Below are 53,187 nucleotides of genomic sequence, written 5' to 3' on the forward strand. Positions count from 1 at the left end.
AAGCGCAAGCGCAACCGCGCCGGCGCCCAGGGTACAGGTCATCTTCATCAAGGTCTCCTCCCTTATGATGTGCGACGAAGGTCAGGGCGCGGCGGCCTGCGGGTGCGGCTGCGCCAGCGAATAGGCGCCGCGGTGGTACAGCAGCGGGTCGGCGTCGGTCTGCGCAAAGCCAGTGACCCGCCCGATCAGCAGCCAGTGGTCACCGCCGTCGAGAACCGCCTCGCGCGCGCATTCGATGCTGGCGCAGGTGCCCGGCAGCAGCAGGCAGCCGCCCTGCCCCTCGCGCAGGGCAAGGCCGGCGAACTTGTCCCCGCCCCGCGCGGCAAAGGCGCGGCACAGCGCGATCTGGTCATGGGCAAGAATGTTCACCGCGAAATGGCTGGCGGCCTCGAACACCGGATAGCTGGCCGAGGTCTTCACCAGGCTCCACAGGATCAGCGGCGGATCGAGGGAAAGCGAATTGAAGCTGTTCGCGGTGACGCCGACACGGCGACCGCCGGCCTGGGCGGTGATCACCGTGATGCCGGTGGCAAAGCAGCCAAGCGCGGCGCGGAAGGCGCGCGGATCGAACCCGATCGCGGCGGGGGAAGAAAGATCGGTCATGGGAACTCCTGTCAGGACGACGCGCGCAGGGCGCGCCGGCGCGGGGGCCCGGCCCGGGGGGAGGCCGGGCCGGACGGGCTCAGAACAGGGACGGGTCCGGCTCGAGCCCCATCAGCGCACGGCCGAGGATCTGCGCGCAGATGTCATAGTCGGTATAGGCATGGGCGGCGGTCATGTGGCTGTTGCGGAACAGCCGCTGCGCCTCGGCGTCGTCGAACCAGGCCGAACCGCCCGAGGCCTCGAACAGCCGGTCCACCGCGGCGACGAACATCTTCACCGCATAGGCCTGGTTGGTGCGCCAATAGGCCATCTTCTGCGCATCGGGGAAGACCCGGCGCTCGGCGTGGTCGCGCATGTCCTCCCAGGTCTTTTCCAGGAAGGCGCGGCCCGCCGCCACCTGATGCGCGCTTTCGGCCAGACGCATGCAGGCTGGGATCGACTGGCCGACCTTCGCGCCGGTATAGGCGCGCACGCGGCCCTGGGTGCGCTCGGTGTAAAGCGCGATCATCCGTTCCGCGATGCCGAGGCTGACCGAGGAGAAGCAGCTTGCGAAGACATAGATGAAGGGGACGTGGAAGATCTTGCTGTCGGGATACAGATGCCCCCCCGCCGAGGTCAGGCTCATCAGCGCCGGCACGCTCTCGATGCGGTGGTTCGGCACGAAGGCGTCCTTGACCACCAGCGTCTTCGAGCCGGTGCCGCGCATCCCTTGGGTGAACCAGGTGTCGCGGATCTCGTAATCGGCGCGCGGCAGGATCGCGAAGCTGTAGACCTTGCCGCCCTCGGGCGCGTCGCGCAGGAAGCCGAGGATCGCCCATTGCGCATGGTCGCAGCCCGAGGACCAGCCGAATTCGCCCGAAAAGCGCACCCCGCCCTCGACCTCGACCGACTTGCCATAGGGCGCGATCGAGGAGGAGGCGACGGTGTCCGGGTCCTCGCCCCAGATCTCGTCCTGCAGTTCGCGCGAATAGAGCGCGATCTGGTGGTTGTGCTCGGCCAGCAGCGAGAAGGCCCAGGCGGTCGAGCCGCAGGCGGTGGCGATCAGCGCGATGCAGTTCTCGAACTCGGGCACCGGCATCTCGAGCCCGCCATAGGCCCTGGGCTGGAAGGCGCGGTGCAGACCGGTGGCCTTCAGCAGGTCGATGTTCTCCTTCGGGACCATGCGGTCCCCTTCGGCCTGCACGGCATTGGCCGCGATCTGCGGCAGGATCGCGCGGATGCGCTCGATCATGGTGGTGGACGCGTCGAACATGGGTCTCCTCCCTTTGGTCGGTGTCGTGGTCTGCCGGCGGCGTCAGCCCCGGCTCAGAAAGGCAAGCGCGGCGTCGCGGAAGCGGATGTCGGAGGTCAGGCCGACATGGCCGGTGCCGTCGATCAGCCGATGCGTGGCGCCGGGCAGCGCGGCACACAGGCGGGTGTCGGGCTGCGCCACCGCGTCGGCGCGGCTGTTGAAGATCAGGATCGGCGCGCGCACCTGCGCGAGCCGGGCCTCGGTCAGCACCGGGTTCGCCGGCCGCTCCAGCACGGCCGCAAGGCAGGCCGGGTCGGAGCCGCTGCGCCGCGCATAATCGAGCAGCGCCGCGACCTGCGGCGTAGGCGGTTCCTGCGCCGTGCCGCGCAGCGCGGCGACAAGCGCGGGGCCGGCCTGTTCCGGCGCGAAGAGATTGTCGCCGATGCCTCCCAGCACCAGCCGCCCGTTCGCGCCGGGGCGCCGCGCCTCGAGTTCAAGCAGCAGCTTCGTGCCCAGCGAGAAGCCGATGGCGCCGAACAGATCGTCCGGCAGGCGGGCCGCCAGATCGCCGGCGAGATCGGCGTAATCGGCCGGATCGTGCGAGCCGCCCTGCGGCCCATGCCCGGCGATGTCGAACCCCACCGGCTCGAACCCCGCCGCGCGCAGCGCGTCGTCCCAGCTGTCGGCCTGCCAGGTCGCGGCGTAGGAGCCGCCCCAGCCATGGATCAGCGCAACCTTTCTCATGTCGTCTCTCCCCTTGCCGCGGCGGCGGCCTGCTTCAGGTCGGGCGTGTCGGCACCGGCGAAGATCAGCGCGCCGGTGACGCGGGCAAGGCGCCAGCCCGCGGCCGTCTCGACACAGTCGAAGGTGAAATCGGCCAGCGACGAGGGCGGCCCAAGCGCGACCGGGCGTGCCCCGCTGCCGGAAAACACCGTGATCGTCGCCGCCAGTTGCACACCCGCGCCGGGCAGCAGCCGCAGGTTGGTGCACAGATGGCGGGTCAGGCGCCCGCGCTCGGCCGAGAGCGCGCGGCGCGCGATGAAATAGCGCGCCAGCGCCGCCTGCCCCTCGGCGCGGAAGCTCTCGATGACCAGCGCACCGTCCGCGGTGAACAGCTCCGGCCCCTCGATCGGCGCCGTTTCGTCGACGCAGGCCCAGAAGCGCAGGACCAGATCCTCGAGCGCGTGGAACTGCTGCCAGGTGATCGTCATGGAATGCCCTCCGTCGGGCGTCTCCCCGCACGGGGAGACCGCCCTGCGCCCGTGGTCAGGACCCGACCGTCATGAAGGTCTCGGCCATCTCGTAGCCCCAGCCGTTCATCACCTCGGGCATCTGCGCCGGCACGATGTCGACGCTGAGCGGCGTCGCGTCGTCGGCGAACTGCTCCATCCCCGAGGAGAACTCGTTGCGGTTGCCGAAGGGGTCGAAGATGTAGGCGTAATTGTTGGTGCCGAAGCCGGTCGAGGAGCCAAGCCCCGCGTTGTGACGCCCGGGGCCGAATTCCCAGCGGTGGCCGGTGTCCATCAGCCGGTCCGAGAGGCGGAAATAGTGGTTGCCGTCCTCGACCGCGAAGGCGACGTGGTGCAGCCGGTGCGCCGGGTTCACCGCCTTCATGTAGGCGATGTCGTGGTCATAGGCCGAGCCGCGCAGCCAGATCCCGGCGAGCTTGCCCTCGACCGAGATGTTCAGCGACGACTTGAACCCGATCATCATCAGGAAGTCGCGCATCACCTCGGGCTCCACCTCGCCGAGCAGGTTGATGTGATCCATGTCGCACGGCACATGCGAGCCGCGGGCGTCGAAATCCGAGATCCCGGCGCGCCGCTCGGCCCCGCCGGTGGCCAGGCGCAGCTGGTGCCCCGAGGGCAGGTGGAATTTCAGCGCCGCGCCCTCGCCCGGGCGGCTGTCGCCGGCGAAACGTTCATGCGCCACGCCCTCGCGCGTCAGGATCGCGCCGACCCGGTCGAGATCCTCCTCGTCGTCGACGCCGAAGGTGAAATTGTCGAGCGAGCAGGTGCCCTTCACCAGCGTCAGATCGGCGGCCGCGCCGCGGCAGGCCAGATGCGCGCTGTCGTCGCTGCGGCTCAGCACCGTCAAGCCCAGCACGTCCTCGTACCAGCTCAGCGCCTTGCCGATGTCGCCCACGTAGATCGCGGCGTGGTCGATGCGGTTGATCCCCATGTCTTGGTCCTTCCCGTGTTCAGTCAATGTTGCTCGCTGCGGCGGCCACGGGATGTGGCGCCGGATGTCGCAAGTGGCGGTGGCAGAGGGCCCGCGCGGGGCACACCCCGGCCGTCGCGCGTCATGTGCGCGCAGCCCGCTGCGAAATGTCATGGAATGTTCGGCCCGCAGCCCCGCACCGACCGGCGCAGGCCCCACGCGGCACGGACCGGCTCAGCCCGGTCGCGGTGCGTCAGCCATCGTGATCTCCTCCGTTCGGCTCTCCCGGGCCGATCCTCTCCCTCGCAGCCCTCCAAGCTGCCCGGAAAGACTACGACAGAATGTCAAAATGACAAATCGTCATTTTACAAATTCCACCAGACGGAATAACCTCTGGGAACATTCCATCTTCCACCGCCCTCAGAGGGGCCTTGGGGCGCTTTTGCAGGACGTGATTTCAAATGGTTGATAGAACACGGCCGCGCCGGGGCGAGCCGCCAGCCACCCCCACCCGGGACGGCCCTCCCCCTGCGCGCGGCGGGGCCTCCGGGCCTGTCCCGCCTGCGCAAAGCTGGACCTCGGAGACAATCCAGACCATACCGGAGGGGGCGGCCGGCACCGCGCCGCAATGCGGCAAGCCGGGCGATTCTCCTGCGCAGATGCAAGGGCAGCAAGACCGGTTCATGGCGGAAAACGACGACAGCCAGCTTTCGACCCTCGGTTACCGGACCGCCGGCAGCGGGCGCCGCGCCGAGATCGGCGCCGCCCGCCGGGCGCGCTCGCGCAACACCCTCCTGACCGCCGCCTTCACCTGCTTTGGCCAGGAGACCGGTCAGGCCTCGCGCATCGAGGACATCTGCAAATGCGCCGGCGTCGCGCGCGGCACCTTCTACAATCACTTCGACGATCTCGAGCAGCTGAAATACCAGCTTCAGGAGGAACTGACCGGCGAGTTCGACCGCGCCGTTCACCTGATGCTCGCCGCACTCGACAGCCCGGCCGAACAGACCGCCGTGGCGATTCGCTACTATCTGCACGCGGCCGAGAAGAACCCGGCCTGGGGCTGGGCGATGATCCATTCGAGCGCGCCGGGCCACACCTTCGGCGAAACGGTCTGGCACAATTCGCTGGTGACGATCCGGCGCGGCCTCGATCAGGGGGTGTTCTCGATCAGCACCGCCGAGATCGGCCGCGACATCCTGATGGGGGCGGTGGCGGCGGCCATGGTCTCGATCACCCAGGGCCGCACGCCCGCGGATTACCCCGAGCAGATCGCGCGCCACATCCTGCTTGCCTTCGGCATGAGTGCGGCCGAAGCGCAGCAGATCTGCACCCGGCCGCTGCCGGCACTGCCGGCGATCGCGCATGAAAAGATCGTCATCGCCAGCATGCCCGCGCTTGGCGAGATCGGCGGCCCGGAGCCTCCCGGCGGTGGGCGCTGAGCGCCGCGCGCTATTCGATCTCGGTGCGCGCCGTCGGATAGTCCTCCGCATTCAGAACCCAGCCCGCGCGCTGCGAGAAGTCCATCCGCGGCGGCGCGAAGATGTCGACGATCTGCGACTCGGGCGACAGCCAAAGCGTGGTGTGCAGCGCCGGCGGCGGCAGCACCGTGGCCGAGGGGCTGGAACAGGCGATGCGCAGATCGGGCAGCCAATGCGCCTGATCCGGCGTCCAGGGCCAGCGCAGAAAATGCTCGAACTCCCCCGCCAGCGTCAGCGAGACCTGCTCGAAGCTCGCGTGGAAATGCGGCGAGACCTTCGCGGCGTCGCGCGGCGCGGTGAAGCGCGGCAAGATGTTCACCATCAGCGTCGTGCAGCGGAAGATGCGGCCAAAGCGCCCCTCCTGCAGCGGCACATCCAGGTCATAGGCCCGCAGCCGGAAGCCGCCGGGCGGGTCGGGCCAGGGCTGGAACGGCGGGATGCAGGGATTGGGCGCGGCGGGCCGCGCCGCGGGCGGACATTGCGCCACGAGGTCGGCGGAACGGGCGGTGAAGACGAAGGTCACCGTGCCACGGCCCTGCAGCGTCACCCGGCTGTCGCCCGGCGGCACGATGAACAGATGGTTGCCCGGGTGATCCTCGACCGCGCCCGCGCCGGTGGTGATGGTGAAGCGCACCGAGGGTTCGAGCGCGAACACCATGTATTCGTCAAGCTGCCCCGAGCGCGCGAACTCGGCCGTGCCATCCAGCTCGACCACCCGCAGCACCATCCGCGTCGCGCCGAGCATCCAGGCCCGCCAGCCGGCGCCCGTCGCAAGCGGCGGGTCCTCGTGGAACTGCCCGACCTGCGGCAGGCAGAACGGACCGGTCGCCGTCGCCTCGGCCGGGGCGGTCCTGAGAAGCGCCTTGCGCGGATCGCTGTCGTCGAACATGGCCATCTCCCTGCGTCGTCCTGTCCGCTCCACAGCTCTCACGGGAGCGCACGCGGCGCACGCGAAACCTGCGCCAGTTCCACGAGGCGGAATTGGCGTCCGGCCCGCTTGAGCCACCGTCCGCGCGGTGAGACGGTGCCCCGAACGAGGGGAGAAGAGAGATGGCAGGCACGCTGGTGATCGTTGCGCATCCGGACCTGGCGCACAGCCGGGTCAACGCCGCCTGGGCCGCGGCGGCCCGCGACTGCGCGACCTGCACGGTCCACGACCTTTACGCAACCTATCCGGACGGCCCGATCGACGGCGCGCACGAGCGCGCGCTGCTCAAGGCCCACGACCGGATCGTGCTGCAATTCCCGCTGACCTGGTATTCCTGTCCGCCGCGGCTGTCGGAATGGATGGTCGCGATCCTGAAACGGGGCTGGGCCTATGGTCCGGGGGGGCGGGCACTGCGGCTTAAGACGCTCGGCATCGCGGTCTCGACCGGCTCGAACGGCGCGGATTACAGCCCCGACGGCCGCTACGGGCACACGCTCGACGCGGTCACCCTGCCCTTCGAGCTGCTCGCGATCCATACCGGGATGCACTACCTGCCCGCCTTCACCCTGACGGGGGTGCGCGACTGCGACGACGTGGCGCTGGCGCAATCGGCTGCGCACTATGTCCGGCACCTGCGTCACGCCGCGCCCCGCCGCTGCGCCTCGGGGCAGGACGACGACCGCGCGAAGACCCGTTACCCGACCGGCTGAGCGGCGGTTTCGCAGGCCGCGACGGCGGCCCGCAACTCGGACTTCAGCGCCGGCACATCGACCTGCGCACGGGCGAAATAGGTGACGCCCAGCGTGCCGACGAGCTTTGCCCCAAGCCGCAGCGGCAGCGCGAGGGAATGGGTCTCGGGCTGGACATTGCCGCTGCGCTCGCCAAAGCCGCTGGCGCGGGTCATCGCCACCACCGCCGCCGCGCGTTCCTCGATCGCCTGCGACTCGGCCGGGGTCGCGGCCGATTGCTGCAGCAGCGCGACCAGATGGCGCCGCTCGGCCGCCGGACAGAAGGCGAGATAGGCGCGGCCATGGGCGTAGTCGAGCAGCGTCATCCGCCGGTTGATCGTCGACTGATAATGCGACAGCGGGCTCATCGGGATGGTGCTGAAGCGGATCACCAGCGCGTCGACGTCCAGCGTGGCAAGCGCCGCCGGCCACAAAGTGCGCCGGGTCAGCGCCTCGGCGGCCTGTCGCGCGGCATCGAAAACCTGCGGCAACCCGTGGTGCCCCGCCCCGAGCGCCGCAACCCTCTCGGTCACGCAATAGCCAGCCGTCCGGCCCAGCTTGCGCACATAGCCCGCGGCGATCAGCGTCTCGAGCAGACGCACCACCGTCGGCGCCGGCAGGCCGGTCTGCGCCGCCAGATCCTGCACCCGGGCCACGGCGACCCGGTTCATGAATTCGAGCAGCTGCAGGGTGCGTTCGACCGAGCGCACGGTTTTCGAGGGCGTTGGCGTCATCGGATCGGTCCGGGCAGGGCAGGGCATCGGAACCCTGATTCGATACTCCGGACGCAAAAATTGCAAGCTGCCCGGCTCTTCGGGAAAGAGATGCCGATCGCGCGGCCGCGCCGCGCGTCGGCCCGGGCCGTTCAGGCGCCCACGAATCCCCAGCCGTCAGGGATGAAGCCATAGACCGCGGCGAGCAGGGTGAGCTTCTCTTCCTCGGCCCACAGCCCCTCGGCCGTCAGCGCCATCTCGGGCGTGATGATCTCGAGGCAGTCTTCCTCGTCTTCGTCCACCGCCTCGAAGCCCTCGGCGTCATAGCCCAGGTCCTCGACCGCCTCGCCGAATCCGTCCCAGTCGGCGCCCGGATCCTCGGCCACGAACTGGAAGGCCACGCGGCCACGCTCGGGCAGCGGCTCCATTGCAGCGATCTCGCGGAAGGTCCGCAGCGTCTCCGCCTTCTGTTGTGCCATGTCCATCGCCGTCTCCTTCGTCGTGCGGGCAGGTTCCAATGAAAAACGCCCCGGCCAGGCCGGGGCGTTTTCTGTCAGACGCGAAGGGCGCTCAGCCGCGCTCTTCGATGATCTTCACGAGGTGCGAGATCTTGGTGACCATGCCGCGGATCGCCGGGGTATCTTCCAGCTCACGGGTGCGGCGGATCTTGTTCAGGCCGAGACCCTTCAGGGTCGCGGTCTGGATCGCGGGACGGCGGGCGGCCGAGGCCACCTGCTGCACGACGATGGTTTTCTTCGTCATCGGTCAGTCTCCTCAGGCTTCGGCCGAAGCGTCGGCTTCGGGCTTGGCGAGGATGTCCGCCACCTTCTTGCCGCGGCGAGCCGCAACGTGACGGGGCGAGGCTTCCTTCTTCAGGCCGTCGAGCGTGGCCCGGATCATGTTGTACGGGTTCTGCGAGCCGATCGACTTCGCAACCACGTCCTGCACGCCCAGCATCTCGAAGACGGCACGCATCGGGCCGCCGGCGATGATCCCGGTACCGGCAACGGCGGTGCGCATGACCACCTTGCCGGCGCCGTGACGGCCCTCGACGTCGTGGTGCAGCGTGCGGCCGTCGCGCAGCGGGACGCGGACGAGCGAACGCTTCGCCTGTTCGGTCGCCTTGCGGATCGCTTCCGGAACTTCCTTGGCCTTGCCCTTGCCGAAGCCGACGCGGCCGCGCTGGTCACCGACCACCACGAGCGCAGCGAAACCGAAGCGCTTGCCGCCCTTCACGGTTTTCGACACACGGTTGATCGCAACCAGACGATCGGCGAATTCCGGGGTTTCCTCGCGCTCGGCGCGGCGGTCCCGGCGATGTTCACGTTCTGCCATGAGGCATTCCTTTTCGTGATGGCGTGCGCACACGCCGTTTTGTCCAATCCTGGTGAACGACCCGAAGCGGCGAACCGCCGGGCCATTCCCGGATCATCGGGGGGACGCGAACGTCCCCCACCGGATCAGAACTTCAGGCCGCCTTCGCGGGCCGCATCGGCAAGCGCCTTGATCTTCCCGTGGAAGAGGAAGCCGCCACGGTCGAAGTAGCATTCTTCGACACCCGCCGCCTTCGCGCGCTCGGCAATCGTCGCACCGATCTTCGCCGCCGCTTCGACGTTGTTCTTGCCGACGACACCGAGCTCTTTTTCGAGAGTCGAGGCCGAGGCAAGGGTCACGCCCTTGACGTCGTCGATCAGCTGGACGCTGATGTTCTTCGAGGACCGATGGACCGAGAGGCGCAGGCGCCCGTTGGCCATCGAACGAAGCTTGTTCCGCACGCGCAGGCGGCGCTTGAGGAACAGTTCGCGTTTGTTGTTCGCCATTTTCGCCACCCTTACTTCTTCTTGCCTTCCTTGCGGAAGATGTACTCGCCCTTGTAGCGAATGCCCTTGCCCTTATAGGGCTCCGGCTGACGCCACTCGCGGATGTTGGCCGCGACCTGACCGACCAGCTGCTGGTCGATGCCTTCGACGGTGATTTCCGTGGGCTTCGCCGACGTGACGGTCACGCCTTCGGGCACCTCGAAGTTCACTTCGTGCGAATAGCCGAGCGAGAGCTTCAGAACCTTGCCCTGCATCGCGGCGCGGTAACCCACGCCCTGGATCTCGAGCTCTTTCTTGAAGCCGGTGGTGACGCCGATGCCGAGGTTCTCGATCATCGAGCGGGCCATGCCCCACTGCTGACGCGCCCGCTTGGACGTGCCACGCGGAGTGACCTTGACGGTGTTGCCCTCGAGCGTGAGGGTCACGTCGTCGGTGGCGGTGAAGCTGCGGGTCCCTTTCGGGCCCTTCACTTCGATGGTCTGACCGTCCAGCGTGGCAGTGGTGCCAGCGGGCAGCTCGACCGGTTTTTTACCAATACGAGACATGCTTCCCTCCTTAGAACACGGTGCAGAGCACTTCACCGCCAACGTTGGCAGTGCGCGCAGCCGCGTCCGTCATGACGCCCTTGGGCGTGGAGACGATCGAGATGCCCAGGCCCTGACGGACCGTCGGGATCTCCTTGACCGAAGCGTAGACGCGACGGCCGGGGGTCGAGACACGCTTGAGTTCGCGGATCACCGGGGTGCCCTCGAAGTACTTGAGCGAGATCTCGAGTTCCGGCAGGCCCAGCTTGCCGTCCTTCTTCTCGTAGCCGCGGATGTAGCCTTCCGCCGCCAGCACGTCGAGCACCCAGGCACGAAGCTTGGACGCGGGGGTGCGCACGGTGGATTTGCCGCGCAGCTGCGCGTTGCGGATGCGGGTCAGCATATCGCCGAGAGGATCGTTCACAGACATTCCCGTCTCTCCCTTACCAGCTCGACTTCACCATGCCCGGGATCCGGCCGAACGAGGCCAGGTCACGGAGCATGATCCGCGAGAGTTTGAGCTTACGATAGTAAGCATGCGGACGACCGGTCAGCTGGCACCGGTTGTGCAGCCGGGTCGCCGACGAGTTGCGGGGCAGTTCCGCGAGTTTCAGAGTCGCCTTGAAGCGCTCTTCCATCGGCTTGGACTGATCTTCGATGATCGCTTTCAGCGAGGCGCGCTTGGTGGCGTACTGTTTCACCAGCTTCGCGCGCTTCACTTCGCGTTCAACCATGGATTTCTTGGCCATAAATTCTCTCCGGCGATCAGCTGTTGAACGGCATGTTGAAATGCTTCAACAGCGCCTTCGCTTCCGCGTCCACGCTCGAGGTGGTGCAGATGATGATGTCCATGCCGAGCACCTCGTCGACCTTGTCGAAATCGATTTCGGGGAACACGATCTGCTCTTTGAGCCCCATCGCGTAGTTGCCACGGCCATCGAACGAAGAGCCCTTCACGCCGCGGAAGTCGCGGACGCGCGGCAGGGCCACGTTGATCAGGCGGTCGAGGAATTCATACATGCGGTCACCGCGCAGGGTCACCTTGCAGCCGAGCGGCATCTCTTCACGAACGCGGAAGCCGGCGACCGACTTCTTGGCGTGGGTGATGACAGCCTTCTGACCGGCGATGAGCGTCAGCTCCTCGGCGGCCTGCTTGACCTTCTTGGTGTCCTTGACGGCTTCGCCGACGCCCATGTTCAGGACGATCTTGTCCAGACGCGGGATCTGCATGTCGTTCTTGAAGCCAAACTCTTCCTTCATCGCCGCACGGATCGTGTCCTTGTACAGCGTTTTCAGGCGGGGCGTGTAGGTTGCCTGGTCGAGCATCAGATCGCCTCCCCGGTGGTCTTGGCGTAACGGACCTTGGCCTCGCCTTCGATACGGAAGCCGACGCGGGTCGCCTTGCCGTTGGCATCGATGAGCGCGAGGTTCGACAGGTCGATCGGCATCGCCTTGGCGATGCGGCCACCCTGCGAGGTCTGGGTCTGGCGGGTATGGCGGATCGCCATGTTCACGCCTTCGACGACGGCCTTGTTGTCCTTCGGCATGACAGCGGTGATTTCACCCTGCTTGCCCTTGTCCTTGCCGGCGAGAACGACGACCTTGTCGCCTTTGCGGAGCTTCGCAGCCATTACAGCACCTCCGGAGCGAGCGAGATGATCTTCATGAAGTTCTTCGCGCGCAGTTCACGAACGACCGGCCCGAAGATACGGGTGCCGACCGGTTCGCCCTGGTTGTTCAGGATGACGGCGGCGTTGCGGTCGAAGCGGATGGCGGTGCCATCTTCGCGACGGACTTCCTTGGCGGTGCGAACGACGACGGCCTTGCGGACGTCCCCCTTCTTCACGCGGCCCTTCGGAATCGCCTCCTTGACCGACACCACGATGATGTCGCCCACGGATGCGTAGCGGCGATGCGAGCCGCCCAGGACCTTGATGCACTGAACTCGGCGTGCGCCGGAGTTGTCAGCGACATCCAGATTGGTCTGCATCTGGATCATTTGGTTACTCCCGACCTTTGGGGACGAGCCCCAGGGTTTCGATAAACTGAACGTTTATCGCCGGGACCTGACGGAAGTCAGGCCTCGACGACAACCTTCCAGCGTTTCGTTTTCGAGATCGGCGCGCACTCTTCGATGCGAACGGTGTCACCGGTCTTGAAAGTGTTCTCCGCGTCATGGGCGCGGTATTTCTTCGACTTCCGCACCGTCTTCTGGAGAAGCGGATGCTTGAAGCGGCGTTCCACGAGGACGGTGACCGTCTGGTCATTCTTGTCCGAGGTGACGACGCCTTGCAGGATACGTTTGGGCATCGGAAGACTCCTTACTTCGCGGCTTCAGCGGCTTTGGCGGTCAGCACCGTCTGGATGCGGGCGACGTCGCGACGGACGTTGCGCATGCGGGCGGTGTTCTCGAGCTGGCCGGTGGCCTGCTGGAAGCGGAGGTTGAAGGCTTCCTTCTTCAGCGCGATCAGCGCGTCGCGGAGCTCATCAGGCGTCTTCGCCTTGAGTTCTTGGGCTTTCATGCCACGGTCCTTTTTTGGCACCAGAGGGCCCCTTGGGGTGACCCTGATCCTGGTGGGTTATGTATGTCCGGAGGTCCGGACCCGCGGCCTATAGCACCACACCCCCAATCTGGCAATGCCAAATGCCCCGAATTCACGGAAGCGCGACAAAATGCAATTTCCCGGTTGACGCCGGTCGCACAACCCCTTACTTGGGCCCGCAAGAAGACCGAAGCCGCTCGCGGCGAAGCACTTCTCCCTGTTGCCCTCTCGTCTAGCGGCAGGACGCCTGATTCTGACTCAGGTAAGCGTGGTTCGAATCCACGGAGGGCAGCCAACCTTCCCCAGCATCTATGTTGAACTGCTTGGCTCCGGCTCACCCGCGATTCGTCGCGGGTTTTCGCGTTTTCGCGCCTGCACCGCCGCCAGGCCCCCGCCCCCGCAGCCCCCAGAACATCGAACCGCCAAAAGAAAAGGCCCCCCGATTCGCTCGGGGGGCCTGATCTCTTGACGGGAAGACCGGATTACCAGTCTTCGCGCGCCACGATGCGGGTCAGCACCGGCAGCTTGTTGGCGCCAAGGCGCAGGGCCTCGCGCGCAACGACTTCCGACACACCGTCGATCTCGAACATGATCCGGCCCGGCTTCACCTTGGCCGCCCAGTAATCGACCGAGCCCTTACCTTTACCCATACGGACTTCGGTGGGCTTCGACGACACCGGCACATCCGGGAACACGCGGATCCAGACCCGGCCCTGACGCTTCATGTGACGGGTGATCGCACGACGCGCAGCTTCGATCTGGCGCGCGGTCACACGCTCCGGCTCGGTGGCTTTCAGCGCGAAGGACCCGAAGTTCAGGTTGAAGCCGCCCTTGGCTTCACCGTGAATACGGCCCTTGTGCTGTTTGCGGAACTTCGTCCGTTTCGGTTGCAGCATCTCTCATACCCCTCAACGAGCGTCGCGACGCGGGCCACGCGGCGCCGGGCCTTCCTGGGCCTCGGCGGCCTTGCGGTCGCGTGCTTGCGGATCATGTTCCATGATCTCGCCTTTGAAGATCCAGACCTTCACGCCGATGATCCCGTAGGGGGTCGACGCTTCGGACAGCGCATAGTCGATGTCGGCACGCAGGGTGTGCAGCGGCACGCGACCTTCACGGTACCATTCGGTACGGGCGATTTCCGCGCCGCCGAGACGGCCGGCAACGTTCACCCGGATGCCGAGGGCGCCCATGCGCATCGCGTTCTGCACGGCGCGCTTCATCGCACGACGGAAGGACACACGGCGCTCGAGCTGCTGCGCGATCGATTCGGCGACCAGCTGGGCGTCGAGTTCGGGCTTGCGGACCTCGACGATGTTGAGGTGCAGTTCCGACTTCGTGAAGTTCGCCAGCTTCTTGCGCAGGACTTCGATGTCCGCGCCCTTCTTGCCGATGATGACGCCCGGACGCGCGGCGTGAATGGTCACGCGGCACTTCTTGTGCGGACGCTCGATGATCACGCGGCTGATGCCGGCCTGCTTGGCTTCTTCGTGGATGAAGTCGCGCATCTTCAGGTCTTCGAGCAGCATGTCACCATAGTCTTTCGACTCGGCGAACCAGCGGCTGTCCCAGGTGCGGTTGACCTGGAGGCGCATCCCGATCGGGTTGACCTTCTGTCCCATTACGCACGCTCCTCGATCTGACGCACCTTGATGGTGATTTCCGAAAACGGCTTCATGATCTTGCCGAAACGACCACGGGCGCGCGGACGGCCGCGTTTCATGACCAGGTTCTTGCCGACCCAGGCTTCGGCGACGACCAGGTTGTCGACGTCGAGGCCATGGTTGTTCTCGGCATTGGCGATGGCCGACTGCAGGCACTTCTTCACGTCACCGGCGATGCGGCGCTTCGAGAAGGTGAGATCGGCGAGAGCCTTGTCGACCTTCTTGCCGCGGATCATCGCAGCGACGAGGTTCAGCTTCTGCGGCGAGGTGCGAAGCATCTTCGTCTTGGCGAAAGCTTCGTTGTCCGCCACGCGGCGCGGATTGTTTTCCTTACCCATGGCTCTTACTTCCTCTTGGCTTTCTTGTCGGCAGCGTGACCGTAATAGGTCCGGGTCGGCGAATATTCACCGAACTTCTGGCCGATCATTTCCTCGGTCACGTTGACCGGGATGTGCTTCTGGCCGTTGTAGACGCCGAAGGTCAGACCGACGAACTGCGGCAGGATGGTGGAGCGGCGCGACCAGATCTTGATCACGTCCGATTTGCCCGAAGCTTTCGCCTTCTCCGCCTTCTTCAGCAGATAGGCGTCGACGAAGGGGCCTTTCCAGATAGAACGTGCCATGTGTTAGCGACCCTTCTTGGCGTTGCGCGAACGGAGAATGTACTTGTCCGTCTTCTTGTTCGAGCGAGTCTTCTTGCCCTTGGTGTCCTTGCCCCACGGGGTCACCGGGGTACGGCCACCCGAGGTCCGGCCTTCACCACCGCCATGCGGGTGGTCGATCGGGTTCATCGCGACGCCGCGGACGGTCGGACGCACGCCCTTGTGGCGCATACGACCGGCTTTACCGAAGTTCTGGTTCGAGTGGTCGGCGTTCGACACGGCACCGATGGTGGCCATGCATTCCTGACGCACGATGCGCAGCTCGCCCGACGAGAGGCGGATCTGGGCATAGCCGCCGTCACGGCCGACGAACTGGGCGTAGGTGCCGGCGGCACGGGCCAGCTGACCGCCCTTGCCCGGCTTCAGCTCGACGTTGTGCACGATCGTGCCGATCGGCATGCCCGAGAACGGCATCGCGTTGCCCGGCTTGATGTCGTGCTTCGGGCCCGAGTAGACGGTGTCGCCGACGGCGAGGCGCTGCGGCGCCAGGATGTAGGCGAGCTCGCCGTCCTGGTACTTGATCAGCGCGATGAAGGCGGTACGGTTCGGATCGTATTCGATCCGCTCGACGACCGCCGGAACGTCGAACTTGCGACGCTTGAAATCGACGACGCGGTAGAGACGCTTGGCGCCGCCACCCTTGTGCCACATCGTGACGCGCCCGGTATTGTTCCGGCCACCGGTCTTGATCAGGCCCTCAGTGAGGGCTTTGACCGGACGGCCTTTCCAAAGCTCCGAACGGTCGATCAGAACCAGCCCACGCTGGCCCGGCGTCGTCGGCTTATACGACTTGAGTGCCATGCTTTCTGTCTTCCGTTAGCTTGCGGCGGGTTGCCCCGCCTGTCTGTGTGTAAAGGGCCCCGAAGGTCCCCGAGTTCAATAGTCAAGCGCCCCGGAACGAATCCGGGGCTGCGGGACTGGCGCGATGTAGCAGGGTTGGGGGGGCGAGTCTATAGAGAAGGCGTGAGGTGACTTGAAAGATACGGCCGACGGTTAGACGATGCCTCCTAAGGAGTACGAAATTGTGAAATCCGCTTTAGCGAGAGAAAGCTGGAGGAATAGCAGATGTCCGCTTCCCAAGATTTCATCGATACTAGGCTCGGTCAGTTGCAGGCGAAAATCGATGGGCTCGAAATCGGGACACAATTTGAGTTGCGAGAGCTCTTCTCTCTGGAAGATTGGAACGCTGACGTTGTTGCGCTGAACCTCGCTCGTAGCGTCACCCGATGCTTCAAAATGAGGATTCACGGCTGGCCAACCGCAACAGAACCTAGGATTCACAGGGTTCAAGTCGGAGGCATTCGCCAGAATGGAAGAGAGCGAATGTTCCAGCGGATCAATGGAGACCACACTCCCTAGGCGCAACAGCAATGTAGGCGCATCCGCCTCCCCAAACGAAAAGGCCCCCGCTTGCGCGAGGGCCTCTCCAGGTTCTGACAGATCGGCTCAGAGGCCGGTCGAGACGTCGATCGTCTGACCGTCTTCCAGCGTCACATAGGCCTTCTTCACGTCCGAGCGCACGCCGGCCATGCCGCGGAAACGCTTGGTCTTGCCCTTGGTGATGGTGGTGTTGACCGCCTTCACCTTGACGCCGAAGAGGGTCTCGACGGCTTCCTTGATCGCCGGCTTCGTAGCCGTTTTCGCGACCTGGAAGACCACCGCGCCGTTCTCCGAGGCCATGGTGGCCTTTTCGGTGATGATCGGCTTCACGATCACGTCGTAGTGTTCGGGTTTCGCGCTCATTTCAGGCGAGCCTCCAGAGCTTCGACACCCGCCTTCGTGAGGACCAGGGTCTCACGCTTCAGGATGTCATAGACGTTGGCGCCCATCGACGGCAGCACGTCGATGCCTTCGATGTTGCGCGCGGCTTTGGCGAAGTTCTCGTTCACGGCGGACCCGTCGATCACCAGAACCTTCTTCCAGCCCAGCTCCTTCGCGGCCTTGGCAAGCAGCTTGGTCTTGGCTTCGGCCATGTCGGCCGCGTCCAGAACCACGAGGTTGCCGGCTTTCGCCTTGGCCGAGAGCGCGTGGCGCAGGCCGAGCGCGCGGAACTTCTTCGTCAGGTCATGGGCGTGCGACCGCGGGGTCGGGCCCTTGTAGACGCCACCGTGACGGAAGATCGGGGCCTTCTTGGACCCGTGGCGAGCGCCGCCGGTGCCCTTCTGGCGATAGATCTTCTTGGTCGAGTAGCTGACGTCCGACTTGCCGAGCACCGAGTGGGTGCCGGCCTGGGCCTTCGCGCGCTGCCAGCGCACGACGCGATGCAGGATGTCGGCGCGCGGCTCGAGGCCGAACAGCGCGTCGTCCAGATCGATCGAGCCGGCCTTGCCGCCGTCAAGCGTGATCACATCGAGTTTCATGCTTCACCCCCTTCGACCGAGACTTCTTCGGCCGGAGCAGCGGCAGCCGTCTTCAGACCGGCCGGCATCGGAACGTCCGACGGCAGCGGCTTCTTGACGGCGTCCTTGATGGTGACCCAGCCACCCTTGGCGCCGGGCACGGAGCCCTTCACCAGGATCAGGCCGCGGTCGGCATCGGTCTTGACGACCTGGATGTTCTGCGTGGTGACACGCACGGCACCCAGATGGCCAGCCATCTTCTTGCCCTTGAACACCTTGCCCGGGTCCTGGCACTGGCCGGTCGAACCGTGCGAACGGTGCGAGATCGACACGCCGTGCGAGGCGCGCAGACCGCCGAAGTTGTGGCGCTTCATGACGCCCGCAAAGCCCTTACCGATCGAGGTGCCGGCGATGTCGACGAACTGGCCGGCATTGTAGTGCTCGGCCGAGATCTCGGCACCGACGTCGATCAGGTTTTCCGGGTCCACGCGGAACTCGGCCAGCTTGCGCTTCGGAGCGACGTTCGCCTTCGCGAAGTGACCACGCATCGCAGCCGACACGCGCTTCGCCTTGGCTTCGCCGGCGCCGAGCTGAACGGCGGTGTAGCCGTCGGTTTCGACGGTGCGCTGCGCGACGACCTGGAGGTTGTCGAGCTGCAGCACGGTCACCGGGACCTGCTTGCCGTCTTCGAGGAACAGCCGGGTCATGCCCAGCTTCTTGGCGATAACACCAGAACGTTGAGTCATGGCGTGCCTCCTCAGACCTTGATCTCGACGTCGACGCCAGCGGCGAGGTCGAGCTTCATCAGCGCGTCCACGGTCTGGGGGGTCGGGTCGACGATGTCGAGCAGACGCTTGTGCGTGCGGATTTCCCACTGGTCGCGCGACTTCTTGTCGATGTGCGGACCACGGAGAACCGTGAATTTCTCGATCTTGTTGGGCAGCGGGATCGGCCCGCGGACCTGTGCACCGGTACGCTTGGCGGTGTTCACGATTTCCTGGGTGCTGGCGTCCAGCACGCGGTAATCGAACGCCTTGAGCCGGATGCGGATGTTCTGACCACTCATTTAGTCTTGCCTCTCGCAGGGGCTATCAGGTTGAGAGGCAGACACCGCCGAATGCGACGCCTGCATCGAACCACAATCTCTTGGAGATCCGGGGCGCTCTACGGGAGGCACCCGAGTCTGTCAAGAGCAAATGGTGCGCCCGCAGGCGCACCATTCATTCGCATCTCGATGTCGGTGGCGGGTTACCCCGCCGCCCGATCACTTGAGGATCTTGGAGACGACGCCGGCGCCGACGGTGCGGCCGCCTTCACGGATGGCGAAGCGGAGCTTCTCTTCCATCGCGATCGGGGCGATCAGCTCGACGGTGAACTTCAGGTTGTCGCCCGGCATCACCATCTCGGTGCCTTCCGGCAGCTTCACGGTGCCGGTGACGTCGGTGGTGCGGAAGTAGAACTGCGGACGGTAGTTCGCGAAGAACGGCGTGTGACGGCCGCCTTCTTCCTTCGTCAGGATGTAGGCCTCGGCCTCGAATTCCGTGTGCGGCTTCACCGAACCCGGCTTGCACAGAACCTGACCACGCTCCACGCCGTCACGGTCGATGCCGCGCAGCAGCGCGCCGATGTTGTCGCCAGCCTCGCCGCGATCCAGCAGCTTGCGGAACATCTCGACGCCCGTGCAGGTCGTCTTCTTGGTGTCGCGGATGCCGACGATCTCGAGTTCGTCGCCGACGTTCACCGCGCCACGCTCAACACGGCCGGTCACCACGGTGCCGCGGCCCGAGATCGAGAACACGTCTTCGATCGGCATCAGGAACGGCTGGTCGACAGCGCGCACCGGGGTCGGGATGTAGTCGTCGACAGCGGCCAGAAGCGCGCGGATCGAGTTCTCGCCGATTTCCGGATCACGGCCTTCGAGAGCAGCCAGAGCCGAGCCCTTGATGATCGGGGTGTCGTCGCCCGGGTAGCCGTAGGCCGACAGAAGTTCGCGGATTTCCATTTCCACGAGCTCCAGCAGCTCTTCGTCGTCAACCTGGTCGACCTTGTTCATGTACACCACGATGTACGGGATACCGACCTGACGGCCGAGCAGGATGTGCTCGCGCGTCTGCGGCATCGGGCCGTCGGCCGCCGAAACCACCAGGATCGCGCCGTCCATCTGCGCCGCGCCGGTGATCATGTTCTTCACGTAGTCCGCGTGGCCGGGGCAGTCGACGTGCGCATAGTGACGCGCAGCCGTCTCGTATTCCACGTGCGCCGTCGAGATCGTGATCCCGCGGGCTTTCTCTTCCGGCGCGCCGTCGATCTGGTCGTAGGCCTTGAATTCACCGAAGTACTTGGTGATCGCAGCCGTCAGCGTCGTCTTGCCGTGGTCAACGTGGCCGATCGTGCCGATGTTGACGTGCGGTTTCGTCCGTTCAAACTTTGCCTTTGCCATACTGGCCTCCTGTAGTCCGTGAACCTGGGAAGAGGCGCCCGGGGTCACCCCCGGACGCCGTCAGCCTCAGGCGTATTTCTTCTGGATCTCGTCCGAGATGTTCTGCGGCACGGCTTCGTAGTGATCGAAGATCATGGTGAAGACCGCGCGGCCCGAGGACATCGACCGCAGGTTGTTGATGTAGCCGAACATGTTCGCGAGCGGCACGAAGGCGTTGATCACGTTCGCGTTGCCGCGGGTGTCCTGGCCCTGCACCATGCCGCGACGGCTGGTGAGGTCACCGATGATGCCGCCGGTGTATTCTTCCGGGGTCACCACTTCGACCTTCATGATCGGCTCGAGCAGCTTGGCGCCGGCCTTCTTCAGGCCTTCGCGCATCGCCGCGCGGGTCGCGATTTCGAAGGCGAGCACCGAGGAGTCGACGTCGTGGAACGCACCGTCGATCAGCGCGACCTTGAAGTCGATCACCGGGAAGCCCGCGAGCGGACCCGAGTCCATCACCGACTTGATGCCCTTTTCGACGCCGGGGATGTATTCCTTCGGCACCGCACCGCCCACGATCTTCGACTCGAACGAATAGCCTTCGCCCGGTTCGGTCGGGGTGATGACGAGCTTGACGCGCGCGAACTGGCCGGTACCACCGGTCTGCTTCTTGTGCGTGTAGTCGATTTCGGCTTCGCGCGAGATCGTCTCGCGATAGGCCACCTGCGGCGCACCGATGTTCGCCTCGACCTTGAACTCGCGCCGCATGCGGTCGACGAGGATGTCGAGGTGGAGTTCGCCCATCCCCTTCATGATCGTCTGGCCCGATTCGAAGTTGGTCTCGACGCGGAAGGACGGGTCCTCGGCCGCGAGACGCGCCAGAGCGATGCCCATCTTTTCCTGGTCAGCCTTCGACTTCGGCTCGACGGCGATCTCGATCACCGGCTCGGGGAAGGTCATGGTTTCCAGCACGACCGGTTTCGCCGGATCGCACAGGGTGTCACCCGTGGTGGTTTCCTTCAGGCCGGCCAGCGCGATGATGTCGCCCGCGAAGGCTTCTTCGATTTCCTCGCGGTTGATGGCGTGCATCATCATCATACGGCCGACGCGTTCGCGCTTGCCCTTCGTCGCGTTCATCATCTGGTCGCCCTTCTTGAGGACGCCCGAGTAGATGCGGGTGAAGGTCAGCGAGCCGACGAAGGGGTCGTTCATGATCTTGAACGCCAGAGCCGAGAAGGGCTCTTCGTCCGCGGCATGACGCTCGATGTTGCGGGTTTCGGTCTCGTCGCCCGGCATGAAGCCGACATAGGCCGGCACGTCGAGCGGGCTCGGCAGATAGTCGACCACGGCGTTCAGCATCGGCTGCACGCCCTTGTTCTTGAACGACGAACCGGCGAGGACCGGAACGAAGGCCATGGCGAGGGTGCCCTTGCGGATCAGCTTGCGCAGTTCCGCCTCTTCGGGCTCGGTGCCCTCGAGGTAGGCTTCCATCGCGGCGTCGTCCTGCTCGACGGCGAGTTCGACGAGCTTGCCGCGCCATTCGTCGGCGAGGTCCTTCAGCTCGTCACGGATCGGCTGACGAACCCAGCTTGCGCCGAGGTCTTCACCCTTCCAGACCCATTCGTCCATGGTGATCAGGTCGACGATGCCTTCGAGCTGGTCTTCGGCGCCGATCGGCAGCGCAACCGGAGCCGGGGTGGCGCCGGTGCGGTCCTTGATCATCTTCACGCAGTTGAAGAAGTCGGCACCGATCTTGTCCATCTTGTTGACATAGACGATGCGCGGAACCTTGTAGCGGTCAGCCTGACGCCACACGGTTTCGGTCTGCGGCTCGACGCCAGCGTTGGCGTCGAGCAGACACACAGCACCGTCGAGCACCGCCAGCGAGCGTTCGACTTCGATGGTGAAGTCGACGTGGCCGGGGGTGTCGATGATGTTGAAGCGGTATTTCGGCCCCTCATGGGTGCCGGTCTCGGTGCGCTGCCAGAAGGTGGTCGTCGCAGCCGAGGTGATGGTGATACCGCGTTCCTGCTCCTGCTCCATCCAGTCCATCGTCGCGGCGCCGTCGTGGACTTCGCCGATCTTGTGGGACTTGCCGGTGTAGTAGAGGATGCGCTCCGTCGTCGTGGTCTTGCCCGCATCGATGTGGGCCATGATCCCGAAGTTGCGATAGAGCTCCAGCGGATATTCGCGTGCCATGAGGGGTTCCTCTCTTACCAGCGGTAGTGGCTGAACGCCTTGTTGGCGTCGGCCATCTTGTGGGTGTCTTCCCGCTTCTTCACGGCAGAGCCGCGCGAGTTCACCGCATCGAGAAGTTCGCCCGCAAGGCGTTCTTCCATGGTGTGCTCGTTGCGGTTCTTCGCCGCGGTGATCAGCCAGCGAATCGCCAGCGCCTCACGACGGGTCGGACGCACTTCGACCGGAACCTGGTAGGTGGCACCGCCGACGCGACGCGAACGCACTTCGACCGAAGGCTTCACGTTGTCGAGAGCCTCGTGGAAGACTTCCACGGGCTCGCGCTTGAGCTTGCCTTCGATCCGTTCGAGGGCATTGTAGACGATCCGCTCGGCAGTGGACTTCTTGCCGTCGATCATCAGGTTGTTCATGAATTTGGTCAGCACGCGATCGCCATATTTGGCGTCGGGCAGAACTTCGCGCTTCTCAGCGGCGTGACGACGAGACATGCTTCACACTCCTCACTTCGGCCGCTTCGCGCCGTATTTCGAACGACGCTGACGACGATCCTTGACGCCCTGGGTATCCAGAACACCGCGCAGGATGTGATAGCGCACACCCGGAAGGTCCTTCACACGACCGCCGCGGATGAGCACAACGGAGTGCTCCTGCAGGTTGTGCTTTTCGCCCGGGATGTAGGAGATGACCTCGAAGCCGTTCGTCAGGCGCACCTTGGCGACCTTACGCATAGCCGAGTTCGGTTTCTTCGGCGTCGTGGTGTAGACGCGCGTGCAGACGCCGCGCTTCTGCGGGCACTGCTGAAGGTGCTGCGATTTCGATCGCTGCACCTTGGGCTGCCGCGGCTTGCGGATCAGCTGCTGGATGGTAGGCATTCCGGTTCCCCGTGTTTGCTCTGTCAATACTCTCAACCCGGCCCGGTGGGATCCCCGCGCGAGGCTGAGCCGCTTCTCGACGGCGCTTCACGCAGATCGTGAAACGCCAAACCGCACCCTTCCCGTCTTGCGGCGGGGCGAATGCGTCGTCGTCTTCAGGGAAAGAGGCCGGTTGGCCGGTCCTGACCGCTGAAATCCACCTTCAGGACACACTGCGCCCATCAGGTAGCGGCGGCTATAGGAGGAGTCGGACCCCTTGTCAACAGCGCCCTCAGGGCGCCCCGGCGGCATTGCGCCGCGTCCCGAGCTGGCCGGCGAAGAGGGCGTAGAGCCCCCAGGCAAGCGTCAGGGTGATCAGCGCGGCAAAGACCGCGTCCGAGGCGAAGTGCCGCCCCGTCGCCACCCGCTGCACGATGACGAAGGCGGGGATGAACAGTGCGACAGCGCGCAGATACAGCCGCTGCCAGCCCTCGATCCGGGTCCAGAGCACCGAGGCAAGCCACAGCGCCACGGCGAGCGCCACCGCCGCCGAGACCTCGCCCGAGACGAAGGAGCAGTTGCGCGCGCACTGGTCGGTGAAGGTGCCTGCCGGGGTGAACAGCTTGGTGCCGCCGAATTCGGTCACATAGGCCGGGCGGGCGCGACCGGAATAGGCCTTGAGAAAGCCGTTCACGATCAGCCCGGGCCCGAGAACGTAAAGCGCCACGACGAATCCCCAGGCCCGCGCCGGCAGGCCCCAGACGCTGCGCCCCTTGGCAAAGGCACGCAGCCCGGCGACGATCGCCACCGCCAGCACGATCAGCGCCAGATCCCACAACCGCTGGCGCAGCCATTCCCACAGCGGGTTGGCGATCACGTCGAAGCCCGATCCCGCATGCCAGAACAACCCCGAGATCGCCAGATCGACCGAGGGCGCGCCGCGAAACAGCATCACCGCGGCGAACCAGCCGGCCAGCAGCCAGCGTCCGGTCAGGCTCAGGTCAAGGCGCGGCATTCAGGCACTCTCCCGGCACGACGTAGGGGGTGACCCCCTTCCCTTCCCAGGTGCCCGAGCCATTCAGCATCCCCGCCGGCGGCACGGGCCCGGCGCCACAGTCGATCGGGCTGCGGCGGATCACCAGAATGCGGCCGGTGAACCCGTCAGGCAACGGGAAATTCTGCTCGTAATAGTTCATCGGCCGATCGACCGGACGGGGCGCATAGATCGTCACCCCGGCATCGCGGCCGGTGTAGAACAGATCGGCGAGGATATCGCGGTCGCTGGTGTAGACAGGCACGCCCTCGGCCGTGGCAAGGGCCAGGATCCGCCGGCTCAGCTCGGTGCGGCCGAGATAGCGGTTCAGCAGCGGCTTGCCGCCCGGCGCGGGCCAGGGGGCGAGCACCGTCAGCGCCGCGACCGCCGTCACCGCGGCAAGGTTTGTCAGCAACGCCATCCACCGGCCCCACCGCGGCAGCACCAGCACGGCGAGGATCACCCCCGCGAGATAGGCCGAGACCGCCCAGTTCGCATAGGCCTTCTCGAGCAGCGCCTGCCCCGTCACCACGACCAGCGGCGGCAGGGTCAGCGCGGCCAGCACCCGCCGCTCTGCGGTGCGTGCGCGCAGCACGCCGAGGATCAGCGCGCCCATCGTCACCGGGCCGAAGACCGCGATCTGTGCCGCAAGCCAGCCGCCCATCGAGCCCCAGTTCAGCCCCGCGCTCTCGCCCTCGCGCACCCAGCCGACGTTGTCCATCGTGTGCTCGAGCGTGGCGAACTGATGCGTCACGTTCCACGCGACATTCGGCGCGATCACCAGCGCGAAGGCCAGCACCGCAAGCAGCGCATTGCCCCAGCCGATCCGCCGCGCGGGCGCCACCAGCACCGCCAGCACGATCCCCGCGGGCAGGAACAGCGCCACGTATTTCGCCATGAAGGCAAAGCCCGCGCACAGGCCAAGCGCCAGCGCATCGCCCGCCCGCCGGCTCTCGCCAAGCCGCCAGAAGAACAGCATGCCGCCCGCGAAGAAGGGCGCCATCACGGTATCGGTCGAGATCATCGCCGAGCCGACGGCGGTGAAGGGCAGCGTGACATAGAGCGCCGCTGTCCAGATCGCCGCGCCACGCCCGGCGATGCGGGCGGCAAGCGCCGCAAGGATGCCCCCGGTCAACCCGTGCAGGACGGGCGCCGGCAGACGCACCCAGAACGGCGCACTCGATCCTGCGAGATCGGTCACCGCCCGGATCAGCCAGCCGATCAGCGGCGGCTTCGAATAATAGCCGAAGTCGAAGCGCTGGCCCCAGAGCCAGTATTGCGCCTCGTCGACGAAGAGGTCGGTGCGGTCGAAGGCCAGCGCCAGCACCCGCGCCGCGGTCACTGCGGTGACGATCGCCAGCACCGGGCCAAGCCAGCCCCCGGCCTCGGGCCGCGACGGTTCAGGCTTCACGGCGACGCTTGGCATAGATCAGCCACAGGTTGCGCGCATAGATCACCACGCCCAGAGCCTGCCCCAGGATGAACACCGGGTCGGCGCGGTAAAGCGCATAGGCCAGCAGCATCACCCCGCCCGCGAGCGAGAAATACCAGAACGCCACCGGCATCACCGAGTCCTTGGCGCGCTCCGACGCGATCCACTGCAGCAGGAAGCGCGCGGTGAACATCAGCTGCGCGGCAAGGCCGAAGATCACCCACAAAAGCTCGGTCATCGAGCCGACATGGAGCAGCTTTTCCAGCCATTCGGTCATTTCGTCACCTCGGTCGGGCGCGCCGTCTTGCGGCGCCGGATCAGCCAGGCAACGCCCGCCAGATCGACGATGCCGACAAGTCCGCGCTGCAGGTTCGAGTAATGCGAGCGCCCGCCGCCGCGCGGCCGATGGCTCACGTCGACATGCGCCACGCCCCAGCCGTCACGCGCGAAGAGCGCCGGCAGATAGCGGTGCATGTGATTGAAATAGGGCAGCTCCAGATAGGCCGCACGACGGAAGGCCTTGAGCCCGCAGCCGGTGTCGCGGGTGTGGTCATTGAGCACCCGCGCCCGCAGCCCGTTCGCGAATTTCGACGCCAGCCGCTTCGACAGCGTGTCCTGCCGCGCCACGCGCTGCCCGGCGACCAGCCCGATCGCCGTGGCCCCCGGCGCCTCAAGCGGCGCGATCAGCTTCGGCAGCTCCTCGGGCGGGTTCTGCCCGTCGCCATCGAGCGTCGCGCAGATCGCGCCACGCGCCACCCGCACGCCCGAGCTCACCGCCGCCGACTGTCCGCCCGATACGTCATGGCGCAGCACCCGCAGCCGCGGCGCCCGCACGAGCCTTGCGCGCAGAATCTCGGCCATGCCGTCGTCCGAGGCATCGTCGACCACGATCACCTCATAGTCACGACCGGCAAGCGCCGCGTCGATCCCGTCGAGCAGCGTCTCGATGTTTTCCGCCTCGTTCTTGGCGGGGATCACGATGGAAACTTCGGTCATCTGTCGCGGCCCTTTCCGCCCGGCACGGGCCGCCACCTCTTACCCGCAGGCCCCGAAGTTGTAAACGGAGCACGCGCCGGAGGCCTGCCCCGGCGCGGCGCTCGGCACGGTTCAGCCGAACTGGGCAAAGAGCTTGGAATAGGGCACCTTCAGTGCGCCACGGGCGGCCAGGGCGGCCGCCATATCCCCGCTGTCGGCCGCGGCCCGGAACGCCCTGGCCGAGGCGGCAAAGGCCTCGATCAGCGGCGCATAGGCGGGGTTTGCCGCCTCGGGTGCCGGGTTCGCGACGATCTGCGCGGCAAGATAGTCAAGCACCGCCGCATCCCCCGCCAGCGCCGCCGCGGCCCCCGGCCCCATCGCCGCATAGTCGCGCCCCAGAACCTCTTCCATCGCGGCGTGATAGGCGTTCATCCGGTCGGAAAAGCCGATCAGCCCGGCGCGCTCATGCAGCCCGGCAATCTCGGTCCGCACGCCCTCGAGCGTCTCATGCGCGGCCGGCAGCTTGCCCGCCGCGACCTCGTCGCGGGCCTTGCCGATCAGCGCCGCAACCGCGTCGAAGGTCTGTGGCAGCGCGGTATCGGCGGCGTATTGCGGCGGCGGGGTGGTGCCCCATTGCGCCGACATCTCGCTCCAGGCGGTGTCGAACCCCGCCAACGCCTTCGCCGTCTCGGGCGCCTTTCCGGCATTCGACAGGAACAGCGCCGCGCGATAGTCGCCATAGACCGCACGCAGCTGCGCCTCGGCATCGGTGAAGGGGCTCGCCAGCGCCGGCAGCGCCAGCGTGCCAAGGACGGCCGCCAGGGCGGCCTGGGTGATCCGGTTCATTCTGTCCTCCGTGTTCCGCACGGCACCCGCGCGCCGTTCTCCCATGGAACGGCTCAGTCCTGCGCCTCTGTCGGGGCTGCGTCAACCCGCCGCGGAAAACGGAAAACCCCCGCGCGATCGCTCGCGCGGGGGCTGATCTTTCAGGCCCTGGCCACGATCACTCGCGGCTTTCGGGGGTGTCCACCGGACCGAAGTCCTCTTCGCCATAGGAGGTGTCGATCGGCGCCGCGAGGGCCGCCGCCGCTTCCGCCTCGGCGCGACGCGCCTCGATGACCTTGCTGTCGCGCTCGGTCGCGATCTTGCGCACGCGGGTGGTGGCGCCACCCGTGCCCGCCGGGATCAGACGGCCGACGATCACGTTCTCCTTCAGGCCGACAAGCTTGTCGCGCTTGCCCTGGACCGAAGCCTCGGTGAGCACGCGGGTGGTCTCCTGGAAGGAGGCCGCCGAGATGAACGAGCGCGTCTGCAGCGAAGCCTTGGTGATGCCCAGAAGCACCGGCTCGCCCGAGGCCGGACGGCCACCGCGGGCCTCGACCTTGGCGTTCTCTTCCTCGAACTCCTGCCGGTCGATGTTCTCGCCCTTCAGCAGCGTGGTGTCACCCGAATCGCGGATCTCGATCTTCTGCAGCATCTGGCGAACGATCACCTCGATGTGCTTGTCGTTGATCTTCACGCCCTGCAGACGATAGACGTCCTGCACCTCGTCGATGAGGTAGTCGGCCAGAGCCTCGACCCCCATGATGCGCAGGATGTCGTGCGGCGCCGGGTTGCCGTCCATGATGTAGTCACCCTTCTGCACGAAGTCGCCTTCCTGCACCGGGATGTGCTTGCCTTTCGGCACCATGTATTCGACCGGCTCCAGACCTTCCTGCGACGGCTCGATCGAGATCCGGCGCTTGTTCTTGTAGTCCTTGCCGAAGCGCACATAGCCATCGATCTCGGCGATGATCGCGTGGTCCTTCGGACGACGCGCCTCGAAGAGTTCGGCCACACGCGGCAGACCGCCGGTGATGTCCTTCGTCTTCGCACCTTCGCGCGGGATACGCGCGACGGTGTCACCGGCCTTCACCTCATGCCCGTCATCGACCGACAGAATCGCGTCGACCGACATCGGGTAGGTGACCGGGTGACCGGCGTCGTTGCGCACCGGCTCGCCATCGGCGTCGACGATCAGGATCTCCGGCTTCAGGTCGTTGCCCTTCGGCGCCGAGCGCCAGTCGGTCACGATCTTCTGCGTCATGCCGGTCGCCTCGTCGGTATCCTCGCGCACCGAGATGCCGGAGACGAGGTCGACGAACCGCACCATACCGGCCTTTTCGGCGATGATCGGCAGGGTGTAGGGGTCCCATTCGAACAGCTTGGCGCCGCGCTTGACCGCATCGCCTTCCTTGACGTGCAGCTTCGAGCCGTAGCTGAGCTTGTAGGACACGCGCTCGGTGCCGTGATCGTCAACGATGGCGATCTGCATGTTCCGGCCCATGACGATCTGGTCGCCGTTCTCGGCCACCAAAAGGTTCGGGTTGCGGAACTCGATCTTGCCTTCCTGCGACGCTTCCTGGAACGACTGCTGGCCGCCCTGGGCGATGCCGCCGATGTGGAAGGTACGCATCGTCAGCTGCGTGCCAGGTTCGCCGATCGACTGGGCGGCGATGATGCCGACCGCCTCGCCGATGTTGACGAGCGTGCCGCGCGCCAGGTCGCGACCGTAGCAGAGCGCGCAGACGCCCTCCTCGGCCTCGCAGGTCAGCGCCGAGCGGATCCGCACCGACTGCACGCCGTTGACCTCGATCAGGTCGGCCTTGCGTTCGTCGATCAGCTCGTTCTTGCGCACGATCACGTCGTCGGTGCCCGGAACCAGCACGTCATCGGCCGCGACACGGCCGAGGACGCGCTCGGAGAGCGGCGCCACCACTTCGCCGTCGTTGACGGCGGCGGTCGCGGTGATCGCGTGCTCGGTGCCGCAATCGTGCGAACGCACGATGCAGTCCTGGGCGACGTCGACCAGACGACGGGTCAGATAGCCCGAGTTCGCGGTCTTCAGCGCGGTATCGGCCAGACCCTTACGGGCGCCGTGGGTCGAGTTGAAGTACTCGAGCACGGTCAGGCCTTCCTTGAAGTTCGAGATGATCGGCGTCTCGATGATCTCGCCCGAGGGCTTCGCCATCAGGCCGCGCATCCCGCCGAGCTGCTTCATCTGCGCCGGCGAACCACGCGCACCGGAGTGCGACATCATGTAGACCGAGTTCGGTTCCTTCTCCATGCCCGCGTCATCGACGCGAACGGCGGAGATTTCCTTCATCATCTCGCCGGCGACTTCGTCCGAGCACTTCGACCAGGCGTCGACCACCTTGTTGTACTTTTCGCCCTGAGTGATCAGGCCGTCCATGTACTGCTGCTCGAATTCCTTCACCTGATCGCGGACACGGTTGACGATCGTCCACTTGGTGTCCGGAACGACCATGTCGTCCTTGCCGAAGGACACGCCGGCCTTGAACGCCTCGCGGAAGCCCATCGACATGATCTGGTCACAGAAGATCACCGATTCCTTCTGGCCGCAGTAGCGGTAGACGGTGTCGATGACGTTCTGCACGTCCTTCTTGCGCAGCAGGCGGTTCACCAGGTCGAAGGGCGCCTTGGCGTTCAGCGGCAGGAGCGCGCCAAGCCGCAGACGGCCGGGCGTGGTCTCGTAACGCTTGAAGACCTCGTTGCCTTCCTCGTCGATCTGCTTCACCCGCGCCGAGATCTTCGAGTGCAGGTGCACCGCGCCCGAGAACAGGGCGTGCTCGACTTCCTCGATGGTGCTGAAGACCATGCCTTCGCCCGGCAGGCCCTTGCGCTCCATCGTGGTGTAGTAGAGGCCGAGAATCATGTCCTGCGACGGAACGATGATCGGCGAGCCGTTGGCCGGCGACAGAACGTTGTTCGTCGACATCATCAGCACGCGCGCTTCCAGCTGCGCCTCGAGGCTCAGCGGAACGTGCACGGCCATCTGGTCACCGTCGAAGTCGGCGTTGAAGGCCGAGCAGACGAGCGGGTGCAGCTGGATCGCCTTGCCTTCGATCAGCGTCGGCTCGAACGCCTGGAAGCCCAGACGGTGCAGCGTCGGCGCACGGTTCAGGAAGACCGGGTGCTCGCGGATGACTTCGTCGAGGATATCCCAGACCTCGGGACGCTCTTTCTCGACCAGCTTCTTCGCCTGCTTCACGGTGCTCGACAGACCCTTGGCCTCGAGGCGCGAATAGATGAAGGGCTTGAACAGCTCGAGCGCCATCTTCTTCGGCAGGCCGCACTGATGCAGCTTGAGTTCCGGCCCGGTCACGATGACCGAACGGCCCGAGAAGTCGACGCGCTTGCCGAGCAGGTTCTGACGGAACCGGCCCTGCTTGCCCTTGAGCATGTCGGAGAGCGACTTCAGCGGACGCTTGTTGGTGCCGGTGATGACGCGGCCGCGACGGCCGTTGTCGAACAGCGCATCGACCGATTCCTGCAGCATGCGCTTTTCGTTGCGCACGATGATGTCGGGCGCACGCAGCTCGATCAGCCGCTTCAGACGGTTGTTGCGGTTGATGACGCGACGATAGAGGTCGTTCAGGTCCGAGGTCGCGAAGCGGCCACCATCAAGCGGCACCAGCGGGCGCAGTTCCGGCGGGATCACCGGCAGCACAGTCAGGATCATCCACTCCGGGCGGTTGCCCGACTCGATGAAGCTCTCGACGATCTTCAGACGCTTGATGATCTTCTTCGGCTTCAGCTCGCCCGTGGCTTCCTTCAGCTCCTCGCGAAGCTGTTCGGCGGTCGCCTCGAGGTCGATCGCGGCCAGCATCTCGCGGATCGCCTCGGCGCCGATATTGGCGGTGAAGGCGTCCGACCCGAACTGGTCCTGCGCGTCCATGTACTCGTCTTCGGTCATCAGCTGGCCATAGGACAGATCCGTCAGGCCGGGTTCGATGACGACGTAGTTTTCGAAGTAGAGGATGCGCTCGAGATCACGCAGCGTCATGTCCAGCATCAGGCCGATGCGCGAGGGCAGCGACTTGAGGAACCAGATATGGGCGACGGGCGAGGCCAGCTCGATATGGCCCATGCGCTCGCGGCGGACCTTCTGCAGCGTCACTTCGACGCCGCATTTCTCGCAGACGACGCCGCGATACTTCATCCGCTTGTACTTGCCGCACAGGCACTCATAGTCCTTGATCGGCCCGAAGATGCGGGCGCAGAACAGGCCGTCGCGCTCGGGCTTGAAGGTCCGGTAGTTGATGGTCTCGGGCTTCTTGATCTCGCCATAGGACCACGACAGGATCCGCTCGGGCGAGGCCAGCGAGATCTTGATCTCGTCAAAGGCCTTCGGCGACACGAGCGGGTTGAACGGATTCTGGGTCAGTTCCTGGTTCATCTGCTATTCCTTGAGTGAGAGGTCAGAGGGGTGGTGAGCGCCGTGGCGCTCACTCCTCTTCCTCCGAGTCCAGGAGTTCCATGTTGAGGCCGAGGCCCCGGACCTCTTTCACGAGAACGTTGAACGATTCGGGCACGCCCGCCTCGAAGTTGTCCTCGCCCTTGACGATCGACTCGTAGACCTTGGTCCGGCCCGCCACGTCGTCCGACTTCACCGTCAGCATTTCCTGCAGGGTGTAGGCGGCGCCGTAAGCTTCGAGGGCCCAGACTTCCATCTCGCCGAGACGTTGGCCGCCGAACTGCGCCTTACCACCAAGCGGCTGCTGGGTGACGAGCGAGTACGGACCGGTCGAACGCGCGTGCATCTTGTCGTCGACAAGGTGGTGCAGCTTGAGGAAGTACTTCACGCCGACGGTGACCTTGCGGGCGAACTTCTCGCCGGTGCGGCCGTCATAGACGTCCGACTGACCCGAGGTATCGAAGCCCGCGCGCGTCAGCGCATCGTTGACGTCCGCTTCCTTGGCACCGTCGAAGACCGGGGTCGCGATCGGCACGCCGCCGCGCACGTTCTCGGCGCATTCGACGAAACGGTCGCTCTCCATCTCCGAGAAGACCTCTTCATAGGTCTCGTCGCCATAGCCGTAGCGCATCGCGTCACGCACCGGGGTCATGTCGCCCGAGCGGCGATACTCGCGCAGCGCCTCGTCGATCTTCAGCCCGAGGCCGCGGGCCGCCCAGCCCATGTGCGTCTCGAGGATCTGACCGACGTTCATGCGCGACGGCACGCCGAGCGGGTTCAGCACGAGGTCGACCGGAGTGCCGTCCGCGAGGAAGGGCATGTCTTCCTTCGGAACGACCTTCGAGACGACGCCCTTGTTGCCGTGACGGCCTGCCATCTTGTCGCCGGCCTGCAGCTTGCGCTTCACCGCGACGAAGACCTTGACCATCTTCATCACGCCCGGAGGCAGATCGTCGCCCTGACGGACCTTCTCGACCTTGTCCTCGAACCGCAGATCGAGCGCACGCTTCTGCGCGTCGAACTGGTCGTTCAGCGCCTCGACTTCCTTGGCGTCGGCTTCGTTCTCAAGCGCGAGCTGCCACCACTGGCCCTTCGACAGGGTGCCCAGCAGTTCCGGCGTCACTTCCGAACCGGCCTTCACGCCCTTCGGCCCCTTCACCGCGACCTTGCCGAGGATCAGCGAGCGCAGACGCGCATAGATGTTGCGCTCGAGAATGGCGAGCTCGTCGTCCCGGTCACGGGCCAGACGTTCGACTTCCTCACGCTCGATCTGCAGCGCACGCTCGTCCTTGTCGACGCCGTGACGGTTGAAGACGCGCACTTCGACGATCGTGCCATAGGCCCCCGGCGGCAGGCGCAGCGAGGTATCGCGCACGTCCGACGCCTTTTCGCCGAAGATGGCGCGCAGAAGCTTTTCTTCCGGCGTCATCGGGCTTTCGCCCTTCGGCGTGATCTTGCCCACGAGGATGTCGCCCGGCCCCACTTCGGCGCCGATGTAGACGATGCCCGCCTCGTCGAGGTTGCGCAGGGCTTCCTCGCCGACGTTCGGGATGTCGCGGGTGATCTCTTCCGGCCCGAGCTTGGTGTCACGCGCCGCGACTTCGTATTCCTCGATGTGGATCGAGGTGAACACGTCGTCGTGGTGGATGCGTTCCGAGACGAGGATCGAGTCTTCGTAGTTGTAGCCCTGCCAGGGCATGAAGGCGACGACCACGTTGCGGCCAAGCGCCAGTTCACCGAGTTCGGTCGACGGACCGTCGGCGATCACCTGGCCCTTCGCCACCTGGTCGCCCACCTTCACGATCGGGCGCTGGTTGATGGTCGAGGACTGGTTCGAGCGCTTGAACTTGCGCAGACGGTAGATGTCGACGCCGGCGTCGCCGATGCCCAGATCTTCCGTCGCCCGGATCACGATACGCTGCGCGTCGACCTGGTCGACGATGCCGCCGCGGTTCGCCATGATCGCGGCGCCCGAGTCGCGCGCCACCGTCGCTTCCATGCCGGTGCCGACGAAGGGCGCCTCGGCACGCAGCAGCGGAACCGCCTGACGCTGCATGTTCGCGCCCATCAGGGCGCGGTTGGCGTCGTCGTTTTCAAGGAAGGGAATGAGCGCCGCACCGACCGAAACCAGCTGTTTCGGCGACACGTCGATCAGGTCCACCGCCTCGGCCGGGTTCAGCATGAACTCGCCCGACTGACGGGTCGAGATCAGCTCGTCGACGAAACGGCCCTCGGCATCGAGCTTGGCGTTCGCCTGCGCGATGGTGTGGCGCATTTCCTCGGTGGCCGACATGTAGACGACCTCGTCGGTCACCTTGCCGTCCACGACCTTGCGGTAGGGGGTCTCGATGAAGCCGTACTTGTTCACCCGCGCGAAAGTGGCGAGCGAGTTGATCAGACCGATGTTCTGACCTTCCGGCGTCTCGATCGGACACATGCGGCCGTAGTGCGTCGGGTGCACGTCGCGCACCTCGAAGCCGGCGCGCTCACGGGTCAGACCGCCCGGCCCGAGGGCCGAGAGGCGCCGCTTGTGCGTCACTTCCGACAGCGGGTTGGTCTGGTCCATGAACTGGCTGAGCTGCGACGAGCCGAAGAACTCGCGCACCGCGGCGGCCGCGGGCTTCGCGTTGATCAGGTCCTGCGGCATCACCGTGTCGATCTCGACCGAGGACATGCGTTCCTTGATCGCGCGCTCCATGCGCAGCAGGCCGACGCGATACTGGTTTTCCATCAGCTCGCCGACCGAGCGCACGCGGCGGTTGCCGAGGTGGTCGATGTCGTCGATCTCGCCCTTGCCGTCACGCAGCTCGACCAGCCCCTTGATGCAGGCGATGATGTCGTCCTTGCGCAGCGTGCGCTGCGTGTCGGGCGCATCGAGGTCGAGGCGCATGTTCATCTTCACGCGGCCGACGGCCGAGAGGTCGTAGCGCTCGCTGTCGAAGAACAGCCCGTCGAACATCGTCGAGGCGGCTTCTACGGTCGGCGGCTCGCCCGGACGCATGACGCGATAGATATCCATCAGCGCCGTGTCGCGGTTCCAGTTCTTGTCCGCAGCCATGGTGTTGCGGATGTAGGGGCCGACGGTGACGTTGTCGATGTCGAGCACCGGCACCTCGGTGATGCCGTTGTCGATCAGCGTCTTGATCGAGCCACCCGAGAGCTGGCCTTCCTTGTCGTATTCCGCGGTCAGCTCCTCGCCGGCCTCGATGTAGATGTAGCCGGTGCGCTCATTCACCAGGTCCTTGGCGCTATAGCGGCCGAGGATATGCTCGAACGGCACGAGCAGCTCGGTGACCTTGCCCTCGTCGCTCCACTTCTTGACCATGCGCGGCGTGGCCTTCTCGCCGGCATTGAGGATCACCTCGCCGGTGGCGGCGTCGATCAGGTCATAGGTCGGACGGGTGCCGCGCACACGCTCGGGGAAGAACTTGGTGATCCAGCCACGCTTGCCCTCGGCGCGGAAGGAGACGGTGTTGTAATAGGCATCCATGATGCCTTCCTGGTCGAGGCCGAGCGCATAGAGCAGCGTCGTCACCGGCAGTTTCCGGCGACGGTCGATGCGCGCGAACACCAGGTCCTTCGCGTCGAACTCGAAATCGAGCCACGAGCCGCGATAGGGAATGATGCGGCAGGCGAACAGCAGCTTGCCCGAGGAATGGGTCTTGCCGCGGTCATGGTCGAAGAACACGCCCGGCGAGCGGTGCATCTGCGACACGATGACACGCTCGGTGCCGTTCACGATGAAGGTGCCGTTCGAGGTCATGAGCGGCATGTCGCCCATGAACACGTCCTGCTCCTTGATGTCCTTGACCGACCGCGCACCCGTCGTCTCGTCGACATCGAACACGATCAGGCGAAGCGTGACCTTGAGCGGCGCGGAATAGGTCAGGTCCCGCTGCATGCATTCTTCGACGTCGAACTTCGGCTTCTCGAGTTCGTATTTCACGAATTCGAGGATCGCGTTGTCGTTGAAATCCTTGATCGGGAAGACCGACTGGAACACACCCTGGAGGCCCTCGCCATCCAGCGGCTTGTCGGCATCGCCCGAGCGCAGGAACAGATCGTAGGATGCCTTCTGAACCTCGATGAGGTTCGGCATTTCGAGGACTTCGCGGATTTTACCGTAGTAACGGCGGATGCGCTTCTGACCAACGTAAGCTTGAGCCATGCTCGTCGTGACCTTTCGTCGTTTCGCGGGCGCACACACCGTCGGGGCCCGGTGCGCGGCGCGTGGCGATCAAGGGGGGCGGTTCCATACCTGCCTTCCGTCCCACCGGAAGGCTCCCGAACCGCGAACGCCGCCTTGGACAGGGTTTCCGTCCGAAACCCTCGCCAAGACAGGTTCGGCTGGGCCCGGGAAGACCCCGGACCCAGCCCATTTTCACAGAAGCGGATGCGGACGCATCCGGCCCGATTACTTGAGCTCGACCTTGGCGCCGGCTTCTTCGAGCTTCTTCTTGATCTCTTCGGCTTCGGCCTTCGCCGCGCCTTCCTTGACCTTGCCGCCAGCTTCGACCAGGTCCTTGGCTTCCTTGAGGCCAAGGCCGGTGATCGCGCGGACTTCCTTGATCACGTTGATCTTGTTCGCGCCGGCGTCGGTCAGGACGACGTCGAACTCGGTCTTCTCTTCGACGGCTTCAGCCGGGCCAGCGGCCGGGCCGGCCATCATGACGGCGCCACCGGCAGCCGGCTCGATGCCGTATTCATCCTTGAGGATGGTTTTCAGTTCCTGGGCTTCGAGCAGGGTCAGGTTAACAATCTGCTCGGCAAGGGCTTTAAGATCGGCCATTTTTCCGTTCCATTCTGATATAGGGTTATCCAACGTCGGTTCCGACGAAGGCAATTGGTTGCGTCAGGCGGCTTCCCGCTCCTCAAGAGTCTTGAGGATACCCGCGATGTTCGAAGCAGGCGCGCCAATGGCACCGGCGATGTTCGAAGCCGGAGCACCGATGCACGAGGCGATCTGAGCGATGAGCTCTTCGCGCGACGGCATGGCAGCCACGGTTTTGACACCGGCCGGATCCAGAGCCTCCGTGCCCATGGCCCCGCCAAGGATAGCGAACTTGTCGTTCGCCTTGGCGTAGTCCACCGAGACCTTGGCCGCAGCCACTGGGTCTTCGGAGAAGGCAAGGACGGTCATCCCCGTCAGAAGTTTCCCCATGCTTTCGCAGGGCTTTCCTTCAAGGGCGATCTTGGCGAGCGTGTTCTTGGCAACGCGGACCGAACCACCGGCTTCGCGCATGCGCGACCGGAGATCCTGCATCTGAGCAACCGTCATGCCTTCGTAGTGGGCAACCACCACGACGCCAGAGCTTGCGAAGATCTGGCCGAGTTCCTCGACCACTTTCTCTTTCTGGGCTCTATCCACGGTTACACTCCAAGTTCGGGGGTTTCCCCCCTGCTCTCATTTCCTGCGGGCGATTGCCCGAAGGTCGGGTCCGATCGGTTCCCGAGAAGATCGCCCGAGGTCACCCCCGGAATTTCTCGTTCCCCATCTCAGGAAGGACATTAAGCCGGAAACCGGCTCCCTCCGTCTCGGACAGGACGGGGCGTCACCGCCCCGTCATTCGCCGGTTTCCCGGCAAATTCTCAGTTGGCGGTCGCCGACGACAGGTCGACGGTCACGCCCGGGCCCATGGTCGAGCTCAGCGACACCTTCTTCAGGTAGGTGCCCTTCGCGCCGGCGGGCTTCGCCTTCGACACGGCTTCGACGAAGGCGCGCACGTTCTGGGCGAGGGCTTCCTCGGTGAACGAGACCTTGCCGATGCCGCCGTGGATCACGCCGGCCTTCTCAACCTTGAACTGGACCTCACCGCCCTTCGCGGCCTTGACCGCGTTGGCGACGTCCATGGTCACGGTGCCGACCTTCGGGTTCGGCATCAGGTTGCGCGGCCCGAGGATCTTGCCCAGACGGCCGACCAGCGGCATCATGTCCGGCGTCGCGATGCAGCGATCGAACTCGATCTTGCCCGACTGGATGGTTTCCATCAGGTCTTCGGCGCCCACGATGTCGGCACCGGCGGCCTTGGCTTCGTCAGCCTTGGCAGCGCGAGCGAACACTGCGACGCGCACGGTCTTGCCCGTGCCGTTCGGCAGCTGAACCACGCCGCGGACCATCTGGTCGGCGTGACGCGGGTCGACACCCAGGTTCATGGCGATCTCGAGCGTCTCGTCGAACTTCGCCGCAGCGGCCGACTTGATCAGCTTGACGGCGTCCTCGACCGAGAGGTTCGCCTTGCCTTCGAAAGCGGCGCGCGCGGCGGCCGTGCGTTTACCCAGCTTGGCCATGGCTTACCCCTTAACCTCGATACCGACCGACTTCGCCGAGCCCAGGATGATGTGCATCGCGGCTTCGACGTCGTTCGCGTTCAGGTCCTTCATCTTGGCTTCGGCGATCGCACGCACCTGGGCGGCGGTCACGGTGCCGGCAACCTCGCGGCCCGGCTTCGCCGAGCCCTTCGGGCGGTTGCGCTTGCCAACGGGCTTCAGACCAGCAGCCTTCTTCAGCATGAAGGAGGCGGGCGAGGTCTTGGTCTCGAAGGTGAACGACTTGTCGGCGTAGTAGGTGATCACCACCGGAACGGGCGAACCCTGTTCCATTTCCTGCGTGCGCGCGTTGAACGCCTTGCAGAATTCCATGATGTTGATCCCGCGCTGACCGAGCGCGGGGCCGACCGGCGGGGAGGGGTTGGCCTGCCCGGCCTTGATTTGCAGCTTCAGCTGCCCGATAACTTTCTTGGCCATCTGGCCTGCTCCTTGTCACTGTCACGCCAGAGGGCGCGAAGTTTAGCGGTGCGGCGCGGGTTGCCCCTTGCCTCCCGCAGCTCCCACTCAGGCGCCCTTGGACACCTGGGTGAATTCCAGCTCGACCGGCGTCGGCCGGCCGAAGATCGACACGGTGACCTTCAGGCGGCCCGCCGCATCGTCGACTTCCTCGACCATGCCCGAGAAGCCCTCGAAGGGCCCGTCGGTCACGCTCACGTTCTCGCCGACCTCGAAGCGGATCAGGTTGCGCGGCGCAACGGCCTCGCCCGATTCGCTGGTCCGGTTCAGCATCGCGTTCACCTCGGCGTCGCGCATCGGCGTCGGCTTGCCCTGCGGGCCGAGGAACCCGGTGACCCGGTTGATCGAGGTGATCAGGTGATAGCCCCGATCGCTCATGTCCATCCGCACGAGCACATAGCCCGGCATGAAGCGGCGCTCCGACGTGACCTTCTTGCCACGACGGATCTCGATCACTTCCTCGGTGGGGACGAGAACTTCTTCGATCTCGTCCTCGAGTCCCTTCTCGGCCACAGCCTGCTTGATCTGTTCGGCGACCTTCTTCTCGAAGTTCGAGAGAACGCTCACCGAATACCACCGCTTCGCCATGCCCACTGCCCTTCCACCGACGGTGACCGCCGAAAATTCCGTTTCCCAAACGGGTTACCCCGATTTCCGGAACAAAAAGGCGCGCACGACCCGAATCGTTGCACGCCGGTTCCGGAAAGGTCCCGCCCCTTTAGCGCCCCAGCCCCATGATTTCAAGCGAATTGCGCGGGGCAGCGGCGCGGCGCCGCCTCAGCCGATCACCGCGGTGACGCCGAGACGGATCACCCAGTCGACGAGCGAGAAGAACAGCGCCGTCAGCGCCGCCATCGCAAAGACCATGACCGTCGTCAGGAAAACCTCCCGACGGGTCGGCCAGGCAATCTTGCCCACTTCCGAGCGCACCTGCTGCAGGAACTGAACGGGGTTTGCCATGCACGTGATCCTCTTTTTCGCGACCGGCTCCAGATACGCGCTCGGCCGCGGGATTACAAGCGGCTTGCCGCCTGTGCGTCCTGTCGCGATGTCCGGAGAGCGGCCTGGCAGGGGTTGGGGGACTCGAACCCACGACCCTCGGTTTTGGAGACCGATGCTCTACCAACTGAGCTAAACCCCTAGGCCGTGTGCGGGTGCTAAAGGAGGCGTCGCAGGAAATCAAGGGGCTTTTTGCACGCCCCGCATTTCCGCGTGCAACACGCTCGTCCGAAACGAAAAAGAGCCGCCCGAAGGCGGCCCTTTCCCGAACGGTCAGTCCGAGATCACTTGAGGATCTTGGAGACGACGCCGGCGCCGACGGTGCGGCCGCCTTCACGGATGGCGAAGCGGAGCTTCTCTTCCATCGCGATCGGGGCGATCAGCTCGACGGTGAACTTCAGGTTGTCGCCCGGCATCACCATCTCGGTGCCTTCCGGCAGCTTCACGGTGCCGGTGACGTCGGTGGTGCGGAAGTAGAACTGCGGACGGTAGTTCGCGAAGAACGGCGTGTGACGGCCGCCTTCTTCCTTCGTCAGGATGTAGGCCTCGGCCTCGAATTCCGTGTGCGGCTTCACCGAACCGGGCTTGCACAGAACCTGACCGCGCTCAACGCCGTCACGGTCGATGCCGCGCAGCAGCGCGCCGATGTTGTCGCCAGCCTCGCCGCGATCCAGCAGCTTGCGGAACATCTCGACGCCCGTGCAGGTCGTCTTCTTGGTGTCGCGGATGCCGACGATCTCGAGTTCGTCGCCGACGTTCACCGCGCCACGCTCGACACGGCCGGTCACCACGGTGCCGCGCCCCGAGATCGAGAACACGTCTTCGATCGGCATCAGGAACGGCTGGTCGACAGCGCGCACCGGGGTCGGGATGTAGTCGTCGACAGCGGCCAGAAGCGCGCGGATCGAGTTCTCGCCGATTTCCGGATCACGGCCTTCGAGAGCGGCCAGAGCCGAGCCCTTGATGATCGGGGTGTCGTCGCCCGGGTAGCCGTAGGCCGACAGAAGTTCGCGGATTTCCATTTCCACGAGCTCCAGCAGCTCTTCGTCGTCAACCTGGTCGACCTTGTTCATGTACACCACGATGTACGGGATGCCGACCTGACGGCCGAGCAGGATGTGCTCGCGCGTCTGCGGCATCGGGCCGTCGGCCGCCGAAACCACCAGGATCGCGCCGTCCATCTGCGCCGCGCCGGTGATCATGTTCTTCACGTAGTCCGCGTGGCCGGGGCAGTCGACGTGCGCATAGTGACGCGCAGCCGTCTCGTATTCCACGTGCGCCGTCGAGATCGTGATCCCGCGGGCTTTCTCTTCCGGCGCGCCGTCGATCTGGTCGTAGGCCTTGAATTCACCGAAGTACTTGGTGATCGCAGCCGTCAGCGTCGTCTTGCCGTGGTCAACGTGGCCGATCGTGCCGATGTTGACGTGCGGTTTCGTCCGTTCAAACTTTGCCTTTGCCATTCGCGGGCGCCTCTGGGTTCGGGGGCCGGCACCGGCCCGTGTCAATATCGCGGGCTTCGTATTGCTCCGACGCGGAAAAATCAAGACCGCTTCGCGCAAAGCCGTGTCGCGCAAGGGCTTGTGGGCAAGGCAGTGCGGCGATGCCACACCCGGCTCCCGTGCCTCGCGGCGCAGGGGGCGCTGCCCCGTCGCCCGTGCCGGGCTCACCCCCGGGATATTTGCAGCAATTGGAAGCCCGCACCCCCGGGCCGTCTCCTTGCCGGAAAGACCTCGGGGGTGAATTTTCCGCAGGAAAAGAGGGGGCAGCACCCCCTCCTGCGGGCCTCAGACGAAGCGGTTGTCGCGCGGGAATCCGCGCGGCGCCATCCGGCCCGCCGAGGCGCGCTTGCCCAGCCATTCGGTCAGATCGCCTTCGGTGCGGGTGCGGCCGGCCGGATCCTTCCAGCTCAGCCCGTCGGCCAGCGTGAAGGTGATCGCGTCGCTCAGCCCGCCGTCCTTGAACTTCTGCAGCCGCACGCCCTTGCCGCGCGCCATCTCCGGCAGCTCGTCGAGCGCGAAGACCAGCATCTTGCGATTCTCGCCGACGCAGGCCACGGCATCGCCCGAGACCGGGCGGCAGACTGCGGTCTTCGCCCCCTCGCGCATGTTCAGCACCTGCTTGCCCGAGCGGGTCTGCGCGATCAGCTCTTCGGAGGGCGCGATGAAGCCATCGCCGTCCGAAGAGACGAGCAGGTATTTCTCGCCCGGCTTCGGCAAGATCACATGACCGATCTCGACCTCGTTCGGCAGGTCGACCATCAGCCGCACCGGCTCGCCCATGCCGCGTCCGCCGGGCAGGTTGGCGCCAAGCAGCGTCCAGGCACGGCCGTTCGTGCCGATCAGCACGATCCGGTCGGTGGTTTCGGCATGCAGCGCGAAAGCCGGGCCGTCGCCGTCCTTGAACTTGACCTCGGCATCGAGCGGCTGGTGCCCCTTCATCGCCCGGATCCAGCCCATCTTCGACAGCAGCACGGTGATCGGCTCGCGCTCGATCATCGCCTCGATCGGCACCTCGACGACCTCGCCGGCCTCGTCGAAATCGGTGCGGCGACGGCCGACCGCCGTGCCCTTGCCGAAAGCCTTGCGGACCTCGCCCAGCTCGGTGCCGATCTGTTTCCACTGCGCCGCCTCGGAGGCGAGCAGCGCCTCGAGCCCGGCGCGTTCGGCCAGCAGCCCGTCGCGCTCGGCGCGCAGCTCCATCTCCTCGAGCCGGCGCAAGCTGCGCAGGCGCATGTTCAGGATCGCCTCGGCCTGGGCCTCGGTCAGATGCGCGATCGCGCCGCCCTCGGCCTTCCAGGGCTCGGCCATCAGCGCCGGCTTCGGCTCGTCCTCGAAGCGGATGATCTCGATCACCCGGTCGAGGTTGAGATAGGCGATGATGTAGCCCTCGAGGATCTCGAGCCGGCTTGCGATCTTTTCCAGCCGGTGCTGCGAGCGCCGGCACAGCACATCGCGGCGGTGGTCGAGGAAGGCGCGCAGCACCTCCTTGAGCGAACAGACCTTGGGCACGCGGCCGTCGATCAGCACGTTCATGTTCAGCGAGAAGCGCACCTCGAGTTCCGAGTTGCGAAACAGCATGCCCATCAGCTGCGCCGGATCGACGGTGCGGGCGCGCGGTTCGAGCACGATGCGGATGTCATCGGCGCTCTCGTCGCGCACATCGGCCAGCGCCGGCACCTTCTTCGTCTCGATCAGCTCGGCGAGGCGCTCGATCAGCTTCGCCTTCTGCACCTGATACGGGATCTCGGTGACGACGATCTGCCAGGCACCGCGGCCGAGATCCTCGGTCGACCAGCGCGCACGCAGCCGGAAGGCGCCGCGGCCGGTGCGATAGGCGTCGCGGATGCTGTCCTTCGGTTCGACGATCACGCCGCCGGTCGGGAAGTCGGGGCCGGGGATCAGGTCGACCAGCGCATCATCGGCAATCTCCGGGTCGCGGATCATCGCAAGGCAGCCGTCGACCAGCTCTTCCATGTTGTGCGGCGGGATGTTCGTCGCCATGCCGACGGCGATGCCCGAGGCGCCGTTCGCGAGCAGGTTCGGGAAGGCCGCGGGCAGCACCACGGGTTCGGTCAGCGTGCCGTCGTAATTCGGGCGGAAATCGACCGCATGCTCGGCCAGCCCCTCGAGCAGCGCCTCGGCCGGCGCCGCCATCCGCGCTTCGGTGTAGCGCGAGGCCGCCGGGTTGTCGCCGTCGATATTGCCGAAGTTGCCCTGGCCGTTGACCAGCGGGTAGCGCATGGCGAAATCCTGCGCCAGACGCGCCATCGCGTCATAGATCGCGGCGTCGCCATGCGGGTGATAGTTGCCCATCACGTCGCCCGAGATCTTCGCCGATTTGCGGAAGCCGCCGGTCGAGCTGAGCTTGAGCTCGCGCATCGCGTAGAGGATGCGGCGGTGCACCGGCTTCAGCCCGTCGCGGGCGTCGGGCAGCGCGCGGTGCATGATCGTCGAGAGCGCATAGGTCAGATAGCGCTCGCCGATCGCGCGGCTCAGCGGTTCCGAAGAGGTGGACGGGTGCGGGGTATCGTCATGCTCGCTCATGGCACCGGGTGTAAAGCGGCACCGCGGCCGGGTCCAGACGGAAAGCTCGGGCGGAAATCGGGGAAAATTCCGTCCGGCTGGGAACCCCCGCCGGCGCGACTCGTTGACGTAAGGACAAGACGGCGCGAGCATTGTTAACACTTGCTGAAGCAGGGCGTCGCACAGGGGAGGGTCCGATGTTCCGACTGACAGCCATCACACTGGCCGCACTCTATGTCGTGCTGGCCGTTTTCGGCCGCGACCCGGAAGGCGCAACCGAAGCCATCGCCGCCGCGCCCGAGGCCCCGGCCCCCATCGCGCCCGTTGCCGCGGTTGCCGAAAGCGCCGCGGTTCCGGCCCCGGATCCGGCCCCCGCCGTCACCCCGGTGCGTTTCACGCCGATGCCCGGGCCGAGCCTGAAACCCGCGCCCGAATACCGCGCCGTGCCGGCCGCGACCGGCCACATCCTCGCCGTCGATACGGCCCGGCTGAACGTGCGCTCAGGCCCCGGCCTCTCGGCCCCGGTGATCGACAGCCTGGCGCGCGGCGAAGAGGTGCTGGTGGTCGCCGAGCGCGACGGCTGGGCCCGGATCCGGATCGAGGGCGACGGCATCGAGGGCTGGGTCTCGCGCCGCCTGCTGCGGCCCGCGAACTGAGCCGCCGGTCGGCGCTTGCCACGACGCGCCCCCGCCCCTATCCCGGATGCCGGCATCCACGGGCGGAGAGACACCATGGCGAAGACGATCCTGATCACCGGCTGCTCCTCGGGCATCGGCTATGACGCCGCGCACGGGCTGACCGCCGCGGGCTGGACGGTGCTGGCCACCTGCCGGCGCGAGGAAGACTGCGCCCGGCTGCGCGCCGAGGGGCTGATCTCCTTTCCGCTCGACGTCGCCGACCCGGCCTCGATCGAGGCTGGCTTCAACGAGGCGCTCGCCCGCGCCGGCGGCCGGCTCGACGCGCTCTACAACAACGCGGCCTTCGCCACCCCGGGCGCGGTCGAGGACCTGCCGGTCGGCGCGCTGCGCGAGAATTTCGAGACGAACCTCTTCGGTCTCCATGACCTGACCTTGCGCGCGATCAAGGTGATGCGGGCGCAGGGCCATGGCCGGATCGTGCAATGCTCCTCGGTGCTCGGCATCGTCGGCATCCGCTGGCGCGGCGCCTATGTGGCGACGAAATTCGCGCTCGAGGGGCTGACCGACGTGCTGCGCCTCGAGATGCGCGACACCCCGATCAAGATCATCACCCTCAATCCCGGCCCGATCCCGACCCGCTTCCGGCTGAACGCGATCCCGCATTTCGAGAAATGGGTGGACTGGAAGAATTCTGCCCGCCGCGCACAATACGAAAGCTCGCTGCTGAAGCGGCTCTACGAACCCTCGGGCAAGCCCGACGCCTTCGAACTGCCGCCCTCGGCGGTGACGGCGGCGCTGCGCGAGGCCCTCGAATCGGCGAACCCGAAGCCCGCCTATTACATCACCGGCGCCACCCATATCGCCGCCGCCCTGCGCCGGCTGCTGCCGCTGCGGTTGCGCGACTGGCTGCTCGCCCGCGCCTGAGTTTTCCCTCGCCTTTCGGCACGGCGCCGTTACTGTGATCGCGCGCCGGGGAGGGCGCGAGGGAGAAATGACGATGCGCAGCGATCCGGTCTTCTATGCCGTGGTGGGCGCCTGCCTGGCCGTTCTGGTGATCCTGCTCATCGGCATCGGCGGCTTTGCCCGCGGCGGCGAGTTCAACCGCCGTCACGCGAACCGGCTGATGCGGCTGCGCATCGCCGCACAGGCGGTTGCGATCGGCCTCGTTCTGCTGTTTGTCTGGCTCAGACGGGGCTGACAGGAGGAGACGACGATGGTCGTGCTGAACAGGATCTACACGAAGACCGGCGACAAGGGCGAAACCGCGCTCGGCGACGGCACGCGGGTGCCCAAGCACGCGCTCCGCGTCACCGCCTATGGCACGGTCGACGAGCTGAACGCGACCCTCGGCCTGGCGCGGCTCCATGCCGAGGGCGAGACCGACGCGGCCCTCGCCCGGATCCAGAACGACCTTTTCGACCTTGGCGCCGATCTCGCCCGCCCGGCGATGGAGAAGGACGCCGAGGCGCCCTATCCGGTGCTGCGCACCACCGAATCGCAGGTCGCCCGGCTCGAGACCGAGATCGATGCGATGATCGCGCGGCTCGAACCGCTGCGCAGTTTCATCCTGCCCGGCGGCTCGGCGCTGTCGGCCTTTCTGCACCTCGCCCGCACCGTCGCCCGCCGGGCCGAGCGCGAGGCGACCGCCCTTGCTGCCGCCGAATCGGCAAATGCGCAGGCCGTGAAATACCTGAACCGGCTGTCGGACTGGTTCTTCTGCGCCGCCCGCATCGCCAATGACGACGGCCGCACCGATGTCCTGTGGGTTCCGGGCGCGAACCGGTGACGCAGGGGAACTGGACAGCATGACGATGTGTTATGATGTCAGAACAATTCATCTCGGAGACTCAGCCATGAAAACCAAGATCGCCTTCCTTCTGCTGCCGGCGGCGCTCGCACTCAGCGCCTGCATGGACACCACCGAGGACCGCACGCTCCTCGGCACCACCGCCGCGGGGGCCACCGCCGGCGCGCTGCTGAACAAGAAGAACCCCGGCACCGGCGCCATCGTCGGCGGCGCTGTCGGCGCCGTAGCGGGTTCTGTCATCAATGAAAATCGCCGCAGCAACGGCCGGTGCCTCTACCGCGACCGTTACGGCCGCGAATATTACGCGCGCTGCTGACCGCCATCGCGCCCCGCAGTTTCGAAGGCCCGCCCAACGGCGGGCCTTTTTGCTGCGCGCCGGACCGGCGGCGCCCCCGAATGTCCGCGCGACGTGACGTAGCGACAGCGGAAGGGGTCGATTTTGCACTGTCCCTTCGAGGCCGGCTCTTGTAACAAAATTGCCGAAAGCCGAAATCCGCCCCCCGCCGGGGGCGGCGAATGCAACCAAGGAGACACCGCCGATGAAGGTCCTGGTACCTGTGAAGCGCGTGATCGACTACAACGTGAAGGTTCGCGTCAAGGCGGACGGCACGGGGGTCGATCTTGCGAACGTGAAGATGTCGATGAACCCCTTCGACGAGATCGCGGTCGAGGAAGCGATCCGCCTGAAGGAAAAGGGCGTCGCCTCGGAAATCGTGGTGGTCTCGGTGGGCGTGAAGCAGGCACAGGAGACGCTGCGCACGGCCCTCGCCATGGGCGCGGACCGCGCGATCCTGGTGGTGGCCGCCGATGACGTGCATCAGGACATCGAGCCGCTCGCGGTGGCGAAGATCCTCGCCAAGGTCGCGGCGGACGAACAGCCCGGCCTGATCATCGCCGGCAAGCAGGCGATCGACAACGACATGAACGCGACCGGGCAGATGCTCGCCGCGCTTCTGGGCTGGAGCCAGGCGACCTTCGCCTCGGAAGTGGCGATCGAGGGCGACAAGGCCAAGGTCACCCGCGAGGTCGACGGCGGGTTGCAGACGATCGAGGTGAAGCTGCCGGCGATCGTCACCGCCGACCTGCGGCTGAACGAGCCGCGCTATGCCTCGCTGCCGAACATCATGAAGGCGAAGAAGAAGCCGCTCGAGGAGAAGACCGCCGCCGACTATGGCGTCGACGTCACGCCGCGGCTCACGGTGGTCAAGACCGCCGAGCCCGCGGGCCGCTCGGCCGGCATCAAGGTCGGTTCGGTCGACGAGCTGATCGGCAAACTCAAAGACGCGGGGGTGATCTGATGTCGGTTCTTCTGATTGCGGAAGCAAGCAGCCTCGACGCGACGGCGAAGGCGCTGACGGCGGCGAAGAAGCTCGGCCCGGTGACGGTTCTGCTCGCCGGCGCGGGCGTCGATGCGGCCCCCTTCGCGGCGCTTGACGGTGTGGCGAAGGTGCTGGTCGCCGAGGACGCGGCCTATGCCCATGGGCTGGCCGAGCCGCTCGCCGATCTCGTCGTCTCGCTCGCGGGTGGCGTCAGCCATATCGTCGCGCCCTCGACGGCAGCGGCGAAGAATGCGCTGCCGCGGATCGCGGCGCTGCTCGACGTGATGGTGCTCTCGGATGTCATCGGCGTCGTCGACGCCGACACCTTCGAGCGCCCGATCTATGCCGGCAACGCGATCCAGACGGTGAAGTCCTCGGACAAGGTCAAGGTGATGACCGTGCGCACGACCGCCTTCGAGGCGGCGGGTGCGGGCGGCTCGGCGCCGATCGAGGCCGCCGCCCCGGCGGGCGACAAGGGTCTCAGCTCCTGGGTCGAGGACAAGGTGGCGACCTCGGATCGCCCCGAGCTCACCTCGGCGAAGATCGTCGTCTCGGGCGGCCGCGGCGTCGGTTCGGAAGAGAATTTCGCGATCATCGAGGCGCTCGCCGACAAGCTCGGCGCGGCGGTCGGGGCCTCGCGCGCGGCGGTCGACTCGGGCTTTGCGCCGAACGACTGGCAGGTCGGCCAGACCGGCAAGGTCGTGGCGCCGGAGCTCTATGTCGCCTGCGGCATCTCGGGCGCGATCCAGCACCTTGCGGGGATGAAGGACAGCAAGATCATCGTCGCGATCAACAAGGACGAAGAGGCGCCGATCTTCCAGGTCGCCGATTTCGGTCTGGTCGCCGATCTGTTCCAGGCCGTCCCGGAAATGACCGCGAAGCTCTGACCCGGACCGGGCGGGGGCGCTGCCCCGCCGAGGCAATGCCTCGGCCCCCGAGGTATTTGCGGCAAGATGAAAACAAAGGGCGCTCCGATCGGGGCGCCCTTGCCTTTTCCTAGTGCAAATCCTCCGGGGGGGTGAGGCGAAGCCGAGGGGGGCTCACTCCCACCCCTTTTTTGTCGACGTGCCGAGCCGTCCGAAAGGGGAGGTGTTTGTGCGCGCACGCCCTTCAGATCATCCGCCCGACGACCGGGGCGAGTGCCTCGGCAATCTCCTGATGCACGAGCGGCCCCGGCATCGAGGCGGCGGCCGGCTCCTCGAGCGCCGCGAAATGCATCCCCGCCGTGCCGGCCGAGCGCGCCATGCTCGAGGGCTGCACCCGCACCAGAACCTGGGCGAGCGGCGCGATCCGGTCGACCATCTCCTGCGTCACGAAAAGCGGTTCCGGCCCGAGCGGATCGCCGAGCAGCGGATCGCGCCAGTCGGTGAGCCACAGGAGCAGCTTCGGCCCCTCCAGCCGCTCGAGCAGTGTCGTCATCCGCGCCACCCAGGTGTGACGCAGTTCCGCGACCAGAAGCTCGTAGCGCTCTGGCCCCTGCCCCATCAGCACCGAGAGCATGTGGCGGGTGAAGTTGAACTCGGTGAAATCGATCTCGGTAAAGACCGAACGCATCAGACCCGACGCGCGCAGGAAGCGGTCGTTGCGACGCGGATGCACCGCATAGAAGCGGTTCGTCAGGTTCTGCGCCCCGGTCAGCTGCACGATCCGCAGCCGCGACAGCCGCGTCAGCTCGGGCAGCTGCGGTTCGCCCAGGAAGACGTCGACCCCGGCATTGAGATAGCCGAAGTTCACCACCGGGATGCCGATCCGCTCCTCGAGCAGGGCGGGCCAGGGCTCCTCGACAAACTTGCCATAAGTTTCCGAGCCGCCGAACGCCGAGACGAAGGGCGGCACCAGCTGCCGCCGCGGCCCCCGGAACAGCAGTTTCGAGCGCCCGTAGCGACAGGGAAAATAGCCGAGGGCCCCATCCCCCGCATACTCGAATGCCATGTCCCACCTCGGTTTTCGACTCGGTTCGCGCCAGATTTGCACGCAAACCCTTGCGAAAGGGCTAAGGCGTGCCGGCCTTGCCGGGGCCGGCGCCGCCCGGGGATCCCCCTTGCGCTGCTTGCTGCACTGCAGCATAGTGGCCGCGAGTAATCGGGAAGGAACCGACATGACGATCGAAACCGTAGGTATCGTTGGCGCAGGCCAGATGGGCAACGGCATTGCCCACGTCTTCGCCCTCGCGGGTTACAATGTCCTGCTGAACGACATCGCGCAGGACAGCCTCGACAAGGCGATGGCCACCATCGAGAAGAACCTGGACCGCCAGGTCTCGCGCGAGAAGATCACCGCCGAGGAAAAGGCCGCCACTCTTGCCCGCATCACCACCACGCTGACGCTGACCGATCTGGGCCAGACCGATCTGGTGATCGAGGCCGCGACCGAGCGCGAGGACGTGAAGAACCAGATCTTCAAGACCCTGGTGCCGCATCTGAAACCGACGACGATCCTCGCCTCGAACACCTCGTCGATCTCGATCACCCGGCTTGCCTCGAAGACCGACCGGCCCGAGCGCTTCATGGGCGTGCACTTCATGAACCCGGTGCCGGTGATGAAGCTCGTCGAGCTGATCCGCGGCATCGCCACCGATGACGAGACCTATCAGACGATGCTCGCGATCGTGGCGAAGCTCGGCAAGACCGCGGCCTCGGCCGAGGACTTCCCGGCCTTCATCGTGAACCGCATCCTGATCCCGATGATCAACGAGGCGGTCTATACGCTCTATGAAGGCGTGGGCAACGTGCAGTCGATCGACATGGCGATGAAGCTGGGCGCGAACCACCCGATGGGGCCGCTGGAACTGGCCGACTTCATCGGCCTCGACACCTGCCTGGCGATCATGCACGTGCTGCACGACGGGCTGGCGGACACCAAGTATCGCCCCTGCCCGCTGCTGGTGAAATACGTCGAGGCCGGCTGGCTGGGTCGCAAGACCGGCCGCGGCTTCTACGACTATCGCGGCGAGACCCCGGTGCCGACGCGCTGAGGCGTCCCACCAGAAACACGAAGGCCCCGGATTTCCGGGGCCTTTTTCATTGCCAGGGCTCAGCCGCGCAGGTTGAGCGTGTGCTCGCGCATCTCGGCCAGCCAGCGGCGCGGATCCTTCAGCGGCTCTTTCAATTCGGCCGGAGAGAAGGGCGTGCCGATCACCGGCGACTGGCGCTTGTTCAGCGCGCGGCGGATTTCATAGAGCAGCAGCCCCTGGCGCAGCGTCGCGCTGAGCTTGTTGGCGATCTGATAGGCCTGCGAGTTGCGGCCGGGGAAGTGGATCGGCAGCACCTGCGCACCCGAACGCGCCACCATCTTCGCGGTGAAGGGGTTCCATTCCTGCTCGACCGGCGTGCCGAAATAGGTGTCCGAATGCGCCACCTGCCCGGCCGGGAACAGCACGATCACGCCGCCCGCCTTCAGCGTCGCCATGCACTCGGCGCGCATCTTCAGGCTTTCCTCCTGCGCGTTCGGCTCGTGCGGGAAGGGCACGGGCAGCATGAACTCGGCGATCTCGGGGATGCCGGTCAGAAGCGAGCGGGTCAGGATCTTGTAGTCGGTGCGCACCTGGCCGATCAGATAGGCCAGAACCATCCCGTCGACGAGCCCGTGCGGGTGGTTCGCCACCACGACGAGCGGGCCGTCCTTCGGGATGCGGGCGATCTGCTCGGCGGGGGTGGTCACCTCGATCCCCATGATGTCGAGCGCCTGCGGCCAGAACGGCTGACCGAAGGGGGCGCCGCGCCGCTCGAACTGGCGGATCAGGCGCAGGAGTTTCCACTTCGCCGTCATCCACTCGATCGCGCGGATCGTGTTCGCCTTCCAGGGATTGGTGAAAGTTCCGGCGTAGGACAGACGGCCCTTGTCATAGGGCGCCACCTCGGCCGGGGTCTGCACCGGAACGGTGCCTGCATGTTCGTCCAACACAGGACCCTCTTTGCGCAACGCGGGAAGCGCGAGCCTGCCTCAGCCGTCCTCGCCGAAGCGGTCGGCCACGAGGGCCTGCAGCGCATCGGCCAGGGCCTCGGCTTCGTCCCCGCTGGTCGAAACCTCAATAGATGTTCCGCGCGAGGCTGCCAACATCAAAAGGCCCATGATGGAATCGCCCGAAACGCGCATCCCGTCCTTTTCCACCTCGGCGCGGGCGTCGAACCGCTCCACCACCTCGACGAACTTGGCAGAGGCGCGCGCATGCAGCCCCTTCTCGTTGACGATCCGCAAAACCCGTCTGATGATCACTTGCCGCCCGTTCCGTATGCCGAATAGCTGTTGATGTATTTGCGGCCGGCATCGAGCGCCGCCTCGACCGCCGCATGGACGCCGAGGCTGCGCGATTTCGCCAGCTTGATCAACAGTGGCAGATTGGCGCCGTAGACGATTTCGCGCTCGCAGGCCTCGCAGGCCAGCAGGCTGAGGTTCGAGGGCGAGCCGCCGAACATGTCGGTCACCACCACCACGCCGTCGCCGGTGTCGACGGCATCGGCCGCGGCGCGGATCTCGGCCTGCTTCGCGCTGCGATCATGGTCGTCCTCGATGGTGATCGCGCGGATTCCCTCCTGCGGGCCGACGACATGCTCGACCGCTGCGAGATACTCGCGCGCCAAACCACCATGTGCCACGATCACGATTCCGATCACGCGCCGCCTGCCTCTTTCACCCCGGGCTGGGCCAGAGCCCGCCGTTCCAGTTCCCTGTGCCGTTTAGACACTTGCCAGCCAGCCTCTGCAAGGGCTCGGGCGATGTTTTCCGTCACGGCAACCGAGCGGTGCTGACCGCCGGTGCAACCGAAGCCCACGGCAAGGTGGCTCTTGCCTTCCTCAACATGGGCCGGCAGCAGGAAAAGCAAGAGATCGCGCACCTTCGTGATGAAGGGGTCAAAGCGCGGATCGGCCGCGACATGGGCCGCGACCGACGGGTCGAGCCCGGTCAGCGGGCGCAGCGCCGGCACCCAGTGCGGGTTCGACAGGAAGCGGCAGTCGAACATCATGTCGAGCCCGCGCGGCACGCCGCGCTTGTAGCTGAAGCTGTGCACCGAGACCGCAAGCCGGGCGATCTTGCCCATGTCGAACCAGCGCGCCAGTTCCGCGCGCAGGTCGTGCGGGCTCATCGCCGAAGTGTCGATCAGCACATCCGCCCGCACCCGGATCGGCGCCAGCAGGTCGACCTCGAGGGTGATCCCCTCGAGCGGCGCATCCTCGGGCGCCAGCGGATGGCGGCGGCGGGTCTCGGAATAGCGGCGCACCAGCACATCGGGGTTCGCGTCGAGGTAAAGCACCTCGAGCCGCAGCTCGGGCACCCGGGTCAGCCCGTCGATCAGCTCGATCAGCGAGGTGACGGCAAAGTCGCGGTTGCGCACATCGACACCAAGCGCGAGCGGGCGCGCCAGCGGCCCGTCGAGCAGCCGCGGCACGAGGCTCAGCGGCAGGTTGTCGATGGTCTCGTAGCCCAGATCCTCGAGCGCGGCGATCGCGGTCGAGCGGCCGGCCCCCGACGGGCCGGTCACCAGCACGACCCGGGTCGCCGACTGCTGCATTGAGGGCTCTGCGCTCACGCCTGTCTCCCGCCCCTGAGCCATTGCAGGATTGCCGCTTCAAGATGGCCATCTTGCAGTCGCAGCACAAGGGGCAGGGACACGCCGAGGATCTCCCTGTGGCGCATCGGCGGCAGTCTCTCGGTCTCGCGCTCGTTCAGATCGACGACAAGGGCGATCCGGGCGGCCTCCAGCGCCGTGGCGCGCAGGATGCCCGCACCGCGCGCCTCGATCAGCCCGTGCAGCGCGGCGGGCGCCGAGGCGATCAGCCCGCCGTCGCCGAGCCGCAGATCGACCCGGTCATCGGCGACAAGCGTGGCGCCAAGCGCCATCAGCCGCAGTGCGAGCGAGGATTTCCCCGCCCCGGACGGGCCGAGGATCAGCACGCCGCGCCCGGGATCGAGCGCGACGGCGGTCGCATGGATATTGGCTCCGGCCGGCGCGGCCACGGCTCAGACCGGCAGGCCGACCACGAACCGCGCGCCGAGCGGTTCCGAGCTGGCATCGGCATCGGTCGGGCGGATGTTCTCGGCCCAGATCACGCCGCCATGCGCC

At 66.0% G+C, this 53,187-nt stretch carries 65 protein-coding genes and 2 tRNA genes (2 of these 67 only partly in view); 11 read left to right on the forward strand and 56 right to left on the reverse strand.

Annotated features, from left to right (window positions below; translation table 11 throughout):
- From AC0QTQ_RS17710 to AC0QTQ_RS17735, 6 genes are all read right to left on the reverse strand, one after another.
- Positions 1-48, reverse strand: partial view of a transporter gene (locus tag AC0QTQ_RS17710; protein ID WP_121534872.1) — the 5' end (the start) only. Its footprint begins 822 nt before the window's first position; 48 of the gene's 870 nt are visible here — the first part of the coding sequence; its start codon is at positions 46-48; the stop codon falls past the left edge of the window.
- A gap of 33 nt (positions 49-81) precedes the next feature.
- Positions 82-603, reverse strand: coding sequence for a flavin reductase family protein (locus tag AC0QTQ_RS17715; RefSeq protein ID WP_480257662.1), 522 nt, complete (start codon positions 601-603; stop codon positions 82-84).
- A gap of 79 nt (positions 604-682) precedes the next feature.
- Complete coding sequence (locus tag AC0QTQ_RS17720) at positions 683-1,855, reverse strand: p-hydroxyphenylacetate 3-hydroxylase oxygenase component (RefSeq protein ID WP_480257663.1); 1,173 nt, start codon at positions 1,853-1,855, stop codon at positions 683-685.
- Between the two features lie 42 nt (positions 1,856-1,897).
- The gene (locus AC0QTQ_RS17725; protein WP_480257664.1) at positions 1,898-2,578 is read right to left on the reverse strand and encodes an alpha/beta fold hydrolase; all 681 of its coding nucleotides are present in this window, start codon (positions 2,576-2,578) and stop codon (positions 1,898-1,900) included.
- Positions 2,575-3,045 carry a nuclear transport factor 2 family protein gene (locus AC0QTQ_RS17730; protein ID WP_480257665.1) on the reverse strand — a complete coding sequence of 157 codons (471 nt, stop codon included), beginning with the start codon at positions 3,043-3,045 and terminating at the stop codon, positions 2,575-2,577. The genes AC0QTQ_RS17725 and AC0QTQ_RS17730 overlap by 4 nt, the downstream gene beginning before the upstream one ends.
- Positions 3,046-3,100: 55 nt before the next feature.
- The gene (locus AC0QTQ_RS17735) at positions 3,101-4,015 is read right to left on the reverse strand and encodes a VOC family protein (RefSeq protein WP_121534867.1); all 915 of its coding nucleotides are present in this window, start codon (positions 4,013-4,015) and stop codon (positions 3,101-3,103) included.
- Between the two features lie 662 nt (positions 4,016-4,677).
- Here AC0QTQ_RS17735 and AC0QTQ_RS17740 point away from each other — a divergent pair.
- On the forward strand, positions 4,678-5,436 hold the full coding sequence (locus AC0QTQ_RS17740; protein WP_480257666.1) for a TetR/AcrR family transcriptional regulator: 759 nt from the start codon (positions 4,678-4,680) through the stop codon (positions 5,434-5,436).
- A gap of 10 nt (positions 5,437-5,446) precedes the next feature.
- On the opposite strand, the gene AC0QTQ_RS17745 is transcribed toward AC0QTQ_RS17740, so the two are convergent.
- Positions 5,447-6,364, reverse strand: a complete 918-nt coding sequence (locus tag AC0QTQ_RS17745; protein WP_480257667.1) for a hypothetical protein — start codon at positions 6,362-6,364, stop codon at positions 5,447-5,449.
- A 161-nt stretch (positions 6,365-6,525) separates the two neighbouring features.
- On the opposite strand from AC0QTQ_RS17745, the gene AC0QTQ_RS17750 reads away from it, so the two are divergent.
- Positions 6,526-7,113: an NAD(P)H-dependent oxidoreductase gene (locus tag AC0QTQ_RS17750; RefSeq protein ID WP_480257668.1), complete on the forward strand. Its 588-nt coding sequence runs from the start codon at positions 6,526-6,528 to the stop codon at positions 7,111-7,113.
- Here AC0QTQ_RS17750 and AC0QTQ_RS17755 read toward each other — a convergent pair.
- The 13 genes from AC0QTQ_RS17755 to rpmC all read right to left on the reverse strand — a co-directional run bounded on the left by AC0QTQ_RS17755 (position 7,098) and on the right by rpmC (position 12,710).
- Entirely contained in the window at positions 7,098-7,865 is a 768-nt protein-coding gene (locus AC0QTQ_RS17755; RefSeq protein WP_480257669.1) for a DNA-binding transcriptional regulator, read from the reverse strand. The two genes, AC0QTQ_RS17750 and AC0QTQ_RS17755, sit on opposite strands and share 16 nt — an antisense overlap.
- Positions 7,866-7,996: 131 nt before the next feature.
- Complete coding sequence (locus AC0QTQ_RS17760; RefSeq protein ID WP_121534863.1) at positions 7,997-8,329, reverse strand: ribonuclease E inhibitor RraB; 333 nt, start codon at positions 8,327-8,329, stop codon at positions 7,997-7,999.
- An 85-nt stretch (positions 8,330-8,414) separates the two neighbouring features.
- The gene (rpmD, locus tag AC0QTQ_RS17765; RefSeq protein ID WP_121534862.1) at positions 8,415-8,606 is read right to left on the reverse strand and encodes a 50S ribosomal protein L30; all 192 of its coding nucleotides are present in this window, start codon (positions 8,604-8,606) and stop codon (positions 8,415-8,417) included.
- A gap of 12 nt (positions 8,607-8,618) precedes the next feature.
- A complete protein-coding gene (rpsE, locus tag AC0QTQ_RS17770) occupies positions 8,619-9,179 on the reverse strand; it encodes a 30S ribosomal protein S5 (protein WP_113902056.1) in 561 nt (186 codons plus the stop codon).
- Between the two features lie 125 nt (positions 9,180-9,304).
- A complete protein-coding gene (gene rplR, locus AC0QTQ_RS17775; RefSeq protein ID WP_480257670.1) occupies positions 9,305-9,664 on the reverse strand; it encodes a 50S ribosomal protein L18 in 360 nt (119 codons plus the stop codon).
- 11 nt (positions 9,665-9,675) lie between these two features.
- Positions 9,676-10,209: a 50S ribosomal protein L6 gene (gene rplF / locus AC0QTQ_RS17780; protein ID WP_480257671.1), complete on the reverse strand. Its 534-nt coding sequence runs from the start codon at positions 10,207-10,209 to the stop codon at positions 9,676-9,678.
- Between the two features lie 10 nt (positions 10,210-10,219).
- The gene (rpsH, locus tag AC0QTQ_RS17785; RefSeq protein ID WP_480257672.1) at positions 10,220-10,618 is read right to left on the reverse strand and encodes a 30S ribosomal protein S8; all 399 of its coding nucleotides are present in this window, start codon (positions 10,616-10,618) and stop codon (positions 10,220-10,222) included.
- Positions 10,619-10,631: 13 nt separating this feature from the next.
- Entirely contained in the window at positions 10,632-10,937 is a 306-nt protein-coding gene (rpsN, locus tag AC0QTQ_RS17790; RefSeq protein ID WP_121534858.1) for a 30S ribosomal protein S14, read from the reverse strand.
- Positions 10,938-10,953: 16 nt separating this feature from the next.
- On the reverse strand, positions 10,954-11,514 hold the full coding sequence (gene rplE / locus AC0QTQ_RS17795) for a 50S ribosomal protein L5 (RefSeq protein WP_480257673.1): 561 nt from the start codon (positions 11,512-11,514) through the stop codon (positions 10,954-10,956).
- On the reverse strand, positions 11,514-11,819 hold the full coding sequence (gene rplX / locus AC0QTQ_RS17800) for a 50S ribosomal protein L24 (RefSeq protein ID WP_480257674.1): 306 nt from the start codon (positions 11,817-11,819) through the stop codon (positions 11,514-11,516). The genes rplE and rplX overlap by 1 nt, the downstream gene beginning before the upstream one ends.
- Positions 11,819-12,187 (reverse strand): 50S ribosomal protein L14, encoded by a 369-nt coding sequence (gene rplN / locus AC0QTQ_RS17805; protein ID WP_013066055.1) that lies wholly within the window; start codon positions 12,185-12,187, stop codon positions 11,819-11,821. The genes rplX and rplN overlap by 1 nt, the downstream gene beginning before the upstream one ends.
- 77 nt (positions 12,188-12,264) lie before the next feature.
- A complete protein-coding gene (rpsQ, locus tag AC0QTQ_RS17810; RefSeq protein ID WP_113902045.1) occupies positions 12,265-12,498 on the reverse strand; it encodes a 30S ribosomal protein S17 in 234 nt (77 codons plus the stop codon).
- An 11-nt stretch (positions 12,499-12,509) separates the two neighbouring features.
- Positions 12,510-12,710 (reverse strand): 50S ribosomal protein L29, encoded by a 201-nt coding sequence (gene rpmC, locus AC0QTQ_RS17815; RefSeq protein ID WP_128151634.1) that lies wholly within the window; start codon positions 12,708-12,710, stop codon positions 12,510-12,512.
- Positions 12,711-12,952: 242 nt separating this feature from the next.
- Between rpmC and AC0QTQ_RS17820 the strand changes: the two genes are divergently transcribed.
- Positions 12,953-13,026: transfer RNA gene (locus AC0QTQ_RS17820), tRNA-Gln, on the forward strand.
- A 187-nt stretch (positions 13,027-13,213) separates the two neighbouring features.
- On the opposite strand, the gene rplP is transcribed toward AC0QTQ_RS17820, so the two are convergent.
- The 29 genes from rplP to parC form a co-directional block, all read right to left on the reverse strand.
- Positions 13,214-13,627: a 50S ribosomal protein L16 gene (gene rplP / locus AC0QTQ_RS17825; protein WP_113901739.1), complete on the reverse strand. Its 414-nt coding sequence runs from the start codon at positions 13,625-13,627 to the stop codon at positions 13,214-13,216.
- 12 nt (positions 13,628-13,639) lie between these two features.
- Entirely contained in the window at positions 13,640-14,350 is a 711-nt protein-coding gene (gene rpsC / locus AC0QTQ_RS17830; RefSeq protein ID WP_113901738.1) for a 30S ribosomal protein S3, read from the reverse strand.
- On the reverse strand, positions 14,350-14,730 hold the full coding sequence (gene rplV, locus AC0QTQ_RS17835; protein ID WP_121534854.1) for a 50S ribosomal protein L22: 381 nt from the start codon (positions 14,728-14,730) through the stop codon (positions 14,350-14,352). The genes rpsC and rplV overlap by 1 nt, the downstream gene beginning before the upstream one ends.
- Before the next feature lie 5 nt (positions 14,731-14,735).
- Positions 14,736-15,014 carry a 30S ribosomal protein S19 gene (gene rpsS / locus AC0QTQ_RS17840; RefSeq protein WP_113901736.1) on the reverse strand — a complete coding sequence of 93 codons (279 nt, stop codon included), beginning with the start codon at positions 15,012-15,014 and terminating at the stop codon, positions 14,736-14,738.
- 3 nt (positions 15,015-15,017) lie between these two features.
- A complete protein-coding gene (rplB, locus tag AC0QTQ_RS17845; RefSeq protein ID WP_121534853.1) occupies positions 15,018-15,854 on the reverse strand; it encodes a 50S ribosomal protein L2 in 837 nt (278 codons plus the stop codon).
- 645 nt (positions 15,855-16,499) lie between these two features.
- Positions 16,500-16,796 carry a 50S ribosomal protein L23 gene (locus AC0QTQ_RS17850; RefSeq protein WP_121534851.1) on the reverse strand — a complete coding sequence of 99 codons (297 nt, stop codon included), beginning with the start codon at positions 16,794-16,796 and terminating at the stop codon, positions 16,500-16,502.
- Positions 16,793-17,413 (reverse strand): 50S ribosomal protein L4, encoded by a 621-nt coding sequence (gene rplD, locus AC0QTQ_RS17855; RefSeq protein WP_113901732.1) that lies wholly within the window; start codon positions 17,411-17,413, stop codon positions 16,793-16,795. Before rplD ends, AC0QTQ_RS17850 begins: the two co-directional genes overlap by 4 nt.
- On the reverse strand, positions 17,410-18,138 hold the full coding sequence (gene rplC, locus AC0QTQ_RS17860; protein ID WP_113901731.1) for a 50S ribosomal protein L3: 729 nt from the start codon (positions 18,136-18,138) through the stop codon (positions 17,410-17,412). The genes rplD and rplC overlap by 4 nt, the downstream gene beginning before the upstream one ends.
- An 11-nt stretch (positions 18,139-18,149) precedes the next feature.
- Complete coding sequence (rpsJ, locus tag AC0QTQ_RS17865) at positions 18,150-18,458, reverse strand: 30S ribosomal protein S10 (protein WP_013066043.1); 309 nt, start codon at positions 18,456-18,458, stop codon at positions 18,150-18,152.
- Between the two features lie 198 nt (positions 18,459-18,656).
- Positions 18,657-19,832 (reverse strand): elongation factor Tu, encoded by a 1,176-nt coding sequence (gene tuf, locus AC0QTQ_RS17870; protein ID WP_480257675.1) that lies wholly within the window; start codon positions 19,830-19,832, stop codon positions 18,657-18,659.
- A gap of 66 nt (positions 19,833-19,898) precedes the next feature.
- Positions 19,899-22,013 carry an elongation factor G gene (fusA, locus tag AC0QTQ_RS17875; RefSeq protein WP_121534850.1) on the reverse strand — a complete coding sequence of 705 codons (2,115 nt, stop codon included), beginning with the start codon at positions 22,011-22,013 and terminating at the stop codon, positions 19,899-19,901.
- 14 nt (positions 22,014-22,027) lie between these two features.
- Complete coding sequence (rpsG, locus tag AC0QTQ_RS17880) at positions 22,028-22,498, reverse strand: 30S ribosomal protein S7 (RefSeq protein ID WP_121534849.1); 471 nt, start codon at positions 22,496-22,498, stop codon at positions 22,028-22,030.
- Positions 22,499-22,510: 12 nt separating this feature from the next.
- Positions 22,511-22,882 carry a 30S ribosomal protein S12 gene (gene rpsL, locus AC0QTQ_RS17885; protein WP_096433949.1) on the reverse strand — a complete coding sequence of 124 codons (372 nt, stop codon included), beginning with the start codon at positions 22,880-22,882 and terminating at the stop codon, positions 22,511-22,513.
- A 271-nt stretch (positions 22,883-23,153) separates the two neighbouring features.
- Positions 23,154-23,876 (reverse strand): phosphatase PAP2 family protein, encoded by a 723-nt coding sequence (locus AC0QTQ_RS17890; RefSeq protein WP_480257676.1) that lies wholly within the window; start codon positions 23,874-23,876, stop codon positions 23,154-23,156.
- The gene (locus AC0QTQ_RS17895; protein ID WP_480257677.1) at positions 23,863-25,305 is read right to left on the reverse strand and encodes an ArnT family glycosyltransferase; all 1,443 of its coding nucleotides are present in this window, start codon (positions 25,303-25,305) and stop codon (positions 23,863-23,865) included. Before AC0QTQ_RS17895 ends, AC0QTQ_RS17890 begins: the two co-directional genes overlap by 14 nt.
- Entirely contained in the window at positions 25,295-25,603 is a 309-nt protein-coding gene (locus AC0QTQ_RS17900; RefSeq protein ID WP_121534874.1) for a lipid-A-disaccharide synthase N-terminal domain-containing protein, read from the reverse strand. Before AC0QTQ_RS17900 ends, AC0QTQ_RS17895 begins: the two co-directional genes overlap by 11 nt.
- Positions 25,600-26,322 carry a glycosyltransferase family 2 protein gene (locus AC0QTQ_RS17905; RefSeq protein ID WP_480257678.1) on the reverse strand — a complete coding sequence of 241 codons (723 nt, stop codon included), beginning with the start codon at positions 26,320-26,322 and terminating at the stop codon, positions 25,600-25,602. Before AC0QTQ_RS17905 ends, AC0QTQ_RS17900 begins: the two co-directional genes overlap by 4 nt.
- Positions 26,323-26,433: 111 nt before the next feature.
- On the reverse strand, positions 26,434-27,147 hold the full coding sequence (locus AC0QTQ_RS17910; protein WP_480257679.1) for a hypothetical protein: 714 nt from the start codon (positions 27,145-27,147) through the stop codon (positions 26,434-26,436).
- 157 nt (positions 27,148-27,304) lie between these two features.
- A complete protein-coding gene (gene rpoC / locus AC0QTQ_RS17915) occupies positions 27,305-31,540 on the reverse strand; it encodes a DNA-directed RNA polymerase subunit beta' (RefSeq protein WP_480257680.1) in 4,236 nt (1,411 codons plus the stop codon).
- A 49-nt stretch (positions 31,541-31,589) separates the two neighbouring features.
- Positions 31,590-35,726, reverse strand: coding sequence for a DNA-directed RNA polymerase subunit beta (gene rpoB, locus AC0QTQ_RS17920; RefSeq protein ID WP_480257681.1), 4,137 nt, complete (start codon positions 35,724-35,726; stop codon positions 31,590-31,592).
- Between the two features lie 246 nt (positions 35,727-35,972).
- Positions 35,973-36,347, reverse strand: a complete 375-nt coding sequence (gene rplL / locus AC0QTQ_RS17925; RefSeq protein WP_121534842.1) for a 50S ribosomal protein L7/L12 — start codon at positions 36,345-36,347, stop codon at positions 35,973-35,975.
- A 63-nt stretch (positions 36,348-36,410) separates the two neighbouring features.
- Positions 36,411-36,926 (reverse strand): 50S ribosomal protein L10, encoded by a 516-nt coding sequence (gene rplJ / locus AC0QTQ_RS17930; RefSeq protein ID WP_121534841.1) that lies wholly within the window; start codon positions 36,924-36,926, stop codon positions 36,411-36,413.
- A 221-nt stretch (positions 36,927-37,147) separates the two neighbouring features.
- Complete coding sequence (gene rplA, locus AC0QTQ_RS17935) at positions 37,148-37,846, reverse strand: 50S ribosomal protein L1 (protein ID WP_113901720.1); 699 nt, start codon at positions 37,844-37,846, stop codon at positions 37,148-37,150.
- Positions 37,847-37,849: 3 nt separating this feature from the next.
- Positions 37,850-38,302 (reverse strand): 50S ribosomal protein L11, encoded by a 453-nt coding sequence (rplK, locus tag AC0QTQ_RS17940; protein ID WP_121534839.1) that lies wholly within the window; start codon positions 38,300-38,302, stop codon positions 37,850-37,852.
- A gap of 87 nt (positions 38,303-38,389) precedes the next feature.
- Positions 38,390-38,929 (reverse strand): transcription termination/antitermination protein NusG, encoded by a 540-nt coding sequence (gene nusG / locus AC0QTQ_RS17945; RefSeq protein ID WP_121534838.1) that lies wholly within the window; start codon positions 38,927-38,929, stop codon positions 38,390-38,392.
- Positions 38,930-39,118: 189 nt separating this feature from the next.
- Positions 39,119-39,301, reverse strand: a complete 183-nt coding sequence (gene secE, locus AC0QTQ_RS17950; RefSeq protein ID WP_121534837.1) for a preprotein translocase subunit SecE — start codon at positions 39,299-39,301, stop codon at positions 39,119-39,121.
- A gap of 105 nt (positions 39,302-39,406) precedes the next feature.
- Positions 39,407-39,482, reverse strand: a tRNA-Trp gene (locus AC0QTQ_RS17955).
- Positions 39,483-39,624: 142 nt separating this feature from the next.
- Positions 39,625-40,800 carry an elongation factor Tu gene (gene tuf / locus AC0QTQ_RS17960; RefSeq protein ID WP_480257675.1) on the reverse strand — a complete coding sequence of 392 codons (1,176 nt, stop codon included), beginning with the start codon at positions 40,798-40,800 and terminating at the stop codon, positions 39,625-39,627.
- A gap of 324 nt (positions 40,801-41,124) precedes the next feature.
- The gene (gene parC / locus AC0QTQ_RS17965) at positions 41,125-43,383 is read right to left on the reverse strand and encodes a DNA topoisomerase IV subunit A (RefSeq protein WP_480257682.1); all 2,259 of its coding nucleotides are present in this window, start codon (positions 43,381-43,383) and stop codon (positions 41,125-41,127) included.
- 176 nt (positions 43,384-43,559) lie between these two features.
- Here parC and AC0QTQ_RS17970 point away from each other — a divergent pair, with 176 nt between their 5' ends.
- The 7 genes from AC0QTQ_RS17970 (at position 43,560) to AC0QTQ_RS18000 (ending at position 48,013) form a co-directional block, all read left to right on the forward strand.
- The gene (locus AC0QTQ_RS17970) at positions 43,560-44,018 is read left to right on the forward strand and encodes an SH3 domain-containing protein (RefSeq protein ID WP_480257683.1); all 459 of its coding nucleotides are present in this window, start codon (positions 43,560-43,562) and stop codon (positions 44,016-44,018) included.
- Positions 44,019-44,093: 75 nt separating this feature from the next.
- Entirely contained in the window at positions 44,094-44,924 is an 831-nt protein-coding gene (locus AC0QTQ_RS17975) for an SDR family NAD(P)-dependent oxidoreductase (protein WP_480257684.1), read from the forward strand.
- A gap of 73 nt (positions 44,925-44,997) precedes the next feature.
- Positions 44,998-45,198 (forward strand): twin transmembrane helix small protein, encoded by a 201-nt coding sequence (locus tag AC0QTQ_RS17980; RefSeq protein ID WP_113901712.1) that lies wholly within the window; start codon positions 44,998-45,000, stop codon positions 45,196-45,198.
- A gap of 15 nt (positions 45,199-45,213) precedes the next feature.
- On the forward strand, positions 45,214-45,786 hold the full coding sequence (locus AC0QTQ_RS17985) for a cob(I)yrinic acid a,c-diamide adenosyltransferase (protein WP_121534831.1): 573 nt from the start codon (positions 45,214-45,216) through the stop codon (positions 45,784-45,786).
- A 67-nt stretch (positions 45,787-45,853) separates the two neighbouring features.
- Complete coding sequence (locus AC0QTQ_RS17990; RefSeq protein WP_183077575.1) at positions 45,854-46,123, forward strand: YMGG-like glycine zipper-containing protein; 270 nt, start codon at positions 45,854-45,856, stop codon at positions 46,121-46,123.
- 223 nt (positions 46,124-46,346) lie between these two features.
- Complete coding sequence (locus tag AC0QTQ_RS17995; protein WP_480257685.1) at positions 46,347-47,105, forward strand: electron transfer flavoprotein subunit beta/FixA family protein; 759 nt, start codon at positions 46,347-46,349, stop codon at positions 47,103-47,105.
- A complete protein-coding gene (locus tag AC0QTQ_RS18000) occupies positions 47,105-48,013 on the forward strand; it encodes an electron transfer flavoprotein subunit alpha/FixB family protein (protein WP_480257001.1) in 909 nt (302 codons plus the stop codon). Before AC0QTQ_RS17995 ends, AC0QTQ_RS18000 begins: the two co-directional genes overlap by 1 nt.
- Positions 48,014-48,236: 223 nt before the next feature.
- Here the strand turns inward: AC0QTQ_RS18000 and AC0QTQ_RS18005 are convergent, their stop codons facing one another.
- A complete protein-coding gene (locus AC0QTQ_RS18005; RefSeq protein WP_480257686.1) occupies positions 48,237-49,058 on the reverse strand; it encodes a DUF6473 family protein in 822 nt (273 codons plus the stop codon).
- A 166-nt stretch (positions 49,059-49,224) separates the two neighbouring features.
- Here AC0QTQ_RS18005 and AC0QTQ_RS18010 point away from each other — a divergent pair, with 166 nt between their 5' ends.
- Entirely contained in the window at positions 49,225-50,100 is an 876-nt protein-coding gene (locus AC0QTQ_RS18010; protein WP_480257687.1) for a 3-hydroxybutyryl-CoA dehydrogenase, read from the forward strand.
- Positions 50,101-50,159: 59 nt separating this feature from the next.
- Here the strand turns inward: AC0QTQ_RS18010 and AC0QTQ_RS18015 are convergent, their stop codons facing one another.
- The 6 genes in view from AC0QTQ_RS18015 to AC0QTQ_RS18040 are tightly spaced (at most 42 nt apart) and all read right to left on the reverse strand, a layout consistent with a single transcriptional unit that may run on beyond the window.
- Positions 50,160-51,026 carry a lysophospholipid acyltransferase family protein gene (locus AC0QTQ_RS18015; protein WP_480257688.1) on the reverse strand — a complete coding sequence of 289 codons (867 nt, stop codon included), beginning with the start codon at positions 51,024-51,026 and terminating at the stop codon, positions 50,160-50,162.
- 42 nt (positions 51,027-51,068) lie between these two features.
- Positions 51,069-51,338 (reverse strand): HPr family phosphocarrier protein, encoded by a 270-nt coding sequence (locus AC0QTQ_RS18020; RefSeq protein ID WP_121534122.1) that lies wholly within the window; start codon positions 51,336-51,338, stop codon positions 51,069-51,071.
- Positions 51,338-51,739: a PTS sugar transporter subunit IIA gene (locus AC0QTQ_RS18025; protein ID WP_480257689.1), complete on the reverse strand. Its 402-nt coding sequence runs from the start codon at positions 51,737-51,739 to the stop codon at positions 51,338-51,340. Before AC0QTQ_RS18025 ends, AC0QTQ_RS18020 begins: the two co-directional genes overlap by 1 nt.
- Positions 51,736-52,635, reverse strand: a complete 900-nt coding sequence (gene rapZ, locus AC0QTQ_RS18030) for an RNase adapter RapZ (protein ID WP_480259248.1) — start codon at positions 52,633-52,635, stop codon at positions 51,736-51,738. The genes AC0QTQ_RS18025 and rapZ overlap by 4 nt, the downstream gene beginning before the upstream one ends.
- 14 nt (positions 52,636-52,649) lie before the next feature.
- Positions 52,650-53,081: an HPr kinase/phosphorylase gene (locus AC0QTQ_RS18035; RefSeq protein WP_121534112.1), complete on the reverse strand. Its 432-nt coding sequence runs from the start codon at positions 53,079-53,081 to the stop codon at positions 52,650-52,652.
- Positions 53,082-53,084: 3 nt separating this feature from the next.
- Positions 53,085-53,187, reverse strand: partial view of a stimulus-sensing domain-containing protein gene (locus AC0QTQ_RS18040; RefSeq protein WP_480257690.1) — the final stretch only. It continues 1,643 nt past the right edge of the window; 103 of the gene's 1,746 nt are visible here — the last part of the coding sequence; its start codon lies beyond the right edge, outside the window; the stop codon is at positions 53,085-53,087.

The sequence above is a fragment of the Paenirhodobacter sp. YD-8 genome (genome assembly GCF_056590935.1).

Bases quoted from the DNA above. Each gene is read 5' to 3' on its own strand.
- AC0QTQ_RS17715 (WP_480257662.1), bottom strand. From the start codon at position 603: ATGACCGATCTTTCTTCCCCCGCCGCGATCGGGTTCGATCCGCGCGCC.
- AC0QTQ_RS17720 (WP_480257663.1), bottom strand. From the start codon at position 1,855: ATGTTCGACGCGTCCACCACCATGATCGAGCGCATCCGCGCGATCCTG.
- AC0QTQ_RS17725 (WP_480257664.1), bottom strand. From the start codon at position 2,578: ATGAGAAAGGTTGCGCTGATCCATGGCTGGGGCGGCTCCTACGCCGCG.
- AC0QTQ_RS17730 (WP_480257665.1), bottom strand. From the start codon at position 3,045: ATGACGATCACCTGGCAGCAGTTCCACGCGCTCGAGGATCTGGTCCTG.
- AC0QTQ_RS17735 (WP_121534867.1), bottom strand. From the start codon at position 4,015: ATGGGGATCAACCGCATCGACCACGCCGCGATCTACGTGGGCGACATC.
- AC0QTQ_RS17740 (WP_480257666.1), top strand. From the start codon at position 4,678: ATGGCGGAAAACGACGACAGCCAGCTTTCGACCCTCGGTTACCGGACC.
- AC0QTQ_RS17745 (WP_480257667.1), bottom strand. From the start codon at position 6,364: ATGTTCGACGACAGCGATCCGCGCAAGGCGCTTCTCAGGACCGCCCCG.
- AC0QTQ_RS17750 (WP_480257668.1), top strand. From the start codon at position 6,526: ATGGCAGGCACGCTGGTGATCGTTGCGCATCCGGACCTGGCGCACAGC.
- AC0QTQ_RS17755 (WP_480257669.1), bottom strand. From the start codon at position 7,865: ATGACGCCAACGCCCTCGAAAACCGTGCGCTCGGTCGAACGCACCCTG.
- AC0QTQ_RS17760 (WP_121534863.1), bottom strand. From the start codon at position 8,329: ATGGACATGGCACAACAGAAGGCGGAGACGCTGCGGACCTTCCGCGAG.
- rpmD (WP_121534862.1), bottom strand. From the start codon at position 8,606: ATGACGAAGAAAACCATCGTCGTGCAGCAGGTGGCCTCGGCCGCCCGC.
- rpsE (WP_113902056.1), bottom strand. From the start codon at position 9,179: ATGGCAGAACGTGAACATCGCCGGGACCGCCGCGCCGAGCGCGAGGAA.
- rplR (WP_480257670.1), bottom strand. From the start codon at position 9,664: ATGGCGAACAACAAACGCGAACTGTTCCTCAAGCGCCGCCTGCGCGTG.
- rplF (WP_480257671.1), bottom strand. From the start codon at position 10,209: ATGTCTCGTATTGGTAAAAAACCGGTCGAGCTGCCCGCTGGCACCACT.
- rpsH (WP_480257672.1), bottom strand. From the start codon at position 10,618: ATGTCTGTGAACGATCCTCTCGGCGATATGCTGACCCGCATCCGCAAC.
- rpsN (WP_121534858.1), bottom strand. From the start codon at position 10,937: ATGGCCAAGAAATCCATGGTTGAACGCGAAGTGAAGCGCGCGAAGCTG.
- rplE (WP_480257673.1), bottom strand. From the start codon at position 11,514: ATGCTCGACCAGGCAACCTACACGCCCCGCCTGAAAACGCTGTACAAG.
- rplX (WP_480257674.1), bottom strand. From the start codon at position 11,819: ATGGCTGCGAAGCTCCGCAAAGGCGACAAGGTCGTCGTTCTCGCCGGC.
- rplN (WP_013066055.1), bottom strand. From the start codon at position 12,187: ATGATCCAGATGCAGACCAATCTGGATGTCGCTGACAACTCCGGCGCA.
- rpsQ (WP_113902045.1), bottom strand. From the start codon at position 12,498: ATGCCCAAACGTATCCTGCAAGGCGTCGTCACCTCGGACAAGAATGAC.
- rpmC (WP_128151634.1), bottom strand. From the start codon at position 12,710: ATGAAAGCCCAAGAACTCAAGGCGAAGACGCCTGATGAGCTCCGCGAC.
- rplP (WP_113901739.1), bottom strand. From the start codon at position 13,627: ATGCTGCAACCGAAACGGACGAAGTTCCGCAAACAGCACAAGGGCCGT.
- rpsC (WP_113901738.1), bottom strand. From the start codon at position 14,350: ATGGGACAGAAGGTCAACCCGATCGGGATGCGCCTCCAGGTCAACCGC.
- rplV (WP_121534854.1), bottom strand. From the start codon at position 14,730: ATGGGTAAGGAAAACAATCCGCGCCGCGTGGCGGACAACGAAGCTTTC.
- rpsS (WP_113901736.1), bottom strand. From the start codon at position 15,014: ATGGCACGTTCTATCTGGAAAGGCCCCTTCGTCGACGCCTATCTGCTG.
- rplB (WP_121534853.1), bottom strand. From the start codon at position 15,854: ATGGCACTCAAGTCGTATAAGCCGACGACGCCGGGCCAGCGTGGGCTG.
- AC0QTQ_RS17850 (WP_121534851.1), bottom strand. From the start codon at position 16,796: ATGAGCGCGAAACCCGAACACTACGACGTGATCGTGAAGCCGATCATC.
- rplD (WP_113901732.1), bottom strand. From the start codon at position 17,413: ATGAAACTCGATGTGATCACGCTTGACGGCGGCAAGGCCGGCTCGATC.
- rplC (WP_113901731.1), bottom strand. From the start codon at position 18,138: ATGACTCAACGTTCTGGTGTTATCGCCAAGAAGCTGGGCATGACCCGG.
- rpsJ (WP_013066043.1), bottom strand. From the start codon at position 18,458: ATGAGTGGTCAGAACATCCGCATCCGGCTCAAGGCGTTCGATTACCGC.
- tuf (WP_480257675.1), bottom strand. From the start codon at position 19,832: ATGGCAAAGGCAAAGTTTGAACGGACGAAACCGCACGTCAACATCGGC.
- fusA (WP_121534850.1), bottom strand. From the start codon at position 22,013: ATGGCACGCGAATATCCGCTGGAGCTCTATCGCAACTTCGGGATCATG.
- rpsG (WP_121534849.1), bottom strand. From the start codon at position 22,498: ATGTCTCGTCGTCACGCCGCTGAGAAGCGCGAAGTTCTGCCCGACGCC.
- rpsL (WP_096433949.1), bottom strand. From the start codon at position 22,882: ATGCCTACCATCCAGCAGCTGATCCGCAAGCCGCGGCAGCCCAAGGTG.
- AC0QTQ_RS17890 (WP_480257676.1), bottom strand. From the start codon at position 23,876: ATGCCGCGCCTTGACCTGAGCCTGACCGGACGCTGGCTGCTGGCCGGC.
- AC0QTQ_RS17900 (WP_121534874.1), bottom strand. From the start codon at position 25,603: ATGACCGAATGGCTGGAAAAGCTGCTCCATGTCGGCTCGATGACCGAG.
- AC0QTQ_RS17905 (WP_480257678.1), bottom strand. From the start codon at position 26,322: ATGACCGAAGTTTCCATCGTGATCCCCGCCAAGAACGAGGCGGAAAAC.
- AC0QTQ_RS17910 (WP_480257679.1), bottom strand. From the start codon at position 27,147: ATGAACCGGATCACCCAGGCCGCCCTGGCGGCCGTCCTTGGCACGCTG.
- rpoC (WP_480257680.1), bottom strand. From the start codon at position 31,540: ATGAACCAGGAACTGACCCAGAATCCGTTCAACCCGCTCGTGTCGCCG.
- rpoB (WP_480257681.1), bottom strand. From the start codon at position 35,726: ATGGCTCAAGCTTACGTTGGTCAGAAGCGCATCCGCCGTTACTACGGT.
- rplL (WP_121534842.1), bottom strand. From the start codon at position 36,347: ATGGCCGATCTTAAAGCCCTTGCCGAGCAGATTGTTAACCTGACCCTG.
- rplA (WP_113901720.1), bottom strand. From the start codon at position 37,846: ATGGCCAAGCTGGGTAAACGCACGGCCGCCGCGCGCGCCGCTTTCGAA.
- rplK (WP_121534839.1), bottom strand. From the start codon at position 38,302: ATGGCCAAGAAAGTTATCGGGCAGCTGAAGCTGCAAATCAAGGCCGGG.
- nusG (WP_121534838.1), bottom strand. From the start codon at position 38,929: ATGGCGAAGCGGTGGTATTCGGTGAGCGTTCTCTCGAACTTCGAGAAG.
- secE (WP_121534837.1), bottom strand. From the start codon at position 39,301: ATGGCAAACCCCGTTCAGTTCCTGCAGCAGGTGCGCTCGGAAGTGGGC.
- tuf (WP_480257675.1), bottom strand. From the start codon at position 40,800: ATGGCAAAGGCAAAGTTTGAACGGACGAAACCGCACGTCAACATCGGC.
- parC (WP_480257682.1), bottom strand. From the start codon at position 43,383: ATGAGCGAGCATGACGATACCCCGCACCCGTCCACCTCTTCGGAACCG.
- AC0QTQ_RS17970 (WP_480257683.1), top strand. From the start codon at position 43,560: ATGTTCCGACTGACAGCCATCACACTGGCCGCACTCTATGTCGTGCTG.
- AC0QTQ_RS17975 (WP_480257684.1), top strand. From the start codon at position 44,094: ATGGCGAAGACGATCCTGATCACCGGCTGCTCCTCGGGCATCGGCTAT.
- AC0QTQ_RS17980 (WP_113901712.1), top strand. From the start codon at position 44,998: ATGCGCAGCGATCCGGTCTTCTATGCCGTGGTGGGCGCCTGCCTGGCC.
- AC0QTQ_RS17985 (WP_121534831.1), top strand. From the start codon at position 45,214: ATGGTCGTGCTGAACAGGATCTACACGAAGACCGGCGACAAGGGCGAA.
- AC0QTQ_RS17990 (WP_183077575.1), top strand. From the start codon at position 45,854: ATGAAAACCAAGATCGCCTTCCTTCTGCTGCCGGCGGCGCTCGCACTC.
- AC0QTQ_RS17995 (WP_480257685.1), top strand. From the start codon at position 46,347: ATGAAGGTCCTGGTACCTGTGAAGCGCGTGATCGACTACAACGTGAAG.
- AC0QTQ_RS18000 (WP_480257001.1), top strand. From the start codon at position 47,105: ATGTCGGTTCTTCTGATTGCGGAAGCAAGCAGCCTCGACGCGACGGCG.
- AC0QTQ_RS18005 (WP_480257686.1), bottom strand. From the start codon at position 49,058: ATGGCATTCGAGTATGCGGGGGATGGGGCCCTCGGCTATTTTCCCTGT.
- AC0QTQ_RS18010 (WP_480257687.1), top strand. From the start codon at position 49,225: ATGACGATCGAAACCGTAGGTATCGTTGGCGCAGGCCAGATGGGCAAC.
- rapZ (WP_480259248.1), bottom strand. From the start codon at position 52,635: ATGCAGCAGTCGGCGACCCGGGTCGTGCTGGTGACCGGCCCGTCGGGG.